The sequence below is a fragment of the Aggregicoccus sp. 17bor-14 genome (assembly GCF_009659535.1).
In the GTDB taxonomy this organism is placed as follows: Bacteria; Myxococcota; Myxococcia; order Myxococcales; family Myxococcaceae; genus Aggregicoccus.
Genome location: NZ_VJZZ01000021.1, coordinates 1 through 53015, shown reverse-complemented (window position 1 = coordinate 53015; position 53015 = coordinate 1). Strand labels below are relative to the sequence as shown.

General features: G+C 73.7%; 56 protein-coding genes, 1 tRNA gene and 1 pseudogene. 26 read left to right on the top strand and 32 right to left on the bottom strand.

The genetic code is table 11. From position 1 onward, the window contains the following. The first annotated feature begins 30 nt into the window (after window positions 1-30). Both FGE12_RS27915 and FGE12_RS27910 read left to right on the top strand, forming a co-directional pair. Window positions 31-1650 (top strand): ATP-binding protein, encoded by a 1620-nt coding sequence (locus tag FGE12_RS27915; protein ID WP_194798354.1) that lies wholly within the window; start codon window positions 31-33, stop codon window positions 1648-1650. A 7-nt stretch (window positions 1651-1657) separates the two neighbouring features. After that, a complete protein-coding gene (locus FGE12_RS27910; protein ID WP_153869685.1) occupies window positions 1658-2086 on the top strand; it encodes a response regulator in 429 nt (142 codons plus the stop codon). Here FGE12_RS27910 and FGE12_RS27905 read toward each other — a convergent pair whose 3' ends face one another. From FGE12_RS27905 to FGE12_RS27885, 5 genes are all read right to left on the bottom strand, one after another. Further along, window positions 2087-2836 (bottom strand): DUF4184 family protein, encoded by a 750-nt coding sequence (locus FGE12_RS27905; protein WP_194798353.1) that lies wholly within the window; start codon window positions 2834-2836, stop codon window positions 2087-2089. Window positions 2837-2880: 44 nt separating this feature from the next. Next, a complete protein-coding gene (locus tag FGE12_RS27900; RefSeq protein WP_194798352.1) occupies window positions 2881-3780 on the bottom strand; it encodes an alpha/beta fold hydrolase in 900 nt (299 codons plus the stop codon). A gap of 66 nt (window positions 3781-3846) precedes the next feature. Continuing rightward, window positions 3847-4452, bottom strand: coding sequence for a TetR/AcrR family transcriptional regulator (locus tag FGE12_RS27895; protein ID WP_153869683.1), 606 nt, complete (start codon window positions 4450-4452; stop codon window positions 3847-3849). A 9-nt stretch (window positions 4453-4461) separates the two neighbouring features. Further along, on the bottom strand, window positions 4462-4968 hold the full coding sequence (locus tag FGE12_RS27890; protein WP_153869682.1) for a group II truncated hemoglobin: 507 nt from the start codon (window positions 4966-4968) through the stop codon (window positions 4462-4464). Between the two features lie 46 nt (window positions 4969-5014). After that, window positions 5015-5908 (bottom strand): 5'-3' exonuclease H3TH domain-containing protein, encoded by an 894-nt coding sequence (locus FGE12_RS27885; RefSeq protein WP_194798351.1) that lies wholly within the window; start codon window positions 5906-5908, stop codon window positions 5015-5017. A 110-nt stretch (window positions 5909-6018) separates the two neighbouring features. Between FGE12_RS27885 and FGE12_RS27880 the strand changes: the two genes are divergently transcribed. Together FGE12_RS27880 and FGE12_RS27875 are read left to right on the top strand one after the other, a co-directional pair. Beyond that, window positions 6019-6483, top strand: coding sequence for a hypothetical protein (locus FGE12_RS27880; RefSeq protein WP_153869680.1), 465 nt, complete (start codon window positions 6019-6021; stop codon window positions 6481-6483). A gap of 161 nt (window positions 6484-6644) precedes the next feature. Continuing rightward, window positions 6645-7220, top strand: a complete 576-nt coding sequence (locus FGE12_RS27875; RefSeq protein ID WP_153869679.1) for a hypothetical protein — start codon at window positions 6645-6647, stop codon at window positions 7218-7220. Here FGE12_RS27875 and bioA read toward each other — a convergent pair. Genes bioA through FGE12_RS27860 form a run of 3 tightly spaced genes read right to left on the bottom strand, consistent with a single transcriptional unit; the run spans window position 7210 to window position 10336 of the window. Then, a complete protein-coding gene (bioA, locus tag FGE12_RS27870) occupies window positions 7210-8550 on the bottom strand; it encodes an adenosylmethionine--8-amino-7-oxononanoate transaminase (RefSeq protein ID WP_194798350.1) in 1341 nt (446 codons plus the stop codon). The genes FGE12_RS27875 and bioA overlap by 11 nt on opposite strands. Window positions 8551-8604: 54 nt before the next feature. Continuing rightward, window positions 8605-10008 carry a sugar porter family MFS transporter gene (locus FGE12_RS27865; RefSeq protein WP_153869677.1) on the bottom strand — a complete coding sequence of 468 codons (1404 nt, stop codon included), beginning with the start codon at window positions 10006-10008 and terminating at the stop codon, window positions 8605-8607. 31 nt (window positions 10009-10039) lie between these two features. After that, window positions 10040-10336 carry a hypothetical protein gene (locus FGE12_RS27860; RefSeq protein ID WP_194798349.1) on the bottom strand — a complete coding sequence of 99 codons (297 nt, stop codon included), beginning with the start codon at window positions 10334-10336 and terminating at the stop codon, window positions 10040-10042. 182 nt (window positions 10337-10518) lie between these two features. On the opposite strand from FGE12_RS27860, the gene FGE12_RS27855 reads away from it, so the two are divergent. From FGE12_RS27855 to FGE12_RS27845, 3 genes are all read left to right on the top strand, one after another. After that, on the top strand, window positions 10519-11736 hold the full coding sequence (locus tag FGE12_RS27855; RefSeq protein ID WP_153869676.1) for a GNAT family N-acetyltransferase: 1218 nt from the start codon (window positions 10519-10521) through the stop codon (window positions 11734-11736). A gap of 143 nt (window positions 11737-11879) precedes the next feature. Beyond that, entirely contained in the window at window positions 11880-12179 is a 300-nt protein-coding gene (locus FGE12_RS27850; RefSeq protein ID WP_153869675.1) for a hypothetical protein, read from the top strand. After that, the gene (locus FGE12_RS27845; RefSeq protein ID WP_153869674.1) at window positions 12176-12541 is read left to right on the top strand and encodes a hypothetical protein; all 366 of its coding nucleotides are present in this window, start codon (window positions 12176-12178) and stop codon (window positions 12539-12541) included. The genes FGE12_RS27850 and FGE12_RS27845 overlap by 4 nt, the downstream gene beginning before the upstream one ends. A gap of 54 nt (window positions 12542-12595) precedes the next feature. On the opposite strand, the gene FGE12_RS27840 is transcribed toward FGE12_RS27845, so the two are convergent. Continuing rightward, window positions 12596-14149, bottom strand: coding sequence for a glycosyltransferase family 39 protein (locus FGE12_RS27840; RefSeq protein WP_153869673.1), 1554 nt, complete (start codon window positions 14147-14149; stop codon window positions 12596-12598). A gap of 121 nt (window positions 14150-14270) precedes the next feature. On the opposite strand from FGE12_RS27840, the gene FGE12_RS27835 reads away from it, so the two are divergent. After that, on the top strand, window positions 14271-14960 hold the full coding sequence (locus FGE12_RS27835) for a suppressor of fused domain protein (RefSeq protein ID WP_194798348.1): 690 nt from the start codon (window positions 14271-14273) through the stop codon (window positions 14958-14960). Here FGE12_RS27835 and FGE12_RS27830 read toward each other — a convergent pair whose 3' ends face one another. Then, entirely contained in the window at window positions 14961-15794 is an 834-nt protein-coding gene (locus FGE12_RS27830; RefSeq protein WP_153869671.1) for an alpha/beta hydrolase, read from the bottom strand. A 602-nt stretch (window positions 15795-16396) separates the two neighbouring features. Between FGE12_RS27830 and FGE12_RS27825 the strand changes: the two genes are divergently transcribed. Next, complete coding sequence (locus FGE12_RS27825; protein ID WP_153869670.1) at window positions 16397-16852, top strand: tetratricopeptide repeat protein; 456 nt, start codon at window positions 16397-16399, stop codon at window positions 16850-16852. On the opposite strand, the gene FGE12_RS27820 is transcribed toward FGE12_RS27825, so the two are convergent. From FGE12_RS27820 to FGE12_RS27795, 6 genes are all read right to left on the bottom strand, one after another. Beyond that, the gene (locus FGE12_RS27820; protein WP_194798347.1) at window positions 16849-19203 is read right to left on the bottom strand and encodes a PAS domain S-box protein; all 2355 of its coding nucleotides are present in this window, start codon (window positions 19201-19203) and stop codon (window positions 16849-16851) included. The two genes, FGE12_RS27825 and FGE12_RS27820, sit on opposite strands and share 4 nt — an antisense overlap. A 108-nt stretch (window positions 19204-19311) precedes the next feature. After that, on the bottom strand, window positions 19312-19995 hold the full coding sequence (locus tag FGE12_RS27815; protein WP_153869668.1) for a class I SAM-dependent methyltransferase: 684 nt from the start codon (window positions 19993-19995) through the stop codon (window positions 19312-19314). Between the two features lie 19 nt (window positions 19996-20014). Continuing rightward, a complete protein-coding gene (locus tag FGE12_RS27810) occupies window positions 20015-20380 on the bottom strand; it encodes a response regulator (RefSeq protein ID WP_153869667.1) in 366 nt (121 codons plus the stop codon). Window positions 20381-20586: 206 nt separating this feature from the next. Beyond that, entirely contained in the window at window positions 20587-21330 is a 744-nt protein-coding gene (locus tag FGE12_RS27805; RefSeq protein WP_194798346.1) for a head GIN domain-containing protein, read from the bottom strand. A 35-nt stretch (window positions 21331-21365) separates the two neighbouring features. Then, complete coding sequence (locus tag FGE12_RS27800; RefSeq protein ID WP_194798345.1) at window positions 21366-21749, bottom strand: two-component system response regulator; 384 nt, start codon at window positions 21747-21749, stop codon at window positions 21366-21368. Window positions 21750-21870: 121 nt separating this feature from the next. Next, the gene (locus FGE12_RS27795; protein WP_153869664.1) at window positions 21871-23055 is read right to left on the bottom strand and encodes a S41 family peptidase; all 1185 of its coding nucleotides are present in this window, start codon (window positions 23053-23055) and stop codon (window positions 21871-21873) included. 62 nt (window positions 23056-23117) lie between these two features. On the opposite strand from FGE12_RS27795, the gene FGE12_RS27790 reads away from it, so the two are divergent. From FGE12_RS27790 to FGE12_RS27775, 4 genes are all read left to right on the top strand, one after another. Next, a complete protein-coding gene (locus FGE12_RS27790) occupies window positions 23118-23744 on the top strand; it encodes a LuxR C-terminal-related transcriptional regulator (protein WP_370459174.1) in 627 nt (208 codons plus the stop codon). 60 nt (window positions 23745-23804) lie between these two features. Next, a complete protein-coding gene (locus tag FGE12_RS27785) occupies window positions 23805-24086 on the top strand; it encodes a hypothetical protein (RefSeq protein WP_153869663.1) in 282 nt (93 codons plus the stop codon). 373 nt (window positions 24087-24459) lie between these two features. Further along, on the top strand, window positions 24460-25359 hold the full coding sequence (locus FGE12_RS27780) for a S1C family serine protease (protein ID WP_153869662.1): 900 nt from the start codon (window positions 24460-24462) through the stop codon (window positions 25357-25359). 8 nt (window positions 25360-25367) lie between these two features. Further along, window positions 25368-26279, top strand: coding sequence for a S1C family serine protease (locus FGE12_RS27775; protein WP_153869719.1), 912 nt, complete (start codon window positions 25368-25370; stop codon window positions 26277-26279). Between the two features lie 40 nt (window positions 26280-26319). Here the strand turns inward: FGE12_RS27775 and FGE12_RS27770 are convergent, their stop codons facing one another. Both FGE12_RS27770 and FGE12_RS27765 read right to left on the bottom strand, forming a co-directional pair. Further along, window positions 26320-27351, bottom strand: coding sequence for a LuxR C-terminal-related transcriptional regulator (locus FGE12_RS27770; protein ID WP_153869661.1), 1032 nt, complete (start codon window positions 27349-27351; stop codon window positions 26320-26322). A 249-nt stretch (window positions 27352-27600) separates the two neighbouring features. Beyond that, window positions 27601-27870 (bottom strand): hypothetical protein, encoded by a 270-nt coding sequence (locus tag FGE12_RS27765; protein ID WP_153869660.1) that lies wholly within the window; start codon window positions 27868-27870, stop codon window positions 27601-27603. A 237-nt stretch (window positions 27871-28107) separates the two neighbouring features. On the opposite strand from FGE12_RS27765, the gene FGE12_RS27760 reads away from it, so the two are divergent. Beyond that, entirely contained in the window at window positions 28108-28368 is a 261-nt protein-coding gene (locus tag FGE12_RS27760) for a VOC family protein (protein WP_153869659.1), read from the top strand. Further along, window positions 28365-28928 carry an SMI1/KNR4 family protein gene (locus FGE12_RS27755; RefSeq protein ID WP_153869658.1) on the top strand — a complete coding sequence of 188 codons (564 nt, stop codon included), beginning with the start codon at window positions 28365-28367 and terminating at the stop codon, window positions 28926-28928. Before FGE12_RS27760 ends, FGE12_RS27755 begins: the two co-directional genes overlap by 4 nt. A gap of 36 nt (window positions 28929-28964) precedes the next feature. Here FGE12_RS27755 and FGE12_RS27750 read toward each other — a convergent pair whose 3' ends face one another. The 3 genes from FGE12_RS27750 to FGE12_RS27740 form a co-directional block, all read right to left on the bottom strand. Next, the gene (locus FGE12_RS27750; protein WP_153869657.1) at window positions 28965-29561 is read right to left on the bottom strand and encodes a thioredoxin family protein; all 597 of its coding nucleotides are present in this window, start codon (window positions 29559-29561) and stop codon (window positions 28965-28967) included. A gap of 24 nt (window positions 29562-29585) precedes the next feature. Further along, window positions 29586-31847: a protein-disulfide reductase DsbD gene (locus FGE12_RS27745; protein WP_153869718.1), complete on the bottom strand. Its 2262-nt coding sequence runs from the start codon at window positions 31845-31847 to the stop codon at window positions 29586-29588. Window positions 31848-32198: 351 nt separating this feature from the next. Beyond that, window positions 32199-32378 carry a hypothetical protein gene (locus tag FGE12_RS27740; protein WP_153869656.1) on the bottom strand — a complete coding sequence of 60 codons (180 nt, stop codon included), beginning with the start codon at window positions 32376-32378 and terminating at the stop codon, window positions 32199-32201. Between the two features lie 451 nt (window positions 32379-32829). Here FGE12_RS27740 and FGE12_RS27735 point away from each other — a divergent pair, with 451 nt between their 5' ends. Further along, window positions 32830-35001 (top strand): (Fe-S)-binding protein, encoded by a 2172-nt coding sequence (locus tag FGE12_RS27735; protein WP_153869655.1) that lies wholly within the window; start codon window positions 32830-32832, stop codon window positions 34999-35001. A 114-nt stretch (window positions 35002-35115) separates the two neighbouring features. Here the strand turns inward: FGE12_RS27735 and FGE12_RS27730 are convergent, their stop codons facing one another. Genes FGE12_RS27730 through FGE12_RS27720 form a run of 3 tightly spaced genes read right to left on the bottom strand, consistent with a single transcriptional unit; the run spans window position 35116 to window position 37358 of the window. After that, a complete protein-coding gene (locus tag FGE12_RS27730; protein ID WP_153869654.1) occupies window positions 35116-35577 on the bottom strand; it encodes a thrombospondin type 3 repeat-containing protein in 462 nt (153 codons plus the stop codon). A 26-nt stretch (window positions 35578-35603) separates the two neighbouring features. Then, entirely contained in the window at window positions 35604-36785 is a 1182-nt protein-coding gene (locus FGE12_RS27725) for a hypothetical protein (protein WP_153869653.1), read from the bottom strand. An 18-nt stretch (window positions 36786-36803) separates the two neighbouring features. Next, window positions 36804-37358, bottom strand: coding sequence for a YceI family protein (locus tag FGE12_RS27720; RefSeq protein ID WP_194798344.1), 555 nt, complete (start codon window positions 37356-37358; stop codon window positions 36804-36806). Between the two features lie 340 nt (window positions 37359-37698). Here FGE12_RS27720 and FGE12_RS27715 point away from each other — a divergent pair, with 340 nt between their 5' ends. Further along, window positions 37699-38556 carry a DUF1206 domain-containing protein gene (locus tag FGE12_RS27715; RefSeq protein WP_153869651.1) on the top strand — a complete coding sequence of 286 codons (858 nt, stop codon included), beginning with the start codon at window positions 37699-37701 and terminating at the stop codon, window positions 38554-38556. Window positions 38557-38645: 89 nt separating this feature from the next. Beyond that, the gene (locus FGE12_RS27710; RefSeq protein WP_153869650.1) at window positions 38646-39056 is read left to right on the top strand and encodes a hypothetical protein; all 411 of its coding nucleotides are present in this window, start codon (window positions 38646-38648) and stop codon (window positions 39054-39056) included. Between the two features lie 438 nt (window positions 39057-39494). Here FGE12_RS27710 and FGE12_RS27705 read toward each other — a convergent pair whose 3' ends face one another. The 4 genes from FGE12_RS27705 to FGE12_RS27690 form a co-directional block, all read right to left on the bottom strand. After that, window positions 39495-39992 carry an ankyrin repeat domain-containing protein gene (locus FGE12_RS27705; RefSeq protein ID WP_153869649.1) on the bottom strand — a complete coding sequence of 166 codons (498 nt, stop codon included), beginning with the start codon at window positions 39990-39992 and terminating at the stop codon, window positions 39495-39497. Between the two features lie 5 nt (window positions 39993-39997). Continuing rightward, complete coding sequence (locus tag FGE12_RS27700; protein ID WP_194798343.1) at window positions 39998-40978, bottom strand: hypothetical protein; 981 nt, start codon at window positions 40976-40978, stop codon at window positions 39998-40000. Between the two features lie 157 nt (window positions 40979-41135). Next, on the bottom strand, window positions 41136-41669 hold the full coding sequence (locus tag FGE12_RS27695) for a non-proteolytic archaemetzincin-like protein (RefSeq protein ID WP_153869647.1): 534 nt from the start codon (window positions 41667-41669) through the stop codon (window positions 41136-41138). A 55-nt stretch (window positions 41670-41724) separates the two neighbouring features. Further along, a tRNA-Gln gene (locus FGE12_RS27690) sits at window positions 41725-41798 on the bottom strand. 687 nt (window positions 41799-42485) lie between these two features. On the opposite strand from FGE12_RS27690, the gene FGE12_RS27685 reads away from it, so the two are divergent. The 6 genes from FGE12_RS27685 to FGE12_RS27660 all read left to right on the top strand — a co-directional run bounded on the left by FGE12_RS27685 (window position 42486) and on the right by FGE12_RS27660 (window position 48275). Continuing rightward, window positions 42486-43220 (top strand): hypothetical protein, encoded by a 735-nt coding sequence (locus FGE12_RS27685; protein ID WP_153869646.1) that lies wholly within the window; start codon window positions 42486-42488, stop codon window positions 43218-43220. Window positions 43221-43321: 101 nt separating this feature from the next. After that, the gene (locus tag FGE12_RS27680) at window positions 43322-43678 is read left to right on the top strand and encodes a DUF6184 family natural product biosynthesis lipoprotein (RefSeq protein ID WP_153869645.1); all 357 of its coding nucleotides are present in this window, start codon (window positions 43322-43324) and stop codon (window positions 43676-43678) included. A 35-nt stretch (window positions 43679-43713) separates the two neighbouring features. Next, entirely contained in the window at window positions 43714-44727 is a 1014-nt protein-coding gene (locus FGE12_RS27675) for a hypothetical protein (RefSeq protein WP_153869644.1), read from the top strand. 94 nt (window positions 44728-44821) lie between these two features. Continuing rightward, window positions 44822-45397 carry a regulatory protein RecX gene (locus FGE12_RS27670; protein ID WP_370459173.1) on the top strand — a complete coding sequence of 192 codons (576 nt, stop codon included), beginning with the start codon at window positions 44822-44824 and terminating at the stop codon, window positions 45395-45397. Between the two features lie 138 nt (window positions 45398-45535). After that, window positions 45536-46924 carry an NAD(P)/FAD-dependent oxidoreductase gene (locus FGE12_RS27665; RefSeq protein ID WP_194798342.1) on the top strand — a complete coding sequence of 463 codons (1389 nt, stop codon included), beginning with the start codon at window positions 45536-45538 and terminating at the stop codon, window positions 46922-46924. 94 nt (window positions 46925-47018) lie between these two features. After that, entirely contained in the window at window positions 47019-48275 is a 1257-nt protein-coding gene (locus tag FGE12_RS27660) for a GNAT family N-acetyltransferase (protein ID WP_153869642.1), read from the top strand. On the opposite strand, the gene FGE12_RS27655 is transcribed toward FGE12_RS27660, so the two are convergent. Continuing rightward, a complete protein-coding gene (locus tag FGE12_RS27655; protein WP_153869641.1) occupies window positions 48272-48781 on the bottom strand; it encodes a hypothetical protein in 510 nt (169 codons plus the stop codon). The genes FGE12_RS27660 and FGE12_RS27655 overlap by 4 nt on opposite strands. Before the next feature lie 187 nt (window positions 48782-48968). On the opposite strand from FGE12_RS27655, the gene FGE12_RS27650 reads away from it, so the two are divergent. Continuing rightward, window positions 48969-50099 carry a cytochrome-c peroxidase gene (locus tag FGE12_RS27650; protein ID WP_153869640.1) on the top strand — a complete coding sequence of 377 codons (1131 nt, stop codon included), beginning with the start codon at window positions 48969-48971 and terminating at the stop codon, window positions 50097-50099. On the opposite strand, the gene FGE12_RS27645 is transcribed toward FGE12_RS27650, so the two are convergent. Continuing rightward, a complete protein-coding gene (locus FGE12_RS27645; protein WP_153869639.1) occupies window positions 50083-50505 on the bottom strand; it encodes a hypothetical protein in 423 nt (140 codons plus the stop codon). The genes FGE12_RS27650 and FGE12_RS27645 overlap by 17 nt on opposite strands. An 82-nt stretch (window positions 50506-50587) precedes the next feature. After that, window positions 50588-51337, bottom strand: a complete 750-nt coding sequence (locus tag FGE12_RS30810) for a DUF4157 domain-containing protein (RefSeq protein WP_194798341.1) — start codon at window positions 51335-51337, stop codon at window positions 50588-50590. Between the two features lie 46 nt (window positions 51338-51383). Between FGE12_RS30810 and FGE12_RS31090 the strand changes: the two are divergent. Next, window positions 51384-51512: pseudogene (locus tag FGE12_RS31090) on the top strand (peptide-methionine (S)-S-oxide reductase); the annotation flags it as partial. 574 nt (window positions 51513-52086) lie between these two features. On the opposite strand, the gene FGE12_RS27630 reads toward FGE12_RS31090, so the two are convergent. Beyond that, window positions 52087-52833, bottom strand: coding sequence for a VOC family protein (locus tag FGE12_RS27630; protein WP_153869637.1), 747 nt, complete (start codon window positions 52831-52833; stop codon window positions 52087-52089). Window positions 52834-53015 lie beyond the last annotated feature (182 nt).

Below are 53015 nucleotides of genomic sequence, written 5' to 3'. Positions count from 1 at the left end.
CAGAGAGTGGAGGGTCGCGGAGGGTTCGCCATGTTCCCGGTCCCCGAGAACGAGCAGGAGCGCCTGCAGGTGCTGCGCAGCTTCGCGCGGCTGGACTACAGCCCGGAGAAGGAGTTCGACGACGCGGCGGCGCTCGCGGCCGAGCTGTGCGAGGTGCCCATCGCCATCGTGTCGCTCGTGGAGGCGGACCGCGAGTGGTTCAAGGGCGTGGTGGGCGTGGAGCTGCGCAGCGTGGAGCGCGAGGACTCCTTCTGCGCGCAGGTGCTCGCGCGCGGCCGCGAGTTCATCGTCCCGGACGCCCAGCGCGACCCCGTCTACAAGCACAACCGCTACGTCAGGCACGTCCCCTTCGTGCGCTTCTACGCGGGCTTCCCCCTGCGCAGCCGCGAGGGCGCGGTGGTGGGCACCCTGTGCGTGCTGGACCGCGAGCCGCGCGTGCTGGACGCGGGCCAGCTGGAGGCGCTGCGCGCGCTGGCGCGCCAGGTGTCCGGACAGCTGGAGCTGCGCCGCGGCGCCGCGGCGCTCGCGAAGCGCGAGCTGGGCCACGTGGACGTCGAGCAACTGCAGGAGGAGCTGCTGCGGCTGCTGGTCGCGCAGTGCAGCGACGGCCTGGTGGTGACGGACGCGCGCGGCGTGCTGAAGCTCTTCAACACCGAGGCCGAGCGCCAGCACGGCGTCTCGCGCGACGCGCTCTTCAACTCGCGCTGGCCGCTGGTGCTGGGCTTCACCCAGCCCAACGGCGAGCCGCTGCCCCAGCAGGACGCGCCGCTCGCCCGCGCGCTCGCCGGCGAGCAGGTGCGCGACAGCGAGTGGGCGGTGCGCCGCCCGGACGGCAGTGCGCGGCTGCTCGAGGGCCACGCGAGCCCGCTGCACCACGTGGACGGGCGGCTCGCGGGCGCCGTGCTCATCACCCGCGACATCACCGAGCAGCGGCGCACCGAGCGCGCGCTGCACGAGGCGGTGCGCACCCGCGACGAGTTCCTCTCCATCGCGAGCCACGAGCTGCGCACCCCGCTCTCCACGCTCGCGCTGCAGGCGAGCGGCCTCTTGCGCGCGCTGCGCCCCGAGCCTGGCGGCGAGGACGGGGAGCTCTCCCGCGCGCGCCTGCTCAAGAAGGCCGAGAGCCTGCACCGTCAGGTGGGCCGGCTCGAGGCGCTGGTGAGCGGGCTGCTGGACGTCTCTCGGCTGAGCAGCGGCAAGCTGGAGCTGCAGACGGAAGAAGTCGACCTGCGCGAGCTCGCGGGTGAGCTGGTCGAGCGGATGGGGGAGGCGTCGGGCGGGCGGCTGCGGCTGAGCGCGCCGGTGTCCGTGGTGGGGCACTGGGACCGGCTGCGGCTCGAGCAGGTGCTCACGAACCTGGTGACCAATGCGCTGCGCTACGGGCGCGACCGGCCGGTGGAGGTGCGCGTGGAGGGCACCCCGGCGGTGGCGCGGCTGCAGGTGCGCGACGAGGGCATCGGCATCCCCGAAGAGGCGCTGGAGCGCATCTTCGGGCGCTTCGAGCGCGCGGCCTCGGGGCGCAACTACGGAGGCCTCGGCCTCGGGCTGTGGCTCACCCGCCAGCTGGTGGAGGCGATGCAGGGCAGCATCCACGTGCAGAGCCGCCCGGACGTGGGCTCCACCTTCACCGTGGAGCTGCCCCGGCACTGAGCGACCCATGACCGAGCCCGCGCACAACGCCCCGCAGGTGCTCGTGGTGGACGACGACGCGGACCTGCGCCAGGCCGTGTGCGAGCTGCTGGAGGACGAGGGCTACCGGGTGCAGACGGCGCAGCACGGCGCCGCGGCGCTCGCCCTGCTGCGCGCGTCCTCTACCCTGCCCCAGCTCATCCTGCTGGACCTGATGATGCCGGTGATGGACGGCTGGCAGTTCCGCGAGGCGCAAGCCGCAGACCCCCGCCTCGCGCGCATCCCCGTGGTGGTGCTCACCGCGAGCCGCAACCTGCACGACAGCCCCCCGCTGCAGGTGGACGCGCTCGCGTACAAGCCCGTGCAGCTGGAGCAGCTGCTGCACCTGGTGCAGGCGCACGCGGGCCAGGCGCCGCCCGGCCCCGCGCAGGAGTCGTGGGACGCGCACGCGCCCTGACTACGCAGGCTCGAGGCGCGGCCGCAGCCACGCGCACGCGAGCGTGAGCCCCACGAGCGCGCCGGTGAGCGCGGGCCAGAACAGGTGCCACACCAGCACGCGGTAGCCGTGCACGTGCTGCACGTGCGGCAGGCGCAGCCCCAGCATCCACACCCCGCCGAGCACGGTGGCGAGCAGCACCGGGAGGAAGCGGCCCCAGGGCGCGCCGGGCGCGGGCGGCAGGCGCGGGTAGGCGCGCACCATCGCGGCGAGCACCACGAGCGAGCCGAGCAGGCTGGTGAGGTACTGCAGCAGGTGCGCGAGCGTGTAGTTGCGCCCGGCCACCCTCACGATGTGAAAGCGGTAGAGGGCGCGCGCCGGCCACTGCAGGTCGTGGGTGAAGCCGTCCCACAGCAGGTGCGTGAGGGCGCCGAGCAGCAGCGCGAGCAGCACGAGCGCCCAGCCGCGCAGGCCCCGCGGCAGCCCGTCTCCGGCGAGGAAGCGCGCGGGCTGCACGCCGCCCACCTCGGGAAGCGTGCGCCGCAGCACGGGCAGCACCAGCAGCTCGAGCCACAGCAGGGTGGCGAGCCCCACCGGGAGGCAGAAGAGGAAGAGCCCGTGCAGCGAGTGCGAGACCTCGGAGCCCATGCGCAGCACGTAGTGCAGGTCCGGCACGCACGCGCCCACCACCAGCGCCGTGGGCGGCAGCCAGCGGCGGTAGCGCAGGAGCGGGAGCACCGCCGCGGGGTGGGCTGGGAGGGTGATGGGCACGGCGGGCGCGCACCCTAGCGCGGCCCCGTGTGCGCTGTCTGGCCCTAGCCGTTCGCCGCGAGCGCGCGCGGCCCCGGAACGGACGGGCTGCCGAGGGGCAGCAGCGCCTGCTCCTGCTCGAGGCCCCTCTTCAGGAACTCCACCGCCCCCTGCACCACCTGCGGCGCGTAGAGGAGGCGGTTGTGGCCGAGCCCCTCGGTGGAGAGGAGGCGGGCGCCGGGCCAGGCGGCGGCGACCTGCGCGCCGGCCGCGAAGGGCACCTCGCGGTCCTGCCGATCGTGCACCACCTGCGCCGCGACGTGGCCGAGGGCTCCGGCGAGGTCCGGCACGCTGTAGTGCGCGAGCGGCTCGCCGCGCTGCGCCTCGAAGCGCGCCACCATGCGCTCGAGCACGACGTGCGGCAGGTGCAGGAAGTCCGCGAACTCGCGCAGCACGACGCGCGGGTCCGCGGGCGGCGCGAGCAGCACCGCGCGCGTGGCGGGCAGCCCCGAGCGCAGCGCCGCCGCCACGGCCGCCGCCCCCATGGAGTGGGCGATGACGGCCACCGGGCCGCCCGTGGCCCTGCCCACCGCGAGCGCCGCGTCCGCGAAGGCGGGCAGGTTCGTGCGCGTGCCCGTGGACTCGCCGTGCGCCGGCGCGTCGAAGGCGACGCAGCTGAAGCCCGCCTCCACCAGCGGCCCCACGAAGGCGGTGAGCTGCCCCGCGCTGCCGCTCCAGCCGTGCAGGAGCAGCACCCGCGGCCCCTCGCCCCAGCTCCACACCCGCAGCCGCTCGCCCACGAGCTCCAGCGTGCGCGGCCGCCCCTGCTGCAGCACCGCCTGGGCGCGCGCCCCCGCCACGTGGCGGCGCGGGGTGAAGAAGAGCCGCTCGGCCCAGCGCGCCGCGAGCGCCGGCGAGAGCCGCCCCAGCGTGCGCGCGGTGAGGCGCAGCGTGGCGAGGGTCATTTCCGTCCGAACGTTCGTGCTTTTCTTGGCCATGGTCGGGGCTCCGGGTGGGGAAGGCGGGGGAAGTCAGGCCTGGGCGGCGGGGGGGCGGTGCTGGGCGAGCAGCGCCTCGAAGGCGCGGTGGGCGCGCTCGATGGCCCGGGGGTCGCGCAGCAGGCGCGCCGCGTGGTGGTAGCCGAGCGCGATGGCGTACAGGTCGTGCGCCACCTGCTCCGGGTCGGTGTCGGCGCGGAAGTGGCCCTCGCTCACGCAGGTGCGGGCGATGGTGGCCAGGGTGTCCAGCCAGTCGCGCTGCAGCTGCACGAGGCGCTCGCGCGCGGGGCCCTCGCGGTCGTCCAGCTCCACGGCGGCCGCGACGAAGAGGCAGCCGCCCTCGAGCGCGGCGGCGCGGCCCCAGTCGAGCCAGCCCTCGAAGGCGGCGCGCAGCCGGGGCTCACCGCGGGGCCTGGCGAGCGCGGGGCGCACCACGTGGCGGCTGAACAGCTCGCCCGCCATCTCGATGACCTGCACCTGCAGCTCGGCCTTGGAGGAGAAGTGGGCGAAGAGCCCGCTCTTGGAGAGCCCCAGGTCCTCGGCCAGCCCGCCGATGGACAGCCCCTCGAGGCCCACGCGGCTCGCCAGCTGCGCCGCGCGCTCGAGGATGGCCTGGTGGGTGAGCTCTCCCTTGCGCATGGGAGGAAATTAGGACGGTCGTTCTTTTTTCGCAACCCCCCCGAGCTGGGCGAGCTCCGGGGCGGGGCCCGCGGCGGCCGGCTGCGCCTCCTCTTCGGGCACGTTGCGCAGGAAGTTGGCCACCTGGGCGAAGCGCTCGTCGAGGAAGCGGCGCAGGCCGCCCTTCACCTCGAAGGCGTCCAGGGCGCGCCCCATGCTGCGCAGCCAGGCGTCGCGCATGGCGCTGTCCACCGGCGTCTGGAAGTGGCGCATGCGCAGGCGCGGGTGGCCGTGGCGCTCGGTGTAGTGCTGGGGGCCGCCGAGCCAGCCCACGAGGAAGAGGCCGAAGCGCTCGCGCGACTCGCGCGAGACGCGGCCCGCCTCGTCCAGGCGGTGCAGCCGGGCGAGCGCCGGCTCGTGCGCGTCCATCTCGTCGTAGAAGCGCTCGGCGAGCGCGCGCACCCCGGGCTCGCCGCCCAGGCGGGTGAAGGGAGAGTCCTCGAGGCTCGGCAGCCAGTCGTCGTTCGTCGTCGTCATGGGAAAGGGGTGCGGGAAGTAACGGAGCGGGGGGTGTCTCGTCCACTCAGGCCCAGCGCTGCGGGCGGGTGCGCAGGCGCTCGAGTCCCAGGCGGCTGCACAGGGCCTCGAAGGGCGCGCGCGGGACGCCCTTCCAGGCGAGGGAGTCCAGCCCCGGGGTGCCGGGCAGGGGCGCGTCCGTCACCAGGGTGGCGAGGCGGCGGTAGAGCAGCGCGTCCTCGCGGCGCTCGCGCAGGGTGGCGGCGAGCTTGTCCGCGCCGCGCGGGCGCACGCTCCACTGCGCGGCGTCCGCGGGAATCGCCTCCAGGTGGACGTAGGCCGCGAGCAGCGTCGCGGCGCCCTTCTCGCCGAAGCCGGGCAGCCCGGGGATGCCGTCCGCCGCGTCCCCCACCAGCGCGAGCAGGTCCGGCACGCTCTCGGGCGCGACGCCGCGAAGGGCGCGCACGGCCGCCTCGTCCAGCACGCGCTCGCGCATGCGGTCCACCTGCACCACGCGCTCGCCCACCACGCACTGGGAGAGGTCCTTGTCGGGGGTGAGGAGGCGCACCTGGGAGACCTCGGAGGCGAAGCGCGCGGCCGCGGTCGCCAGCGCATCGTCCGCCTCGTAGTCCCCCATGCGCCACACGCGCAGGCCCAGCGCCGCCACCGCCTCCTCGGCGAGGTCGAACTGCGCGAGCAGCTCCGGGGGCACGCCCTCCTCGGTCTTGTAGCCGTCGAAGAGCGCGTTGCGGAAGGAGCGGATGGGGTTGTCGAAGGCGGCGGCCGCGTGGCTCACCGCCTCTGCGGGGTCGTGCAGCAGCGCGAGCAGCGAGCCCATCAGCCCGGCGACGCCCTTCACGTCCTGGCCCTCGGGGCTCGTGTGCCCGGGACGCGGGCTGAAGTGCGCGCGGAACAGCTCGTAGGTGCCGTCGATGAGGTGCAGGCGGGGAGGAGGGCTCACGGCCGCGCAGCGTACACGCCCCGCCCCACCCTGCCCCAAAGTCCAAGGGCTCTCCGGCCTTGGGGGGACGTCACGGTCCAGTCACCTCCGCGCGCGCAGGGTGCGCCGCCATGAGTCACTGCCCTCCCTCCTCCCTGCGCCCGCGTCCCGCCGCCGACGCGCTCTCCCTGTTCGGCGCGGACGTGCCCCGGGCCCAGGCCTTCGGCGTTGCGCTGCCCACGGCCTCCGTGCGCGGCGTGCTGGTGGTGGGCGCGCGCCGCCCCGAGCTCGTCGCGCTCGCGCGCACGCTGCGCAGCGCCGGCTTCGCGCCCTCGCTCGCGTACACGGGAGACCAGGCGCTGCGGCGCATCGTGGAGGAGCCCGTGCCCTCGCTGCTGCTCGTGCACTGGGCCGCACCCGGCGAGGGCACCGCGCACTGGCTGCAGGTGCTGCAGCACGCGGGCGCGCTCGGGTGGTTCTCGCTCGTGGTGCTCGGCGGCGGCGAGCTGCCCCCGCACCTGCACGCCCAGGCGCGGCTCGCGAGCGACTGCAGCGCCGACCAACTGCTCGAGGTGCTCGAGACGCTGAGCGACTGAGGGACATCCCCTACCGCGATTCCTCCCTGGCGGAAGCGCAGCCCTGCACTCGAGGACAGGGGCTTGCACCTACCCGCACCGCACCGGATAGCCTGTGGCCTCAGCAGGGCCGCGGCCGGCGCGCTCCGATGCGCGGGCCCTCCTGCGGGGGGACGTACCCGATGAGGCAGATGCAGTCGGAGGGCACGCTGCAGGCGAGCGGGCTGCTCGCGCGCAGCTATCGCAAGGCGCTCGGCGAGCGGGGCCTGCTCGTGCCGCTGTGCGCGCGGCTCTCTCCGGCGAGCGCGCGCGCCATCAGCGAGCCCCCCGGCCCCGTGAGCTGGACCTCCGCCGCGTGGGTGCTGGAGACGACGCAGGCGCTGCAGCTGCTCGCGGGCCGCGAGGCCTGCCGCGAGCTGGGGCTCGCGATGTCGCACGACATGGTGGGCGGCGTGCTCGCCCCCATGGCCAAGACGGCGCTCGCCCTCTTCGGCAGCACGCCGGCGAACCTCTACCCGCGGCTGGGCACCTACACCGCGCTGCTGATGCGCGGGGTGGACTTCACCTGGACTCCCACCGACCCGCGCGGCGGCACCCTCGCGTTTCGCACCGAGGTGCCGATGAACGACGGCTTCGCGGCCGTGTGGGAGGGCGCCTTCCTCTTCCTGCCCGAGGCCTGCGGCGTGAAGGGCGCGCACGTGCGCGCGGCGCGCTTCGATGCCGGCGGGCGCAGCGCCCAGGTGACCATCAGCTGGTAGGGGCGCTGGCCGCCTCGCGCAGGCTCTCCTCCACCACGCCCAGCAGCTCCTCGAGCGCCGCGTCCGGCAGGTTGAGCGCGGGAGCGATGTACACGGTGTTCCCCATGGGGCGCAGGTACACGCCGCGCCGGCGCGCCGCTGCGTACACGCGCCAGCCGCTCTGCGCGAGGTAGCCGCCCTCGCCCAGGTCCACCGCGCCCACCATGCCGAGCGCGCGCGGGCGCACCAGGCCCGGAATCTCCTCGGCCATGCGGTGGAAGGCCTGGTGGATGCGCGGCGCCTTGCGGGCGACCTGTCCCAGCACGTCCTCGTCCCGGTACACCGCGAGCACTTCGCGCGCGATCGCCGCGCCGAGAGGATTTCCGCAGTACGAGTGGCCGTAGTAGAGCGCGCGCTGAGCGCCGCCGAGGAAGCCCGCGAAGAGCCGCTCCGAGGCCAGCGTCACGCCGAAGGGCAGCAGCCCTCCGCTCAGCGCCTTCGCGAGGCAGAGCAGGTCGGGCACCACGCCCGCGAGGTCGCACGCGAAGAGCGCGCCGGTGCGCCCGAAGCCGGTGAACACCTCGTCCGCGATGAGCAGCGTGTCCGTGGCGAGCGTGGCCTCGCGCACCGCGCGCACGAACTCGGGCGAGTACAGCTGCATCCCGGCCGCGCCCTGCAGCAGGGGCTCGAGGATGACGGCGGCGATCTCGTCCGGGTGCGCGCTGAGCGCCTGCTGCACCTCGGCGAAGGCGCGCTCCCAGCCGCCCTCCTCCGCGGGGCTCGGCACCTGCACCACGTCGAAGAGCAGCGGGCCGAACACGTCGCGGAACAGCGCCACACCGCCGACGCTCGTGGCCCCCACCGTCTCGCCGTGGAAGGCGCCCGAGAGCGTGATGAAGCGCGTGCGCCTGGGGCGCCCGTTCTGCGCCCAGTACTGCGCGGCCATCTTGATGGCCACCTCCACCGCGGTGCTCCCGTTGTCGGAGTAGAAGACGCGCCCCAGCTTGCGCTCCGCCGGCAGCTGCGGGTCCTTCGCGCCGGGGGCGAGCGCCGCGAGCTCGGCGGCGAGCCGGGCCGCGGGCGCGTGGGTGACGCCCGCGAGCGACACGTGCGCGAGGCTCGCGGCCTGCTCGGTGAGCGCGCGCACCAGGCGCGGGTGGCGGTGGCCCAGCGTGCACACCCACCAGCTGCCGTTCGCATCCAGGTAGCGCGTGCCGTCCACGTCCCAGAAGTAGGCGCCCTCCGCGCGCTCGGCGACGAGCGGATCCGTGTGCGCGATGTACGCGTCCATCGCGGTGTAGGGGTGCCAGACGTGGCGCTTGTCCAGGGTGACGAGGTCGGAGCGGTTCACGGCCGCAGGGTTTGCCCCCAACCGGCCCCGGGTTCAAGCGGCGACATCTCGCCGTTACATTTCCTCCAGGTGCTTCCCCTTCGTCTCGCGGACGAAGCGCAGCACGAAGAGCAGCGAGAGCAGGGCCGCGCCCGTGTACAGCCCGTAGGCGAGGCCCAGCCCTGCCTCTTTCAGCGCGGGGAAGGTGGCGGAGACGAGGAAGTTGGCCACCCACTGCACGCTCGCGGCGAGCGAGAGCGCGAGCGCGCGGAGGCGGTTGGGGAACATCTCGCCCAGCAGCACCCAGACCACCGGCCCCCACGAGAAGCCGAAGCAGAAGACGTAGAGGTTCGCCGCGACGAGCGCGAGCGTGCCCTGCCCGCCTGCGAGCGCGGGGTTGCCCGCGGCGTCCACCGGCGCGCTGCCGAAGGTCCACGCGAGCGTCCCCAACGCGAGCACCATCCCGGCGCTGCCCAGCAGGAGCAGCGGCCGGCGCCCGAAGCGGTCCACGCACGCGATGGCGATGAGCGTGGTGACGATGTTGGTGACGCCCGTGAGCGCGGTGATGGCGAGCGCGTCCTGCTCGCTGAAGCCCACCGCCTGCCACAGCACGCTCGAGTAGTAGAAGATGACGTTGATGCCCACGAGCTGCTGGAAGGCGCTGAGCACCACGCCCACCCAGACCACCGGCAGCAGGCCCAGCGCGGGGCCGCGCAGGTCGGAGAGGCGCGGAGCGTGCTCCAGCTGCAGGGTGAGGCGGATCTGCTCCACGCGGGACTCGGCCGCCGCGCCCTCGATGAGCCGCAGCGTGAGCAGCGCCTCCACGCCGCGCCCCCTGGCCACGAGGTAGCGCGGGCTCTCCGGGATGAGCCAGGCGCCCAGGCCGTAGAGCAGCGCCGGCGGGACCTCGGAGAGGAACATCCAGCGCCAGGCGGGCAGCCCCAGCCACAGCGTCCCCTGCGCGCTGCCCGCCGCGCGCGCGAGGCCATAGTCGGCGAGCAGCGCGAGGAAGATGCCGACCACGATGGCCAGCTGCTGCAGGCTGCCGAGCCGGCCGCGCAGGTGCGCGGGCGCGACCTCGGCGATGTACGCGGGCGCCACCACGCTCGCGACGCCCACCGCGACGCCGCCCACGAGCCGCCAGAGGCTGAAGTCCCACAGCGAGAAGGCGAGCGCCGAGCCCACGCCGCTCAGCGTGAAGAGCACCGCGGCCACGCGCATCGCGCCCAGGCGGCCCGAGCGGTCCGCGAGCCTCCCTGCGAAGGCCGCGCCCACCGCCGAGCCCAGGAGCGCCGAGCTCACCGCGAGCCCGGTGCCGGTGCTGCCCGCGGCGAAGCTGCTCGCGAGCGCGGCGACCGCGCCGTTGATGACGGCGGTGTCGTAGCCGAAGAGGAAGCCGCCCACGGCGGCCGCCGCCGCGATGAGCACGATGCGCCCGGTGGCCCCCGCGGGAGGCCCCACCTCGAGCACGCGCGCCATCGCGTTCCCTCCTGACTACGTCCCGCTCACGTCACTCGTCCTTCTTGTTCCCGTACAGCTTGCGCTCGGGAGGAATCGAGTCGTCCTCGAGCTTCTTGCGGGTCTCGTCGCCGCCCGTGTACGTGTCCGGCAGGCCGCGCTCGTTGCCGGCGCCGTTGTAGGGGCTGCCCACCTCGGTGCGCTGTCCGCCGCGCTGGTCGTCCATGCTGTTGAGGAACTCGGCGCGGCCCTCGGCGGGCACCTCGTCGCCCGCGGCCTCGGGATCCTTCTGCTTCGCCGGGTCCACCGGGATGCCCATCGGCTTCTTGAGCCACTCCTTGCGGTCCATGTCTTTTGCGCTCCGGGTCTGGGAGGGCCGGCGCTGGTGCCGGCCGCACACGTCACAGGCTCACGGTGTGCATCCCGGGCCCGGCCCGCCCACGCGCCGCCCCGTGCGCCCGGGTGCAGGGCGGACGGCCAGGCGGACGGAGCGGGTGCGCGGCCGCGGGGGCTTCGTTAGACAGGGGGCCTATGACGAAGCAGGGCCTCCCCTCCCTCGCCGCCGCCGCCCCCGAGACGCCCCGCCTGCGCCTGCTCGCGGGAATCCGCGAGGTCCCCGCCGCGACGTGGGACGCACTCGTCGGCGCGGACGCCCCGCCCTTCCTGCGCCACGCGTGGCTGCTCGCGCTCGAGGAGAGCGGCAGCGCGAGCAGTGAGACGGGCTGGGAGCCCATGCACCACACGCTGTGGCGCGGCGAGCAGCTGGTGGCCGCGGCGCCCGCGTACCGGAAGTTCCACAGCATGGGCGAGTACATCTACGACTTCGGCTGGGCGGGGGCGGCCTCGCGGCTGGGCATCGAGTACTACCCGAAGCTCCTGGTGGGCGTGCCCCTGAGCCCCGCCACTGCGCCGAGGCTCCTGGTCGCCGCGGGCGAGGACGTGCCCGCGCTGCAGGACGCGCTCGCACAGGCGCTGCGCGCGAGCGCGGAGGAGGAGGGGCTCAGCGGCCTGCACGTCATCTTCCCGCCCGAGGCCGAGGCCGCGAGGCTGGAGGCGCACGGGCTCGCGCGGCGGCTCACGCTGCAGTACCACTGGCGCAACCCGGGCTACGCGACGTACGCGGACTACCTCTCACGCTTCGACAGCAAGCGGCGCGCGCAGCTCAAGCGCGAGCGCGCGGCGGCGGGCTTCCAGGGCATCACCATCCGCACGGTGAAGGGCGAGGAGCTGACGGCGGCGCACGCGCGGCTCGCGTACGACTTCTACGAGAGCACCAACGAGAAGCACTCCTGGGGGCAGATCCAGCTCAACCGCGACTTCTTCCTGCGCGTGTTCCGCACGATGCGCGACGCGGTGGAGCTGGTGGTGGCCGAGCGCGAGGGGCGCGTCATCGCAGGCGCCTTCAACGTGGCGAGCCGCACGCGGCTGTACGGGCGGTACTGGGGCGCGCTCGAGGAGCACCCCTTCCTGCACTTCAACGTGTGCCTCTACCACTCGGTGGACGAGTGCATCCAACAGGGGCGCGAGGCCTTCGAGCCGGGCGCAGGCGGCGAGCACAAGATCTCCCGCGGCTTCCTGCCCACGGGCATCCACAGCGCGCACCTGATTCACGACCGCAGGCTGGACAACGCGGTGCGCGCGTCGCTCATCCACGAGCGCGAGCACCTGCAGCGCGCCGTGGACGAGGCGGAGGAGATCGCCGGCATGAAGCCGTGGCCTCTCGCTCCCGCAGGCAACGCGAAGAAGTGAGCGAAGATGTCCCCTCTCCCTCTGGGAGAGGGACGGGGTGAGGGAAGAGGGCTTCTCCCGAGCACCCGCGCACCACCTGCTGTACCTTCTCGCGAGCCCACGATGCCGGGCCGAAGAGGAGGTGCCGCATGCTGGGAAAGGGGATGCCTGTTTCCCTGACGCCCACGGACTGGGGGGACTGGTGCTTCGTCTTCCTCTTTCTCGGCGTCTTCGCTGTGGCGCTCGCTGCCATCGGGCACGCCTCCACGAGCGACGGGGTCTTCCTCTTCTGGCCATGTTGGCTGGGCTTTGCCACCAGCCTCGTCGTGCACTCGGGTCGCCGCGCCCTGCTCCTCCTGCGCAACGAGGCCTCGACGGTGGACGGCGGTGACGAACTCCTGGTCGGCAGCATGCTGGCCTGCTTGGTCCTCAGCTTCGCGACGCTGGTCCTCTTCTGCCGGTGAGGGGCTCGCTGCGGCACTGCCTGGGGCTCTTCGCGGCGCTTGCGCTCAGTGGCTGCGCGAGCCGTGGCGAGACGCTCGCGCACCTTCGCGCGGACCGGCAGTGGCTGCAGGACGCGCCCGCGAGTGAGGAGTCCATCGAGCGTGGTGGCTACTCCGTGCGCTCGCTCGTCGGGACTTCTCGCGAAGAGTTGCGCGCACAGCTCGGGACTCCAGAGCGCGTGTTCTACGAAGAGGAGCGTCAGGTCGAGGAGTACGTCTTCACGCGCCTGGCTCCGGGCTCGTTCGGGCTCGGGCGTGTCCTACGCCTCGAGTTCGATGCAGCGGGTCGCTGCAGCCGTGCGCGGTGGACGATCTACGAGTGACGCAGAGAGAAGCGGCAATCCCTCACCCCGACCCTCTCCCAAAGGGGACAGGTCTCAGTTGTAGTTCTTCACCTTCGGCCACAGCTCCGCGAGTGGGGGGTGCAGGCCGCGGCAGAGGTGAATCGTGAGGGCCTGCTCGTAGGGCATCGCGTTCTCCACGCGCGGCACGCGCCCCACCAGCGTCACCTCGCGGCACAACGTGCGCAGCTGCTCCACGTCGCCCTCGCCCACCACGAGCACTACCTCGCCGGTGACCCCGCGCCGTCCCCACAGGAAGTACGTGTTGTGGCCGCTGAGCACCGGCGGCAGGCCGCGGTTGCGCCCGAGCCACTCGAGCGCGCCGGCCTCGCCGTAGTTCTGCACGAAGATGCCTGCGCGGGAGCGCTCCTCCGGCGAGAGCTTGCCCACCGCGCCCGCCACCGCGTCCACCAGCTCCGGCCAGCCGAACTGGTCCGCGAAGTGCTGTGGCAGCGCATTGAACTGGTGGTTCTCGTCGCGCGGGGGCTGCACGCCGAGCGCCGCCTGGTAGCGCACGAAGGTGTCCACCGGCAGCACCGGAATTCCCAGCGGCGCGACCGCGAGCCCGGTGAGCCCCACCAGCGCCACCACCGCCCCGCGCGCGAGCCGCGGCAGGCGCGCCTCCGCCCACACCCCTCCGGCCGCGAGCAGCAGCGGGAACGCCGGCGCGAGGTAGTAGGTCTTCGCCTTGAGCACCACCATCACGAGCAGCACGGCGACGAAGCCCACCCCCAGCGCGCGGTAGGGCCGCAGCGGCCGCCACGCGAGCAGCGCCGCGAGCCCCGCAAGCCACAGCGGCGCTGCGAGCGGCCCGATGAGCAGCAGCTGCTGCCCGAGGAAGTTGCCCACGCTGAAGGGCGCGTTCTTTCCCGCCTGCCCCGCCCGCAGCAGCTCGAGCATGGGAAAGCCACGCGACGCCTGCCAGTAGAGGTTCGGCAGCACGCAGAGCAGCGCGAGCCCCAGCGCGAGGAGGAAGACGCGCGTGGCGAGCACCCGGCGCGAGGGCGTGGCGAGCAGCCCCGCCACCAGCGCCACCGTCCAGAAGGCCATCGAGTACTTGTTCAGCAGCCCCACGCCCACCACCAGCCCCAGCGCGGCCCAGGTGCCGGTGCGCGGCGTCTCCGCCTGCAGCAGCCGCACGAGCAAGAGCGCCGCGCCCGTCCACAGCAGCGGCTCGAAGCTGTTCATCGTGAGCAGGTGTCCGCCCACCACGAGCACCGGCGCCACGGCCACCGCCACGCCCGCGAGCAGCGCCGCGGGCCTCGCGCCGCCGAGCGCCCGCGCGAGCCGCGCGGTGAGCAGCACCAGGCCCGTGTGCGCGAGGGCCGCGGGTAGGCGGAACAGCCCCACGCTGTCGCCCGCGAGCGCGCTCGAGAGCCGCGAGACGAGCGCGATGAGCGGCGGCTGATCCACGTAGCCCCACGCGAGCCGCTGCCCGCAGGCGATGAAGTACAGCTCGTCGCGGAAGAAGCCATAGCGGCCGTTGGTCGCCAGGTGCAGCGCGAGCGCGGCGAGCGCCACGCCCCACACGGCGGGACCGAGACCAGGCGCCTCGGGAGCGGCGGGAGCAGCTTCGGAGCGGGAGGTCATGGGGCGCACGCTCGGGGCTACGGGGGGAGCGGCGAGCCTATTGCAGCGCCTGGCTGCCTGCAGGGCGCCCATGCATGAATCCGCGCTTCCCCTCGCGGCCCGCTGGAGTAGTTTGGGCCCCGTGAAAGCGCCCGAGGAGCACGACGCGTTCTGGCAGTGGTACGAGGATGTCTGGGCCGACCGCGACGAGGTCGAGTACCCCAAGTTGTTCGGAGAGATCAGCGAGGGGGTCTTCACCCTCGACCAGACGGACGCCCTGCAGGCCTGGCTGGAGTCTGACCTCGCGCAGGTGGGCGAGCTGGACCCGAACTGGGGCGGCTACGGCGTGCGCGTGGCCCCGCCCACGCCCGAGCACCCGTCCTGGAGCTACGTGACGAGCGGCCTGTCCAACCCCTTCACGCTCGCGCCGGGCATGGAGTTCGCGGACGACGCTCCGAGCGGCATCGGCTACGAGATGGTCATCCACACGCCCGAGGAGGCGCAGTGGCCGGTGCTGCGGCTGCTGGACATGATGGCCTACAACCTCGTGTGCCTGCGCGCCTTCGCGCTCGGCCACCGCTACCCGGTGGAGGGCACGCTGGACGGCGCGGCGGAGACGAAGCTGAACGGCGTGGTCTTCGTGCGCGACCCCTCGCGCCCCGCGCACTTCGACCTGCCCAGCGGCCGCGTGCAGCTGCTCACCCTGGTGGGCGCGACGAAGAACGAGATGGCCTTCGCGCGCTCCAACGGCGTGGACAAGCTGATGGCCAAGCTGCACGAGGCGGGCAGCGGCGTGGTCACCGACTGCACGCGCGCGGAAGTGAAGCTGTAGCTACTTCGCTTCGCGGCGCACGCGCTCGAGGAACGCGAGCGTGCGCGCCGTGGGGCCGTCCTGGGCGCTCTTGCCCAGGTCCACGCTGAGCTGCACGTGGTCCTTGCCGGGCGCGGGGTACAGCTCCGCGTGGCCGCCCGCGTGCTCGAGCGCGCGCGTGAGCAGGCGCGCCTGCTGGCCCGCGCGGGGGCCCTCGCCGGTGTAGAAGACCAGGAAGGGCGGCACGGCGCGCTTCTGGCGCAGGTGCGTGACGGGGGAGGCATCCTCCCACGCGGGGCCCGGCTCGCCGAAGGCGACGTGGAACACCTGGCGCAGCCGCGGACTGAGCGCCGCGTGGCGGGGCACGTCGTAGCCCGCGCCATCCAGCAGCACCACGCCGCGCACCGCGCTCAGGGGCACGCCTTCCGCCGCGAGGTAGCGTGGGTCTGCCACGAGCAGCGCGACGAGGTGCGCGCCCGCGGAGAAGCCGCAGAGCACGAAGCGCTGGGGGTCCAGCCCGCGCGCGCTCGCGTTGCGATAGAGCCAGCCCACGGCGCGCGCGAGGTCCTGCACCTGCTCGGGGTGACGCACCGCGGGCGCGAGCCGGTAGTTCGCACTCGCCCACGCCCAGCCGCGCTGGAGGAAGAAGTCCGGGTGTGGCGTGTGGAACACCTTGTCGCCCTGCGTCCAGGCGCCGCCATGCACGAAGAGGAAGAGGGGCGCGGGCTGCGGGCCCTCGGGCAACTGCAGGTCGAGCCGCTGCGCGGGCGCACTGCCATAGGCCACGTCGCGCTGGCTGCGGGGCGCAGGAGCAGCGAGCAGGAGCGCGGCGGCGAGCACGGAGAGCGCGGACATGGGCCGATGCTGCCCGAGTGCGCGCGCATCAGCGAGTGCTCCCTCGCGTGGATGGCGGCGGCGCTGCCGATGCGTGCCTCTGCGTTCGAGCGAGCCACACGGCGCAGGTAGAGCGTCGAGACGGGACGGGTGATGGAGCGCCTGCGCCCTTCGCGAGGGGGCGCTGCCTGCCCGCACCGCTCAGGGGTGACACGCGCGCCGCTTGGCGCACGGGTGATGGCGTCCCTCGCGCGCTCTTGCCGCCACCGGCTCTGCGTCGGCTCGGGGCGGCCCCACCCGCACGCCGCCCCGGCTGCCCCTGGAATGAAGCTTGGCTCGCCCTCTCCACCCTTCACTTACCGTGCGGGCCCCCTCCGGAGCCGACGGCTGCGGCGCGCAAAAACGTAAAATAGGATTTTACGTTTTTGCATCGCGCGCCCCTGTGCGCCCGGGAGGGGCGTCTCCTTTCGAGACGGCAGTCCCGCACGCCGTGGACGGCTTCACCCAGCCGGAGAAGCCCCGTCCCCTCCCAAGCTTCTCCTTCTCGAGTCCGTGCACCTCGCGCCACTCCCGCAAGTCCCTCCTGCTCGTCGCTGCAGTCGAGCGCTAGGCTGCGGCGTACCATGCGCCACGCCTCCGCCCTCGCCCTCCTCCTGCTGCTCTGTGCCTGCTCCCGTTCCTCGGACAACGCGGCCCCGGATGCAGGCCGCGCGGACGCGCAGTGCCCGGGCGGCTTCGTGCAGGGCTGCCTGCAGGCGGCCTACAAGGCCGAGCGCACGGGCGACACGAAGGGCGCCGCGGCCATGTACCGCCGCGCCTGCGACGACGGCGAGGCGAGCGCCTGCAACCGGCTGGGCGCGATGACCTGGGGCGGCCTGGGCGTGGCGGCGGACCCCGCGGGCGCGTACGCGCTCTACGCGCGCGCCTGCGAGCTCGGGGACGGCGCGGGCTGCTTCAGCGCCGCCATCTGCCACCGCACCGGCACCTGCGCGACGAAGGACGAGGCGCAAATGAAGCGCCTGATGCAACGCGGTTGCGAGTTGAAGGACGCGCGCGCCTGCGCCGAGGCGAAGCGCTAGGCGTCCAGCACCTCGCGCACGCGGCGCAGCAGCACCTGCAGGTCGAAGGGCTTCTCGAGCAGCCCCACGCCCTCCACCAGCACGCCGCGGGTGGCCACCGCCTCCTCGCTGTAGCCGGACATGAAGAGCACGCGCGCCGGCACCCCGCGCGCGCGCAGCTCGCGCACCAGCTCCGCGCCGCCCATCTCCGGCATCACCACGTCCGTGAGCACCAGGTGCACGGGCCCGTCATGCGCGGCGAGGACTTGAAGGGCGTCCGCGCCGTGCTTCGCCTCGAGCACGCGGTAGCCCTGGCGCTCGAGGATGCGGCAGGCCGCGCCCCGCACCGGCGCCTCGTCCTCCACCACCAGCACCGTCTCGTGGCCGCCGGGCGCGGGGTGCGCGCCGTCCGCCTCGTCCTCCGTGCCCTGCGGGGCCGCGGGGGCGCGCGGCAGCAGCACCCGGAAGGTGGAGCCCGCGCCCGGGCTGCTCTCCACCTCGAGCGCGCCGCCCGACTGCTGCACGATGCCGTACACCGTGGAGAGCCCGAGCCCGGTGCCCTTGCCGGCCGCCTTGGTGGTGAAGAAGGGCTCGAAGAGGCGCGCGCGGGTGGCCGCGTCCATCCCGATTCCGGTGTCGCGCACGCTCAGCACCACGTAGGGCCCCGCGGGCAGCCCCGCGGCGTTGCCCTGCGCGAGCGCCACCTCCGAGGTCTCCACGCCGAGCAGCCCGCCGTGGGGCATGGCGTCGCGCGCGTTGACCACCAGGTTCATCAGCACCTGGTCCACCTGGCCGGGGTCCGCCCACACGCGCGAGGGCGTGCGCGCGAGCTCCGTGGCGAGCACGATGTCCTCGCTCAGGAGCCGGCGCAGCATGCCCTCCAGGCCGCGCACCTTCTCGTTGAGGTCCAGGAGCGCCGGCTGCAGCACCTGGCGCCGGCTGAAGGCGAGCAGCTGCCGGGTGAGGCGCACCGCGCGCTGCGCCGTGTCCGCCACCACCGCGAGGTCCTCGCGCGCCTGGCTGCCCGCGGCCACCTCCTCGCGCGCGAAGTCCGTGTGCGCGGTGATGATGGTGAGCAGGTTGTTGAAGTCGTGGGCCACGCCGCCCGCGAGCCGGCCCACCGCCTCCATCTTCTGCGCCTGGCGGAACTGCTCCTCCAGCGCGCGCTGCTGCGTCACGTCGCGCGCGTTCACCACGAAGCCGGCCATGGCTGGGTGGTGGGTCTGGTTCCACCAGTAGGTCTCCAGCGTGCGCCAGCTGCCGTCGCGGTGGCGTGCGCGGTACTCCACCGTCACGGCGTTGCCCGGGGCGCGTGAGCACTCCTCCAGGCGCGCGCGCACCGCGGACAGGTCCTCGGGGTGCACGAAGTCGAAGCCGCGGTGGCCCACCATCTGCTCGGAGGAGAAGCCGAGCACGCGGGTGACGGCGGGGCTCACGTACGCGAAGCGCCCCTGCGCATCGAGCACCGCCACCAGGTCGCGCGCGTTCTCGATGAGGGCGCGGAAGTACTCCTCGCTCTTGCGCAGGCGCTCCTCGGCGGCGCGGCGCTCGCTCAGGTCCATCATCGCGCCGATGCCGCGCACCGCCTGGCCCTGCGCATCGCGCAGGAAGTAGCCGCGGTCCAGCACCGCGGCGTAGCTGCCGTCCGCGCGGCGGAAGCGGTACTCGTCCACCCACGCGTGGCCCTCGCCCTGCAGCGCGCGGTCGAGGCTCGCGAGCACGCGCGCGAGGTCGTCCGGGTGCAGCTGCGCCTCCCACCACGCGAGCGAGGGCTGCACCTCGTGCGGCGAGTAGCCGAGCATCGTCTGCATCGCCTCGTTCCAGCGCAGCTCGCCGCTGGGGATGTCCCAGTCCCAGACCAGGTCCTTCGTGGCGCGCCCGAGCATGCGCAGCCGCTCCTCGGCGTCCAGCAGCGCCTGCTGGCGCTGGCGCCGCTCGCTCACGTCCATCAGGTGGGAGAGCACGTGCAGCGGCTCTCCCGCGGGGCCGAGCACGAGCGAGGCGCTGACCTCGGTCCACACCTCGCGTCCATCGCGGTGCAGGCTGCGCCGCTCGTACTTCACCGCGCGCTGCCGGCCGGAGACGAGCTCGGCGTGCGCCCACATCGCCTGGTAGCGGTCCTCCGGGTGCACGCGGGTGCGGAAGTGCTGGCCGCGCACCTCCTCCTCCGAGAGCCCGAACATCTCGCGGTACGCGGGGTTCACCCGCAGCAGCTCGCCCTCCAGCGAGCAGATGGACATGCCGACGGGCGAGGACTCGAAGGCCGCGACGAAGAGGGCCGGGAGCGAGGTCTCCGCCGGAGCGGCAGGCCCCGACGACTGCGCGGAAGGGGGCAGCGCTCCGGGGAGCAGGACGGGGGTGCGCGAGGACATGGGCGGGGAGCTGGCGCGCATCGTTGCGCGGCAGGGGCCCCGGGAGCAAAGCCCCGGGTGCGCAGCCTGCCCGCCTGTCCGGGTCCGCCGACACCCGGCGCCCCGCACCTACCCGCGCCGCGCGACCTCCCAGAACCCGTAGTGCAGGGTGAGGGCGGGGCCTTGGGGGCCGTCCGGGTGCAGCTCGAAGGCGGGCGCGTGCGCGTACGCGAGCGGCTGCAGCCGGGCCGCCTCCAGGGCTTCGGCGCAGGCGAGGAAGGGCCAGAGGTGCAGCGTCACCGGGGGCTCCACGGCGGGGAGGCGCAGGTGGGGGGCCTCGTGGCCGGGCAGCCCCGCGCGCCGCTCGAGCACGCTGAAGAGGGCGCGGCCGCCGGGGCGCAGCGCCGCACCCAGGTGCGCGAGCGCGCGCGGCAGGTCCGCGCAGAAGTCGAGGCAGCCGAGCGCGAGCGCCGCATCGAAGGGGCCGAGCTCCGCGGGCACGGGCTCGAGGAAGCTGTGCACCCGGTACACGCCGGAGGGGCGGCCCTCGCGGGCGAGCGCGAGCATCGGCTCGGCGAGGTCCAGCCCCACCACCTGCACCTGCGGCGGAAGCGCGCGGGTGAGCTGCCCGCTGCCACAGCCCAGGTCCAGCACGCGCGGCGCGGGACCCCCCTCCTGCAGGCGCTCCTCGAGGAAGCGCTCGGCGCGCGGCGCGTAGCGGTGCAGCGTGGGGTAGAGCGCGTCGTAGAGGGGGGCGAGGGCCGCGTAGAGCGCGCGCACCTGGGGCTCCTCGGCTCTCGCGTCCTCGGCCATCCCCTACCCTAACCCGCGCTCAGACGGCGGGCACGGGCTCGGCGCGGGCCCAGCCGGCGTGGCGCGCCACCACGCTGCGCAGCTGCTCGAGGCTGAAGGGCATCTCGAGCAGGTCCGCCGCACCCTCCGGCCACTGGCGCCGCGGCGAGAGCAGCACCACGGGCACGTGCTGCAGGAGCCCGCGCTCGGCGAGGCGGGCGAGCACCTCGCGCCCCTCGCGCAGCGGGTACTTCGTGCCCAGCAGCACCAGGGCGGGAAGCTCTGCGGGGTGCCCGGTCCGCAGCTGCGCGAGCAGTGCCTCCGCGCTCGCCGCCGCCTGCACCTGGTACCCGTCCTCCTCCAGCAGCTGCACGAGCGACTGCCTCAGCGGCGCATAGGGTTCCATCACCACGACTGTCCTTGCCGCCGCCACCGCGTGTCCCCCCCCTCCGGCCCCTGCCCCGACGGAGCAGAGGGCTTTCAAGCCACATGCCAGCCGCCGCGCCCGCGCACCTGTGCAGCGGAGCACAGGGCCGCAAGGGGGCCTTCGCAAGCGGGTGGGGCGGCCGGGTGGGAAGCGCTTTTCCCAGGGGCGGAAAAAGCGCGGGGAGCCTACTGGCGGTGGGTGACGTCGCCGCTGCCGTGGATGGAGGTGCGCTCCACCTTGCCCTCGCCGTACCAGGTCACGTCGCCCGAGCCGTGGATCTCGAAGGCAAGGGTGCCGCCGTCGGCCGTGATGGCGGCGTCGCCCGAGCCGTGGATGGCCACGCTCGCGTCGCGGGCGCTGAGGCCGCGCGCCTTGAGGTCGCCCGAGCCGTGGATGCCCGCCTCGAGCCGCTCGGCCTTGCCGCCCTCGAGGGTGACGTCCCCGCTGCCGTTGATGTGCACGGTGAGGCTCTTCGCCGAGCCGCGGTAGGTGAGGTCTCCGGAGCCCTCGACGCCGAGCTCCAGCGCATCGGCGGGGCTCGAGCGCTGCACCTTCACGTCCCCGGAGCCGTGGATGTTCACGGCCGCGAGCGCCGGCATCACCAGCTCGACCTTCGAGCCGCGGCTCTCGTCGATGCCGTTGCCCTCGGTGGAGATGACCAGCGTGTCGCCCTCCACCTTGGTGGTGAGCAGGGGCTGCAGGTTGCCGTCCACCGTGACGCGGGTGCTCGGGGTGGAGCCCTCGGTGATGACGACGTCCACGGAGGTGCGCAGGTCGACCTTCTGGAAGGCCGGCAGCTTGCGCTCCTCGGTCTTGAGCTGGCCGTTGCCCTTCGTCCCGCCGAGCCAGGAGAAGGGGCTCGCGAGGGCGGGCGCGGCGGTGAGCAGGGCGAGGGGCAGCAGGGCGGTGCGGAGGAGGGAGTGGCGCATGGTGACCCTCTCTACGCCAGGCGCGCCCGGCGATTTCATGTCCCGCAGTGCTGGCGCACCACGGTGAGCAGCTCGTGGGTCTGGAAGGGCTTCAGGAGGCAGGCCTGGGTGCCCTCCGGGGGGCTGGCCTGGGTGGCGGAGACCACCACCACGGGAATCTCGCGCAGGGCCTCGTGGCGCTGCAGCAGGCCGAGCAGCTGCTGGCCGCCCATCACCGGCATGCGCATGTCCAGGAGGATGAGGCCCGGGGCCCCCTTCTGGGAGAGCAGCTTCAGGGCCTCGTGGCCGTTGCCCGCGGTGAGCACCGGGTAGCCCTGCAGCTCGAGGAGCTCCTGCACGCTGGAGCGCACGTCCGGGTCGTCGTCGACGACGACCACCGACTTGCTGAACTCCGTCTTGTCCGCTTCCAGAGGCTGCATGGCGTCCCCCCCGCTTCCCGGCCACGTCGCACTGCACCTTAGGGGATCGGCCTGCATCCCACCAAACCGGGCCCGCGATCCGACACTGCGCTTGCCCCGCGGGACAGCCCCGCACGTCTCTCTAGGACCCGCCTGCCTGCTCGGCGGCCACATGGAGGGCGCGCTCGCGCTGGGGGTCCTTCCCCGCCGCCCACGGGAGCGCGGCCTCCACGGCCACGTCCACCGGCACGCCCCGCCCCTCCAGCCGCACCCCGTCCACCTGCCCGTCCTGTACCGCGAGGTAGAGCAGCGACCCGTCGGACAGCGCGAAGGCGCGGCCCGCCATGACCGCGCCGGCCGTGCGCTCGCCCACCAGGGTCGCAGCGTGGTGGCGCTGCAGCGAGAAGGCGACGAGCTCCTTGCCGCTGCGCGCGTTGCCGTTGACCAGCAGGACGACGGGCCGCTTCCAGCCCGGTGACCAGCTGTTGGCCCGCCCGTCGCGGCCGGAGAAGCGCAGCACGGGCAGGAGCGGGTTGAAGAGGTTCACGAAGTCCGGGTTGCAGCCGCCCCAGCCGTCGCGGAAGTCGAGCACCAGCGCGTCCGCGTCCTTGAACGCGCCCTGCAGCGTGGCCTCGAGGAGGTCCTGGTGCTCGGTGCCCGCACAGGAGAAGAGGGGCTGGTAGGCGATGCGCTTGCCCGCGACCTGCACCACCTCGCTGCCCTTCTCCTGCGCCTGCAACCATTCGGCCTTGGGGTCCACGGAGCGCGGGCGCACGGTGAGCTGCAGCGGGGGTGCGCCGCGCTCGCGCTCGACCGTGAGCTTCACGTCTTTGCCGGCCTTGCCCGCGAAGGAGCGCACCGGGTGGAAGGGGCGGCCGTCCGCCTCGAGCAGGCGGTCTCCGCGCAGCAGGCCCGCGGCCCGGGCGGGGCTCGCGGCGAAGACGTGGCGCACGATGAGGCCCTCGGGGAGCTCGACGACGTCGATGCCCACGCTCACCGCGCGCGGAGGGCTGCGCCAGGGGCCCTTGAGCGCGGCGCCGAAGATGGCGCGCAGCTGCGGGTGCTCCACGCTGTCGGACGGGTAGTACGCCGTGTGCGAGGTGTGCAACTCGGCGAGCGCGGCGCGGGTGAGGCGGGTGAAGTCGTCCGCGCCCTTCGCCTCGCGCGCGTAGCCGGCGTGGGCGCGCGCCCAGCTCTCTGCGGCCCCGGGGTCGTAGAAGTTCGCGCGCACCGTGGAGACCAGCTCGTCGCCGAGCGCGCCGTAGCGCGGGGCCGCGGCGCGGGCCGTGGAGGCGAGCAGCAGCAGGAGCAGGAGCAGCGGGCGCATTTAACGCGCAACCGGGCGGGGGCGAGCGCGCGGAGCGGGCGGCCGTTAGTGCAGCAGACACCGTGAGGCTGCACGACGACGCCACCCTCGAGTTGCACATCGCGCTGCTGGCGGAGGACCCGCTGGTGCGCGGGGCGCTCGCGCGGGCGCTCTCGGACGCGGGCGCGCCGCGGGTCACGCCCGGGAGCTCGGTGGGCGAGCTGGAGACGGCGCTGGCCGAGAGTGCGCCCGATGCGCTGCTCTGGGACGCGGGGCTGCACGCCGCGGGGCCGCTGGAAGCGCCGGAGGTGGGCGGCGCCCCGGTGCTCGCGCTGGTGCCGGACGAAGCGGTGGCCGAGCGGGCGCTGGAGGCGGGTGCGCGGGGCCTGCTCCCGCGGGATGCGAGCGCCGCGCAGCTGCTCGCGGGGCTCACGGCGCTCGCTCACGGGCTGCTCGTCTTCGAGCCCTCACTCGCGCCGCTGCGCAGCAGCACTCCTCACCGCACGGTTCCCGAGGCCCTCACCCCGCGCGAGCGCGAAGTACTGCAGTTGCTCGCAGAGGGCGCGAGCAACAAGGACATCGCGCAGCGGCTCGCCATCAGCGAGCACACGGCGAAGTTCCACGTGAACGCGGTGCTAGCGAAGCTCGGCGTGCAGCGACGCACCGAGGCGGTCGTGCGCGCGGCGCGGCTCGGGTGGGTGACGCTCTAGATCCGGGTAGGCAAAGTGGATCTCGATCGCAGATGCTTCACTGAAAGAGCCATGCACTACGTGACGATCGACGGCCTGATGTCGGGCACCGGCATCCGAGACAGCTTCGCGGGTGGGTACATCAGCCCCAGTGACCTGAAGCTGTCCGAGCTCCTGCAGAGAAGAATCTCCAATTGGCTCAGCCGGTACGAGCAGGCCCACTTCAGGCAGTACGACAGCGTTGACGAGCTTTCGGAGTTGGATGCAGAGGGACTCGCCATTGCTCGCGTCGTGAGGGACGAGCTACCTGGCTCCAAGGTTGAGTACTTCTCCAGTGGACGGATGGCCAAGCTCGACCTTTAGCTGCCGAGCCTGCCCCGACTCCCTCACCGGACACCGCGTCGGGCACGCTGTGTTACGCATCCCGAATGGTGCGTTCAGCGGTTGAGACCGCGGACGAGAACCCCCGACATTTCCGAACAGCAGCGCGGAGCACTCGTCCCGGGAGGGGTGGTCACTCATCTGGACGGAGCACTTCGTCCAGCACCGCGCGCCCCCGGAGCACCTCGCAGGGTGGCGCCCTCAAGCGCTCGGCACCTGCGCTCCGCGACCTTCCCTCCCCTGCCCTCCAGGAGCCAATCCTCCCCGAATGGGCAGGTCGCTCCCCTCCCCTTCCAGCGGATGTGGCGCGCGGGCGGCCTTCTTAGCCTTCGAGGCAAGAAAGGACGCACCCGCCATGACCTCGAAGACCCCCGATCTCACCTCTCTCTCGGAGTCCCTCGCCTCCGCCGTCTCCGCTGCATCACCTTCACTGCTGCGCATCGAGGGAGGTCGCCGCCACGGCGCCACCGGCATCGCGTGGAGCACGGACGGTCACGTGCTCACCGCGAGCCACGCCGTGGAAGCAGAGGAGGCGCTGCAGGTGACGCTCTCCGACGGCCGCACGCTGGAGGCGAAGCTGGTGGGGCGCGACCCCGCGCTCGACCTCGCGCTGCTCAAGGTCGACGCCCCCCTCACGCCGCTCGCGCACGCCCCTGACGCACAGGTGGGCCAGCTGGTGCTCGCGCTCGGCCGCCCCGGGCGCACGGTGCGCGCGACGCTGGGGATCGTGAGCGCGCAGGGCGAGGGCTGGCGCACGCACGCCGGAGGCAAAGTCGAGCGCTACCTGGAGACGGATGCGGACCGGCCGCCCGGCTTCAGCGGCGGGGCGCTGGTGGACACCGGCGGGCGGCTGCTCGGCATGACGAGCGCGGCGCTCGCGCGGCACGCGAACGTGGTGCTGCCGGTGGAGACGCTGGCGCGCGTGGCGGAGGGACTGCAGCGCCACGGCGGCGTGCGCCGCGGCTACCTCGGCGTGGGGGCGTACCCGGTGCGGCTGCCGCCTTCGGTCGCGAAGGAACTGGGTCGCGGGGGCGGACTCATCCTGCACTCGGTGGAGCCCGGAGGCCCGGCGGACCGCGCGGGGCTCGTGCAGGGTGACGTGCTCGTGAGCCTGGACGAGCAGCCGCTGCAGGACCTGCCGGACCTGCTCGGCTTCCTCGGCGGCGAGGAGCGCGTCGGTGCGGGCGTGAAGGCGCGCGTGCTGCGCGCGGGCGAGGCGCGCGAGGTGGCGCTCTCGGTGGGGCAGCGGCCGTGAGCACGACGATGCTGCAGCGCTTCAGCGACGAGCTCGAGGCGCTGGTCGCGCAGGCGAGCCCCGCAGTGGTGGGCGTGGAGCACGCGCGCGGCCACGGCAGCGGCCTGGTGCTCACGCCGGACGGCTACGTGCTGACCAACGCGCACGTGGTGAAGGGGGGCGCGCGGCGGCTGCGCGTGGTGCTCGCGGGGGGCGAGACGCGGCGCGCGGAGCGGGTGGGCACGGACGCGCTGACGGACCTCGCGGTGGTGCGGGTGGAGGGGGCGGCGGGGCTGCCCACGCTGCCGCTCGCGGAGGCGAAGGACGTGCGCGTGGGGCAGCTGGTGGTGGCGATCGGCAATCCCTTCCACCTCGAGCAGTCGGTGACGCTGGGCGTAGTGAGCGCGGTGGAGCGCACGCTGCCGGTGGCGCCGGGCGTGGTGCTGGAGGGGCTGCTGCAGACGGACTGCGCCATCAACCCGGGCAACAGCGGCGGGCCGCTGCTCAACGCGCGCGGGCAGGTGGTGGGCTTGAGCACGCTGGTGCTCCCGTACGCGCAGGGCATCGGCTTCGCGGTGAGCGCGACCACGGCCACGTGGGTGGCGGCGCTGCTCATCCAGAAGGGCAGCGTGGAGCGGCGCCTGCTGGGCATCAGCGCAGTGGCGATGGCGCTCTCGCCCGCGCGCGCGGCCGAGGCGGGGCAGGCGCGCGCCGTGCGCGTGGTGCAGGTGGGCGAGGGAAGCGCGGCGGCGCGCGCGGGAGTCCAGGCGGAGGACTTGCTCCTCGCGCTGGACGGACATCCCGTGGGCAGCGTGGACGACGTGCAGCGGCTCCTGTGCCTCTCGGCGGGGGAGGAGGTGCAGCTCGCGCTGCTGCGCGGGGGGACGCGGCGGCTGGTGTTCGCGCGGGCCGCGGCGGCACAACAGGCGCAGGCGGCTTGAGGGGCACGGTGGGGGAACCTTCCTCCCTCACCCTGACCGCTCAGGGACTCCACAGCCTCGCGAGGAGCGCGGCGCGGCTGGGCACCCCGCTCTTCTCGAGCACCGCGGACACGTGCACCTCCACGGTCTTCTCCGCGCACCCGAGCGCCTGGGCGAGGGCGCGGTTGGTATGGCCGCGGGCGAGCCCCGCGAGCACCTCGCGCTGGCGGGCGGTGAGCTTCCAGCGCTGCGCCATCTGGTCCACGCGGGCGGGCACCTGGGCCTCGGCGGCCTCGCGCACGGCCATGTAGGCCGCGGGCTGCTCGGGCAGGCTCACGCGGGTGAGCCGGAAGCCCGCGTCCGGCGCGGAGGGCTGGGCGAGCGCGCGCCGCAGCGCCTCGCGCACCTGCTCGCCGTCGCGCGCGAGTGCGGCCTCGCCCGCGGCGTTGGCGTGCAGGACCTCGGCGGCGCCGGTGACGAGGTAGCTCGCGGCGGGCAGCGCCTCGAGCGCCACCTCGAAGGCGCTGGCCTTGAGCCGCTCGAGCCGCAGCGCGCGCTCGCGCACCAGCCGGTCGCGCAGCACGGGGGCGAGGCGGCCCATCAGCTGGCGCTCGCGGGCGCCGAAGGGGCGGGCGCGCAGGGCGCCGAGCCAGCAGCGCAGCGCGCTGCCCTCGCACACCAGCACGCGCAGCTGGTCCAGCTCCGCGATGCCCAGGCGCGTGTAGAGCGCGTGCAGGGGCGGCGGCGTGGGGCGCCCGTGGGCATGCAGCTCCGCGAGCGTGCGCGGCACGTTGCGCTGCCAGGGCTCGGGGGCGAGCGCATCGAAGTGGCCGAAGCGCACCGGTGCGCCCTCGAAGAACTCGGCGACGAGGCGGGGCGCCTCGGGCCGCAGCCCCACGGTGTGCAGGAAGTCCAGGTGCACCCGCTCGCCCTCGACGCGCACCCCGTAGGCGACCACGGCGTCGGCGCCCAGCAGCGTCTGCACGCCGGGCAGCAGCGCCTCGAGCACCGGCGGCGCGCCCTCCACCCAGGTGTTCAGCTGCTGCGTCAGCGCGTGCAGGAGCGAGAGGTCACGGCTCGACAGTCGGGGCATAGGGTACGGCGCGCACGCGGGAGGGTGGGACCCGGCCAAACCGGGACGCTGAGGTAAAACCAGGGCTCCCCCCCAGGCCCGGAAACTCCAGCGACCGTTTTGGCGCAGAACGCCCCGGTTGGCCATGAGGGAAATCCCGTACGATGGGACTTTTCCACCCTGTAGGCCCTCTCCCTACGCGGGAGAGCCCCGGCGCCCGGGGCTCGGGCGCGGGCTCACCCCGCCGGGGCGGGCGGCGGCGGTGCGGTGTTACTCGCGGCGGTTGCCGTTGTCGCTGAGCGGAGGGGCGCGGCGGGTGTTGCGGTCGATGACGTCGTCGCCGGCGTCCGCGGCATCCACCGCCTTGCGGCCGATGCCCGCCTCGCCGCTCTCCTCGTCGGAGACGCTGGCGCGCCCGCCCTCATCGCGGTGGGCCATGTCCGCGTGCATGCGCTCCACGTCCTTCTTCAGCTCGCCGCTGTTCATGTCCTTCTGGCCGTGCATGCCGTGCTTCTCGGTCGCGTCGCTCTTCTTCGTCATGGGGGAGTGCCTTTTGAAGGGGTTGGGGGCTGCGTTCCGACAGGAAAAGCTCGGGGCGCGGGCGGGGTGCGGCAAGGCGCGGCAGGCAGGCCCGCCTGCTGCGCGGGCGCAGGAGGGCGCGCTCCCACAGGGCGGAATGCCGGCGCGCGCTCCCCTCCCCTGCGCCCGGTGGGGCCGGGGCCTGGTCGCCACGTCGAATTGACGGCGAGCGGCCGCTGCCGGGAGCATGCAGGGCGTATGGGGTCCGGGCCTGAGCTGCGCATCTGCATCGACGTGGACGAGCTCGAGCGGGGCATCGCCTTCTACACGGCGGCGTTCAGGCTGCGGGTGGGCCGGCGGCTGGGCAGCGCCTGGGCCGCGGGCGCGCGGCAGGAGGGCGCGGTGCAGGAGCAGGCGTGGGGGAGGATGGCGAACCTGGCGGACCCCTTCGGCCACGGCTTCTGCCTCCTGCAGCTGAAGGGGCGCGGCTATGACGCGCTCGCGGAGCCGGCGCCATGAGCGGCATGCGCCCGGAGCTGCAGGCGGAGCTGGAGCGGCTCGAGCGGCTGCTGCGCCGACACGGCGCGCCCTTCACGCGGCGCACGGGTGCGAGCGACCTGGACATCGCGCGGGCGGAGCGGCGCACCGGCATCCGCATGGACGAGGACCTGCGCGCGCTCTACCGCTTCAGCAACGGCAGCGAGTACGAGGAGGCCTGGTTCGCGGTGCACACCGACCAGCTCGAGCCCTTCCGGCTCTGCCCGCTGGACGAGGTGTGCACGCTGCACGGCTGGCAGCGCACGCACGTGGATGCGGCGCGCAACAACGGAGGCGTGGCGTGGGACCCGCGCGCGCGGCGCTACGATCAACACACGCGCTGGCTGCCCTTCGCGGACTTCGGCAACGGCAACGCGCTGCTGCTCTTCGACGCGGACCCGGCCCCCGGCGGCCACTACGGCCAGGTGCTCAGCTACCAGCACGAGCCGGACGCCATCCGCTACGCGGCGACCGGGCTGGTGGAGCTGCTGCGGCAGTCCAACGCGCTCTTCGAGGCGCACGCGGCCGAGCTGCTGGGCTAGCGGCCCGGCCGCGCGAGTGCTGCTGCTGCGGAAGCGCTAGCTCTGCTTGTACTTCACGCTGCAGCCGTAGGCCTCGGTGGTGCTCGAGGGCACGGGCTTGCCGCTGAGCACCGCGTCCACCGCGGTCTTCACGTAGTTCTTGGCGTTCGCGGTGTTGCGGCCGCGCGGGTCGTCGTCGATGGCGCCCGCGTAGCGCAGCACGCCCTTCGCGTCGATGACGTACATCTGCGGCGTGTGCTTCGCGCCGTAGGCGTGGCCGACGGTGCCCTCGGTGTCCAGCAGCACGGGGTACTTGAGGCCCTGCTCTGCCTTCCACGCCTTCGCGCTGCTCGCGGAGTGGGTGCTGGTGGAGTCCACCGCGAGCCACACCACCTTCGAGGGGTCCAGCGCGCCCTGCGTCTTCACCATCGTCTTGGCTTCGTAGTGGCGCTGCACGAAGGGGCACTCGGGGTTGGTCCACTCGAGCACCACCACCTTGCCCTTGTACTCGGAGAGGCTGTGCGCCTTGCCGCTCTCGTCCTTGAGGGTGAAGGCGGGGGCGGCCTCGCCCACCTTGGCTTCACCCGGGGCCTCCGCAGCAAGAGCGGGGGCAGCGGCGAAGAGGACCACGGCGACTGCGGAGAGAAGCTTCATGACGGCTCCTTCAGCGGGTGTGGGTCAGCACTTCTCGGGTCCGGCGCAGCCGGCGCCGGGAGCGGTGGGGCCGGCCGCGCGCGCGAGCGCCTCGAGCACGGTGTCGGCGGTGAGCAGCTCGGGCAGCACCTCGGGGGCGTGCGGGGCGCGGGGGCTGAGCACCAGGTACATGGGCACGCCGGCGCGCCCGTGGGCCGCGAGCTTCTGGCCGATGGTGGCGTCGCGCCGCGTCCAGTCCGCCACGAAGAGCGCGACCTTGTGGCGCGCGAAGGCGGCCTGCACGTCCTCGCGCTGCAGCACGGTGCGCTCGTTGAACTTGCAGGTGAGGCACCAGTCGGCGGTGAAGTCCACGAACACCGGGCGCCCGCTCTCGAGCGCCTTCGCCACCGCGCCCTCGTCCCAGGCGGCCGCGCGCCCGGCGACGCCCTCCGCGCTGCCCGCGCCGCGCCGCTCGCCGCCCTCGGCGAAGCGCAGCGAGAGCGCGCCCACGCTCACCACCACGAGCGCGCTGGCGAGCAGCCCCGCGAGCCGGCGCCGGCCGCTCGCCCCTTGCGCGAGCCCGTACAGCCACGCGGCGAGCCCCACCGCGGTGAGGAAGGCCGCGAGCCGCGCCATGCCGTCCACGCCCGCGAGGCCTCCCATCACCCACAGCAGCCACACCGTGGTGGCCAGCAGCGCGAAGCCCAGCAGCTGCTTCGCGCGCTCCATCCACGCGCCCGGCCGCGGCAGCAGCTTCGCGAGCCCCGGCACCAGCACCAGCACGCAGAAGGGCAAGGCGAGGCCCAGCCCCAGGGTGAGGAACACCGTGAGCACCGTGAAGGGCCCGGCCGCGAGCGCGAAGCCCACCGCGCTGCCCAGCAGGGGCGCGGAGCACGGGGTGGCGAGCACCACCGCGAGCACGCCCTCGCCCGCGCTGCGCGCGAGGCCGTGGCTCGCGTCCACCTTCTCGGCGAGCCCGCCCCCCGCGCCGCCCACGTGGAAGACGCCGAAGAGGTTGAGCGCGAAGGCGACGAGCACCGCCGCCACCGCCGCGACGAAGAGCGGCTCCTGGAACTGGAAGCCCCAGCCCACGCTGCGCCCTGCGGCGCGCACGCCGAGCACCGCGAGCGCGAGCGCGAGCATCGCGGCGAGGATGCCGCCCGCGTACGCGCCCGCGTGCAGCCCGACGCGGCCCCGCTCCTCCTGCACCATGCGGCTGAAGCCGTAGGCCTTGAGCGCGAGCACCGGGAACACGCAGGGCATCAGGTTGAGCAGCGCGCCGCCGAGGAAGGCGAAGAGCAGCACCAGCGGCAGCGAGAGGGGCGCGCCGCCCGGCGCGACCCCCGCGGAGCCCGCGGGCAGCACGGGGCGCACCTTGAGGGGCACCTCGCGCACCGGCGCGGGCGCCTGGGCAGCGGCCTCACCCGCAGCGGCCGCAGCCACCGGCGCGAGCGGCGCATCCAGCTCGAGCGAGGGCGCGCGCGCATCGCCGAGGCGCAGCACGCCGCGCAGCCGCGGGGCCTGCTTCGGCGCGTCCGGCTCCGCCTCGCCGGTGAGGCGGAAGGTGCCGCGCGTGCCGGTGGGCGCGAGCGCGAGCTTCGCCACGCCCGGGATGCGCTCGGGCACGAAGAAGTCCTTGGCGAAGGCGTCCGCCGCGCGCGGCAGCGCGGGGCCGGCGAGCGTCACGGTGCCGCTGAAGGGCTTGCCCGCGGTGAGCTCCTTCTGCTCGAGCGCCACCTGCACACTGAAGCCCGCGGGCGCGGCGGGCCGCGGCACGCCGAGGGCCGCGGCGTCGAAGAGGGCCGAGGCCTGCGCGTCCTTCGCGCTCGCGGGGCCCACCGGCAGCGTGCGGGTGAGCAGCAGCTGGGCGGGCAGACACTGCACCTCGCACACCAGCGCGTCCACCGCGGCGCTCAAGGTGAGGCCGCCCTGCGCCTGCTCGCTCGCGCGCGCGCTCGCCCACAGGAGCACCTCGTCCGCATAGCCGTAGGTGGTGATGAAGCCGTCCGGGGTGCGGAAGGTGGACGGGAAGGGCCACTGCAGCGCGTCCACCGTGGTGCCCGGCGTGTCCCAGGCCACCTCGGTGGCGAGCCCGCTGTCGCCCGGGTTCTTCCAGTACATGTGCCAGCCCGGGGAGAGCCGGAAGCGCACGCCCACGCGGAAGGTGTCCCCGGCGCGCACCTGGGACACGTCCGTGAGCAGCTCCGCCGCGACGCGGTAGGTGCCGCGATCCTTCGCGCCCTCGGCCGTGGCCCCGGCAGCCACCGGCGCCGCCTGCGCCCCGCCCGCTCCCAGGCACACGAGCATCGCCAGCGCGAGCGCCGCGCGCCCGCTGCTCACCACCCGCCTCTGCTGCTGCTGCGACCTGCGCTGCCCGTGCATGGGCCTCCCCGTAACCGGTCTTCGCCCCTCTTTCCACCCCGCGCTAGAACGCAGGAGGGTGGCGCGCGGCAACAGCACGCAGGGGGATGCCATTTCCGGCCACCTGTGCGGCGAGCAGGCGCGGAGTTTCAGACCGGACGTGTCAGGGGAGGAGAACTGCACCCGGAGCCTGCATCCCCAGGGCGGGGAGCGCTCGACGGGCAGAGGGCAGCGGGGATGTGCGCCCTTCGCTCACGTGCCGGCGCCTCCAGACAGGCGGGGCGCCGGCCCGAACCGCTACTCGGTCACGTCGGAGTAGCCCGGACCCCAGCCCTCGTCCGAGTCATAGCCCCAGCGGCGCCCGCCATCGTGTCCCACCTCCGACACGGAGCCCGACTCGCCGTCCGCGCCCAGGTCCACCCAGCCGGTCGGCTCGTCATCCGAAAACAGCGTGTACTTCTCCTCGTAAGGACCCATCGCGCTGCCTCCTCGGGCTCGCTTTCGTATCGCCCGCCCCATGCGGTGCCGTCGAAGCGATTGACCGATTTACCGCGCATAGTGACCACTTCGGAGGTCGGCGTAAAGCCCACCTTGACGCAGCGCGCCTGCCCAGTCGCTCACCGGACGCTTTTGTCCTCTGGACCGTCCGGCAGTGGCCCGACCGTTGCCCGCAGTCGTTGGCGTTGAAACCTTTTACCGCCCTCCAGTCCAGGGCTTTGACCGGCCCCGGCCCTGCGCCTGCCTGCCTGCCCTCGCAGCGCGGGGGGCGGCCCGCAGGTGGTGGGCGGCGGACAGCCCGGGGCGGGCGGCGCGCGCTGTGCGCTTGATACGGGTGTCAACCCTGTTACCCTCGGTGGGTTCCACCTTTGCCGCATTGCGGCAGGCTGGCTGCCCTCCCCCGGGTGGCCCCGAGGTCAAAGCAAGCACCATGAGTCCCATCATCACAGGCTTGATGCTCGCCGTCGGTGTGTCCGTGTTCGTCATGACGATGGCGGGCCGCATCGGCGTGCTGCTCGCGATGAGCAAGCAGGACAACCGGCTGGACCGCCCGGTGTGGCGCGCCAAACGGCTGCTGCTGTTCGGGCTGGGCCAGAAGCGCATGGTGGACCCGGAGGAGTTCACGCCGGGCCTGATGCACGTGTTCATCTTCGGCGCCTTCATGGTGCTGGCGCTGCGCACCATCATGCTCTTCAGCATGGGCTTCAGCGCCACGGCGCTCGAGGTGCTCACCGACTTCACCCACCCGTTCTGGGCGGACAAGGCCGGGCTCGCGGCGCTCTACAAGGCCTACCTGCTGGTGAAGGACGTGGTGGCGGCGCTCGCGGTGGCCGGCGTGCTCTACTTCTTCTACCTGCGCGGCAAGGTGAAGCCGGACCGCATGACCCGCTCGAGCGAGGCGGTGCTCATCCTGGGCTTCATCGGCCTGCTGATGATCACCGAGTTCATGTTCGGCGGCAGCCACATGGTGGCGCAGAGCACCGGGTGGGCGGTGGCCCCCTGGGAGCCGGTGACCAGCGTGTTCGCGCTGCTGATGCGCCCGCTGGGCGTCACCGGCAGCCACTGGCTGGGGGTGGCCGGCTTCTGGATCCACCTGGCCATCATCCTCACGTTCTTGAACTTCCTGCCGCACGGGAAGCACTTCCACGTCATCACCGGCCTGCCCAACGTCTTCTTCCAGCGCTCCGGCCCCAGCGGCCGCCTGCCCACGCCGAACCTGGAGAAGGAGCAGTTCGGCACGGCGACGGTGAAGGACCTGACCTGGAAGCAGGGCCTGGACGTGTACAGCTGCACCGAGTGCGGCCGCTGCCAGACGCACTGCCCCACGTACATCACCGGCAAGCCGCTCACGCACAAGGGCGTGAACCAGGACATCAAGAGCTGGATGTGGGGCCACGAGCAGTGGATCGAGGAGGGCTACGGCCCCTCCGGCCGCAAGGAGCCGCTGCCCGAGATCGTGGGCAGCGCGCTGCAGGCGGAGACCGTGTGGGCCTGCACCAGCTGCGGCTGGTGCGAGCAGGCCTGCCCCGTGTTCATCGAGAACATCCCGCGCCTCATCGACATGCGCCGCTACCAGGTGCAGGTGAAGAGCGAGTTCCCGCCCGAGCTGCAGCGCGTGTTCGAGGGCATCGAGCGCCAGGGCAACCCCTGGGGCATCGCGCAGGAGTCGCGCGACGAGTGGGCGAGCGACCTCGCGCTGCCCACCTACGGCGACGGCGGCGGCCCCTACGAGTACCTCTTCTTCGTGGGCTGCGCGGGCAGCTACGACGACAAGCAGAAGAAGGTCAGCCGCTCGCTGGTGAAGATCCTCCGCGAGGCGGGCATCTCCTTCGCCACGCTCTCCAAGCAGGAGATGTGCAACGGCGAGACGGCGCGCCGCGCGGGCAACGAGTACCTGTACCAGACGATGGCGAAGATGAACGTCGAGGGCTGGAACGCCCTGGGCGTGAAGGCGGTCATCACCCAGTGCCCGCACTGCTTCAACACCATCAAGAACGAGTACCCGGAGTTCGGCGGTGAGTACCGCGTCATCAGCCACACCGAGCTGATCAACGAGCTGATCAAGACCAAGCGCATCAGGCTGAGCCAGGTGATGAACCAGAAGCTCACCTACCACGACCCCTGCTACCTGGGCCGCCACAACGGCGTGTACGACGCGCCCCGCGAGGTGCTCGCCGCCATCCCGGGCCTCGAGGTGGTGGAGATGCAGCGCAGCAAGCGCGAGGGCTTCTGCTGCGGCGCCGGCGGCGGCCGCATGTGGATGGAGGAGCACATCGGCACGCGCATCAACCACAACCGCGTGAACGAGGTGGCCCTCACCCTGAAGCACGCCGAGGACCCCTCCACGCCGTTCCCCAGCGCGACCGCGAAGGACAAGCCGGGCAAGGTGGGCGAGTACAAGGAGAAGGGTGGCACCGGCACCGTCGCCGTGGCCTGCCCCTTCTGCTCGACCATGCTCAAGGACGCGGTCAACGACACCGGCCGCGAGGAGAACATCCGCGTGAAGGACATCACCGAGCTGGTGGCCGACGCGCTGGTGGAGACGCGCACGGGCGCGGCCAGCGTCACGCCCAGCGCGGTGGTGAGCGCGAAGCCCGAGTAGTTCCTGCAATTCAGTTGCAGTGAGGCAGGGGCGCTCCTCCGCTCCTGCCTCTCCCGGAGGCCCGGTTCCTTCTCCCCGCCCACGCGCGAGGGGAAGGCCCGGGCCTCGGTTCTTTCACCTGCGGCGCAGCAGGCGCAGCAGTGCCAACAGCGCGAGGGGAGCAGCCGCCCCCGCGGCGCTGCAGCCGTAGGTGGGCGGCGGCGGAGGCTCCTCGCCTCCGGACGTCGCGCCGGGCGCGTGGTTGGGGTCGGTGCCCGCGATGAGCTCGTCGATGTCCCCCACCCCATCGCCATCGCTGTCGGTGCGCTCGGCGCGCAGCGCGGAGAGGGCCGTGCGCAGCGAGCTCTCGTCGTAGAAGACGAGCCCGCGCGCCCGCATCGACGTGCCGAAGGGCGTCTTCACCGTGCCCACCCGCTGCGCGCCCACGTGGCAGAGGCTGCAGTCCGGCGTGTACGAGAGCCCCAGCTCGCGGCGGATGGCGCCCGGGAAGTTCTGGGTCGCGTGCGCCGCCCCGGCGGACGCCCCCAGCGACAGCAACAGCAGCGGCAGCAGCGCGCGGCGGCGGCGGACGGACATGGCGCTTCTCCCCCTCCGGGAGTGATTCAAATCGTCAGGTGCAGCTGCGCGAGCAGCGTGAGCACGTCCTGGGACTGGCCGCCCGGCGGCGCTCCGAAGCGGCGCGGGTTCGCGTCCAGGCGCAGCTCCGCGTGCGGGCCGATGAACCAGTCCAGCGTGAGCCAGGCGCCGATGCTGGTGGTGTCCGTCTGCCGCAGTGCTTCGCCCGCGACCATCGCGTGCACGCCCTGGATAAGCTCGTAGTCCGCCTGGAGGAGCCCCGTGTAGCCGCTGCTCGTGGGGCCGCCCTGCGGGTGCTGCAGCAGCAGGTCCGCCTCGGCGAGCAGGACCAGGGGCTTGAAGAGCGCCCAGCGCCCGAACAGCCCGTGCGCCTGGCGCGTGCTCGAGGGCTGCAGGGTGGCCACGTCCCAGGCGGCGTGCGTCACCAGGCTGCTCAGCCCCACCGCCGCGTGCTCGGCGAGCGCGAGCTCCGCGTAGCCCGAGTAGCCGTGCTCCCGGTAGTCCGAGGGGTGCAGCTGGAAGTTGCCCGCGATGCCCATCAGCTCCGCGCGCACCCGCTCTCCCATGTACGCGACCGCGAGCCCGTGCTGCTGGTCCTCGTTGATGTCCGTGCGCGTGGCGTCGCGCACCCACGAGGTGTGCTCCACGTTGCGCAGGCCGTAGGGCAGGTTCATGCGCCCCGCGCGCACGAGCACCGTGTCGTCCAGGAACTGCAGCCCCAGCCAGTGCTCGCGCGAGACGAGGTTGTCCTTGTCCCGCGAGGTGATCGCCGTGGGCAGGCCGCGCTGGTGCAGGTAGCCGATGGAGGCGCCCGCGCGCACCGGCCCCGCGTTCAGCCCGCCGCGCAGGTCCGTCACCATCTGCAGCCAGCGCGAGTCGCGCGCCTCCCCTGCGCGCGTGGACAGGCGCGCGCCGCGCAGCGAGATGCCCAGGTCCAGCCACTCCGGCAGCGGCGCGAACCCGAAGAGGAAGCCCGTGCTGCGGCTCACCTCTCCGGCCTGCTCGCCTTCTGGACGCTTGCGCCACTGCGTCGCCAGCAGCAGCTCGGACTGGGCGCGCCCGTACTTCGTGACGAGCCCGCCTCCGGAGGGGTCCACGTGGCAGGTGGCGCAGCTCGCGTAGCCGTGGCGAATCATCCACGGGTAGGCCTCGGCGCGGCCGGGCAGCAGGAGCAGCAGCAGGGTGGACAGGAGCAGCGCGATGCGCACGGGGACCTCGCCGGGCCTTCAGGACTTCGTCGCGCCGAAGCGGACGGCGGTCTGGATGTCGGGCTTCACCGTCACGCCCATGTAGCTGGGGACCTCGATGCCGAAGTCCTTGAGGTTCACGGGCATGCTCCCGCTGACCTGGTAGGCCGCTCCGGTGCGCTGCACGGTGTACTGGAAGGGCACCTCCTTCGTCCTCCCGTGCAGGGTGAGCTTGCCGCGCGCCTCACCGGTGCTCGCCTTGCCGTCCTCGGGCAGCTTCAGCGCGCTCCAGGGCACCTCGAGCACGGCGTCCGGGTACTTCTGCACCTCGAGGTACTTCTCGCGCATGTGCCGGTCGCGCAGGTCGATGCCGGTCTCCAGGTGCGCGAGCGGCACGACGATGCGCAGCTGCGCGCCCGCGTCCTCCAGCCGCAGCTCGCCGGTGTGGCCCTCCAGCTTGAAGCCCCCGGGGCCCTTGCCGGTGAAGGTGGCGCTCGCGTCCCCCACCCGCTGCACCGCCGCGAGCGCGGCCGGCGCGGCGAGCAGCGCGAAGGCGAGCAGCCACGGCGACTTCTTCGAGCGCGTCATCCACATGGGCAAGCTCCCGGGTGGGGTTCTGCCGGAGTGAGTCCCGGCCCTCCCCATCGGCCACGGCCCGGATGCACGAGGTGCGGCGCGCGTGACGCCGGGCCCTGCTCCAGAGGAGGCCCGAGCCGACAGCGCAGCTTGCGCATCCGCCCGGCGCTCTGCGCCTGTCGCAGGGTCGCAGCGCAGCGTCGGGCGGATGGCAGCGCGGCCTGCGTCCGGGGCGTTCTGCCGGGGTCTGCGCCGGCCGCCGCGGCGGACTTCCCCTCAGCGAGCAGGCGAGCAGGCGCCTGCCCCGTACGCGCGCCGGGCGTGCACACCTTTCGGGGGACGAAGGGAGGACGCGGGGATGACGACGGCACGGATGGTGCGGGGACCCCAGGTGGAGCGGCTCGCGCACGAGGTGGCGCACGGGCGCGCGGTGGAGCGCTGCGCGCGCGTGGGCTACGCGGCGCGCGGCGCGGTGTACGCCATCATCGGGGTGCTCGCGGTGAAGGTGGCGCTGCACGAGGGCGGGCGAACCACCAACAGCAAGGGGGCCCTCACCGAGCTCGCGGCGCAGCCCTTCGGCGCGGTGCTGCTCGCCCTGCTCAGCCTCGGGTTGGTGGGCTTCGTCGTCTGGCGCTTCGTGCAGGCCTTCATGGACCCGGAGGGAAAGGGCCACGACGCGAAGGGGCTCGCGCGGCGGGCCATGTACCTGGGCAGCGGGCTCGTCTACGCGGGCCTCGCGCTCAATGCCGTGAAGCTCCTGGCGGGCCGGGCGCACAGCGCGGGTGCGGACCATACCCAGAGCTGGACGGCGCGCCTGCTCGCGCAGCCCTTCGGGCAGGTGCTGGTGGGGCTGGTGGGCGTGGGCATCATCGCCTTCGCCGTGCAGCAGGTGCACTCGGCGTGGAAGCAGAAGTTCCTGCGCCAGCTGGACCTCGGGCGCCTCGCCGCCTCGCGCCGCCACCTCGCGGTGCAGGTGAGCCGCATCGGGCTCGCGGCGCGCGGGGTGGTGTTCTTCACCGTGGGCGTCTTCCTCGTGCGCGCGGCGCTGCACGCGAACGCCCGCGAGGCGAAGGGGCTGGGCCAGGCGCTCTCGGCGCTCTCCCGCCAGCCGTGGGGGGACGTGCTGCTGGGCGCCGTCGCGGTGGGGCTCGTGGCCTACGCGGTGTACCAGCTGGTGGTCGCGCGCTGCCGGCGCATCGCCGCGCCCGCGCACTGAGGCGGCTGCACGGCTCGGCGTCCGTGCGCATCTTCCCTGGAGGAGGGCCCGGCTGTCGGGCCCTCCTCCTCTTCAGGAGATCGATGCGTATGAGCAAGGCAGGACGCTGGGTGGTGGCAGGGGTGCTGGGGCTCGCGCTGGCAGGCTGCGGTGGCGCCCATTCGTACACGCTGAAGCCGGTGGAGCACACCTCGGGGGCCTCGGGCCAGATGAAGGTCGAGACCGGCGAGAACGGGAACCAGCGGGTGCAGCTGAAGGTGGAGCACCTGCCCAAGCCCAGCGACATCGACGGGCGCTTCAAGACCTACGTGCTGTGGTTCCGGCCCTCGGGGAGCCAGGACTGGAAGAACATGGGCGCGCTGAAGCTCAACGACGACCGCCAGGCGCACATCGACGTGGTCACCCCGTTCCCCAAGTTCGACGCGCAGGTGACGGCCGAGCCCGACTCCACCGAGGCATCGCCCACCGGCACCGTGGTGCTTCAGGGCCAGCAGGAGTGAGGCAGGACCGGGCTCGGCTCGGAGGGAGCCGGGCCGGACGGACGAGACGCGTGAAAGCCCAGCGCGGCGGGGCGTTGGCCTGCGCTGCGCTCCGGGGGTGAGGACTCGGGCCTGTAAGACGTACCGGAAAACCCCCGACATCTCAGAACAGGTGCGCGCGACTCCGCGCCCCGAGGGGTACCCCTCCCGGCCGCACTTCGGTGAGCTGCTGTCTACAAACCTCGGGGGTTTTGAAATCTCCCGAGCCGAGCCCGACACCCCTCCCTCAGTCGCGCATCCCCGGAGCATCGCGCAGGGCGGCGCCCGTGCGCGCTCGGCGCATGCGATAGGCACCCGTCCCGTCCTGGCTTCCCACAGAGCCGATGCGTGAGGGGCGCAGTGTGTGGTGGGCCCGTCCCTCACCCCGACCCTCTCGCAGGGGGAGCGGGGACAATGAGCTCAGGACCCCTTCTTTCCTTCGCGGGCGCGGCGCGCGCGGTCGAGTCTCTCCTGAGGCGCGGAGTCGCCGAGCGCATCCGCTACGCCCGCGCCGAGGGCCGCGAGCCCGCGCTGCAGCGCGCCGGGCGCCTCGCCCTCCTCCTCCGGAGGCCCGGCCGCGAGGCGCTCGGGTCCCGTGCGCAGCAGCGCCTCCGCGAGCTCGCGCTGCTCCCGGCCCGCGAAGCGGCCCAGCTGCGCGCAGACGCCGCGCTGGCCGTGCGCCGCGGCCTTGAGGAAGGCGGTCTCGCCGAGCGGGTCGGCGAGGTCCGGGTCCGCGCCCCCGTCCAGCAGTGCGAGCACCAGCGGCTCGCTGCCCTCCATCGCCGCGTGCATCAGCGGGGTGAGGCCCGCGGCGTCGAAGGGGTTGGGGTCCTCGCCCCCGTCCAGCAGCGCGAGCGCCGCCTTCACGTCGCCGGCGGCGACGGCGTCGAAGAGGGGGCTGGGGGGCGCGTCCGGCATGGCGGCTAGAGCGGCCCGAACCAGGGCTCGCGCGCGGAGGGGGCCGCGAAGACGAGTGAGCCCGGGATGGAGTTCACGTTCACGGTGTACACGTTGTCGCTGCCGCCACCCGCGCTGGAGCTGAAGGCCACCGAGGAGGCGTTGGTCCAGGTGGGGAAGGACTCCTGGCCCTCGTTGCTGTTGGAGAGCCGCGCGGCGGTGTCCACCACGGTGCCGCTGAAGGCCGCCACGTAGATGCGGGTGGCGCCGCCGGACACCGGCTGCGCGTCGAACGCGAGGTGGGTGCCGTCCGGAGACAGCGCCACGCGGTTGGCCACGATGAGCTGCGTCTGGTTGCTCTGCAGGTTGTTGGTGATGGGCAGCGTGGACACCTGCGAGACGAACACCTCGTCCAGGCCGTCCAGCTCGTTGGGCGAGCTTCCGACCGGGGCGATGACGGCGCTGCCGTCGCGCAGGAAGGTGGGGGCGCCGTAGGAAATGGTGGCGCCACCCGCGAGGCGGCGGAAGTTGGTGCCGTCGGCGTTCACGAGGCCGAGCAGGCTCACGGTGCTGGCGCCGGTGCCCTGGGTGTAGACGAAGACCACCTGGGTGGCGGTGGGGTTGAAGATGGGGTTGCCCAGGCGCGTGGCCTGGATGCCCGAGGCGGTGAGGAGCACGCGCGGGGTGGAGCCCTGGGTGGTGCTCTGGATGACGAGCTCGCTCGCGGTGCCTGCGAAGCGCGCGTACACCACGCTGCGCCCGTCACGCGAGAGCGCCGGGTGGCGCGCGCTGCCGGTGGTGGTGAGCTGCTGGGCCACGTTGGGCTCGCTCGCGTTGACGAGGTACACGTCGTTCGCGCTGCCGCGCACGAACACGTACCCGCTGTCGAAGGTGAGTGGCCCGTCCACGCCGGCGCCACCGCCCTCGTCGAGCGGCTCGCAGGCCGCGCCGAACACTCCGAGCGCGGCGACCACCGCCACCGCTGCCACCTTCCACGTGCGCTTCATCGCTGGGACTCCCCTCCGCTGTTGCGGGCCCTCGAGGTGTGCGGGAGTCGCGCACCCGGGGCCTTCACGCCGGAACCCGCACTCTACGGGCCGCGAGCGCTGGGACGTCAATTGCCCCGCGCGCATTCACGCGTGCGTCTCTGTGAGAGGGGGGCCTTCAGCGCAGCAGCTTCTGCAGCTCGTTGCGGCAGAGGTTGCAGAGCGCCGGCTGCTTCTTGTCCGTCTCCTGGGGGCTCTGGGAGAGGAACATGGCGCAGCGCGAGTCCTCGCAGTAGCTCAGGCCCACCAGGTGGCCGGCCTGGTGCAGCGCCTCCACCTGCATGCGGCGGCGCAGCTGGCCGGTGCCCATCTCGGCGCCCGGCACCAGGCGTGCGGTGCTCACCACGGCGCTGCGGCTCTCGCGGTCCGCCTCGCCGAAGACGAAGGGGCTGTCCGGCACGAAGAGGTCCACGTCCGTGAGCCCGAGCACGAAGCTGTGCGAGGGCTCGAGCAGCGGCGCGAGCCGGCGCATGATCGCGTTCGAGTGGTACTGGCCGCGGTCCTTGTTGAACGCGTAGCTCGGCCGCTGCAGCGTGAGGCGGCTGGGGACCACCTGCACCCCCAGCTGCTGCAGGATCGGCTCCTCCACGTCCTTGAGCAGCTGCGGCGGGGGGCTGCCCACGGCGACCAACAGGAGCACCTTCTGCGGCATCGGCCCACCCACCTTGAGCGAAGGTCTATTGCACCCCAGCAGGCCGGAGGCGGAATGGCTGGGGCGCAAGGATTCGAACCTTGATGATCAGATTCAAAGTCTGACGTCCTGCCCTTAGACGACGCCCCAGGAAGTCCGCACGGTTGCTGATGTGTGGCGCAGTCTAAGGCATGGCCCCGCCCTCGAAAACCCTCGCGTTGAGCGGGCGCTCTCCCGGCCACCCTGGCTTCCCTGGAATTCCGCCCGGGGCGCACCTTTCGCCCCGCAGGCCTTGGGGCTAATTGTCACAGGAACGCCAAGTAGTTTCTCTACAGGATGACGCAGCAGGACTCTCATGGATTCCGGGGGCTTGCATTTGCTTCCCGCCCGCCGGTGCCCTACCTAGCGCCCCGCATCAACCGAAGCACCTGCAGCACCTGTGGGGCCGGATTGGGCAGGGGGTAGTCCGTCGTGAATGCCGTGATGAGTGAAGTCGAAGCGCTGATCCAGGACGTCGAGCCGGAGCTCGCTGCGTGTGGGGCCGTGATGGTCGCCTACGTGGCCTGCGCCTCGGTGTTCTTCAGCCTCTTTCTGTAGCAACCGCGCGGGCCCGGTGACGCCCCGGAGCGGTCCCTCCAAGGGCTCCGGTGCCTCACCCGCCTCCGCGTTCAACCCAAGCAGTCCAACCTGAGCAGTCCAAGTCACGCAGTCCAACTTCGCGGCGCGCGTCTTCCGGGCGGTCCCCTCCAAGGGCCCAGGGGACGCGCGCCGCAGCCTTTTGGGGGGTCCCTCGCTGGATTCTGGCCCGGGTGCCGCGGCGCCCTAGACTGCCGCCCCGTGCTGCCCGCCCTGCTCCTGCTGCTCGCCGCCGCCGCGCCGGCCTCTGCGTCCCCGAAGCCCCACACCGTGACCGCGCTGCTGGTGGACGCGGAGTTCGTCTGCGCGCGGCGCACGCTCGCGCCGCTGGTGCTGCTGCCGGAGGCAGAGGCGCAGCTGCAGGTGCCGGCAGATTGCCCCGGCGCCGGGGGCCGCTGGGGCCTGCGGGTGGCGTGCGCGGGAGGCCGCTGCACGGGCAACGTGCGCGAGGGCGAGCGGGTGGTGGCGGACGTGGAGGGGCCGCGCCCGCGCAAGGGCCGCGCGCCGGCGCCGCTCGCGCTCACCCCGCGGCCGGGCCTGGCGAGCGCGAGCCTCGCGGCGCTGCAGCAGCTGCAGCTCTCGGCGACCGGGGAGCAGGCGCTGCAGGTGGACCCGCGCGCCGAGCTCGCGCGGCCGCTGCGCGTCGCCTTCCGCGGGCAGAGCTTCACCTACGCGCACCCGCTCGAGCCCGGCCGGCGCACGCCGCTCGAGCCGCGCCAGGATGCGCCCGGCGTCTCCCTGAGCGCGCAGGCGGAGCGGCTGGACGCGGGCCACGTGCGGCTGCGGCTGTGGACGGCCGCCGGGGCGCTGCTGCTCGAGCGCACGCTGGCGCTGGGCGAGGGCACGGACTTCCCCTGCGCGCGCTCGGGCGGCTGGTGCGCGGAAGCGGTGCGGGTGGGCGTGGAGCTGCTGCCCCACCAGCCGCTGAAGCCCTGAGCGGCGGCGACGCCGCGGGCGACGCAGCGCGCAATGCGCGTGGTAGCCTCCGCGGCCGTCCCCCGGCCGTTCGGGGGCCCTCTCCCAGGAGTCTTCTCCCCATGAAGCGCGCGCTGACCACCCTCTTCACCCTCTCCCTCCTCGCCGGCTGCGGCGGCGGCAACCTCGACCAGCAGGATGCGCGCGAGCAGGCCACCGAGCACACCTGCGACCGCGCGGAGAAGTGCGGCCAGGTCGGCGCGGGCAAGACCTTCGTGGACCGCGACGACTGCGAGGTGAAGGCGGAGGCGTTCTGGAACTCGCGCTGGCCGAAGGAGGCCTGCGACGACCACGTGAAGCAGGACGACCTGGACCTGTGCCTCGGGGCGATCGACGTGACCATCTGCGGGGACGGCCTGGGCGAGTTCCTCACCGTGGCGAACCAGTGCAAGCCGGAGCTCGTCTGCGCCGGTAGCTAGTCGCTCCCTCCTACCTCCTCCCCGAGGTCCCTCCGATGCCTCCGAACGACCCGCGCCTGCAGCACCGCCTCGAGCGCCTCCTGCAGGCGCTGGACGAGGGCGAGCAGCGCCAGGCGCGGGTGGTGGAGCAGTGGACGCGGCATGCCGAGCGGCACAACGCGCGGCACCGGCGGCGCGAGCGGAGGCGGCGGCGGGAGCGCGGGGTGCGCGACCGCGGCCAGGGCGTGGTGTACCTGGTGGTGGCGGTGCTGCTCGCGCTCTTCGCCCTCACGCGCCTGCCGCAGTTCTGGTGGATGCTCTTCATCGTGCTCGGCCTGGGGAAGAAGGCCGCCTACCACCTGACCGGCACGGCCGGGACGGATGGGCTCGAAGGGCTCGAGGACGTCGACGAGGTGGAAGCGGAGGCCGTGCCCGCGCCCATGAAGCAGCGTGCGCCCGCGCCCCCGCCGCCCCCCGCGGAGGACGAGCGTCCGAAGCGGGTGGACGCGCTGTGCGAGCGGCTGCTGCAGAGCTTCAAGAGCGGCCCCGCGGTGCTGCAGGAGGTGGTGCAGAACCCGGAGCGCACGGTGGAGGCGCTGCGGCGCGGCTGCCACGAGCTGCTGCGCCGCGAGGCGGAGCTGCGCGCGCTGCAGTCCGCAGAGGAGGTGCAGCGGCTGGACGCGGAGCGGGTGGCGCTCGCGGCGCGGGTGGAGGGGGCGCCGGACGCGGTGGCGCGCGAGCGGCTCGCGGCGGCGCTCGCGCTGCTGGACCAGCAGCGCGAGCAGCGGCGCGAGCTGGGCACGGCGGCGGACCGGCTCGAGGCCGAGTACACGCGGCTCTACTACACGCTCGAGAACCTGCACGCGCAGGTGCTGCGCGCGCGCTCTGCGGATGCGCTCGCGGCGGAGAGCAGCGCGGGTGAGCTGCGCGCGAGCCTCGAGAAGCTGGGCGACGAGGTGGACGCGGTCGCGGATGCCCTGGAGGGCGTGCACCGCGGGGACCTGCAGCCCATCTCCGAGCCGCCGCCGGAGTCGGGGCCAGGCGGTTCGCGCACGCGGACGCGCGAGTAATCCGCGCAGCGCTCTCGGCCGCCATGCAGCCGAGCATCACGCACGCGCGCCACGCGCTCTCGGGTCGGACCCGGGTGCTACAAAGACCCTTCCCGTGGACGAGCACGACGACAGACGGCCCGCGACGCCGCGCGAGCGCAAGAAGCCGCGCAAGCTCTCCGAGCGCTACCTGGAGAACTCCGCGCTGCACTACCTCAAGCGCTACTCCGCCACGGTGGACGGGGTGCGCCGGGTGATGATGCGCCGGGTGAACCGCTCGCTGAAGGAGCACGGCGGAGACCGGGCGCAGGCGGTGGCCTGGCTCGAGGCGCTGCTGCAGAAGCTCGTGCGCAACGGGCTGGTGAACGACACCGCGTACGCGGAGACGCGCGCCCACGCGCTGCGCGCCTCGGGCCGCAGCGCGCGCGTCATCTCCCAGAAGCTGCGCCTCAAGGGCGTGGCCCCGGAGCTCGCGGCGCAGAAGCTCGCGCAGGCCAGCGAGGAGGTCTCCGAGGACGCGGCCGCGCGCATCTGGGCGCGCAAGAAGCGCCTCGGCCCCTTCCGGCGCGACCTCTCCACGCGCAAGGACGCGCGCATGAAGGACCTCGCGGCACTCGCGCGCGCGGGCTTCTCCTTCGCCACCGCGAAGCGGGTCGTCGACGGGAGCGCAGAGGACGACCCGGAGGAGTAGAGGCCCGGGGCTCTCTGCCTCTTCGCCCCCGCCCTCTCCCGGAGGGAGTGGGGGCTTGGCTGCCTGGCCGAGACCTTTCCGCGGGCCGGGCCCCCTCCCACCGTGTGCCTCTGGGCACTGGCGCCCGAGGAGGCACGCGTGTCGAAGCGCTTCGACGTGGTGGTGGTGGGCGCAGGCCCCGCAGGCGAGATCGTGGCGCAGCGCGCGGCGGCCGGGGGGCTGTCCACGGCGCTGGTGGAGAAGGAGCTGCTGGGCGGCGAGTGCTCGTACTGGGCCTGCATGCCGTCCAAGGCGCTGCTGCGCCCCTCGGAGGTGCACCGGCTCGCGCGCGCGATGCCCGGGGTGCGCGAGCTGCTCGCCCCCGGCGGCGTGCGTGCGGAGGCGGTGCTCGCCTGGCGCGACCAGAAGGCGAGCCATTGGGACGACGCGGGCCAGCTCGAGTGGGCAGAGGGGGCGAAGGTGAGCGTGGTGCGCGGGCGCGGGCGGCTCGCGGGCGAGCGCCGGGTGCAGGTGGAGGGCCCGGAGGGCACGCAGCTGCTGGAAGCGCAGCGTGCGGTGGTGCTCGCCACCGGCTCGCGCGCGCGGGTGCCGGAGGTGCCCGGCCTGCGCGATGCGCGCCCCTGGACCAACCGCGAGGCCACCGCGGCCAAGCGCGTGCCGCGACGGCTGCTGGTGGTGGGCGGCGGCGCGGTGGGGGTGGAGCTCGCGCAGGCGTGGCGCTGCCTCGGCAGCGAGGTGCGCCTGGTGCACCGCGGCGCGCACCTGCTCGAGCGCCTGGAGCCCTTCGCCTCCCGCGCGGTGGCGCGCGCGCTCACGGACGAAGGCGTGCGGCTGCACCTGGGCTGCACGCTGAAGGAGGTGCGGCGCGAGGGCAGCGGTGAGGTGGTGGCGCGGCTCGACGACGGCTTCGAAGTGCGCGCGGACGAGCTGCTGCTCGCGCTGGGCCGCGAGCCCGCGACGCAGGACCTGGGCCTCGAGAGCGTGGGGCTCACCCCGGGCAAGCCGGTGGAGGTGGACGACTCGCTGCGCGCGAGGGGCGTCGCGGGCGGCTGGCTCTACGCCTGCGGCGACGTGAACGGGCGCACGCTGCTCACGCACATGGGCAAGTACCAGGCGCACGTGCTGGGCGAGGTGCTGCAGGGGCGGCCGGCGCGCGCGTGGGCGGACGCGCGGGCGGTGCCGCAGGTCCTCTTCACCCATCCGGAGGTGGCCAGCGTGGGGCTCACCGAGGCGGCCGCGCGCAAGGCGGGGCACCGGGTGCGCTGCGCCGAGGTGGCGCTGGAGTCGGCCGCCGGCACGGGGCTGCTGGGCGAGGGCGCGCACGGCCACGCGAAGTGGGTGGTGGACGAGGAGCGGCGCGTGCTGCTCGGCGTCACGCTGGTGGGGCCGGGCGTGGGAGAGCTCCTGCACGCGGCCACGGTGGCGGTGGCGGGCGAGCTCCCCCTGGAGACGCTCTGGCACGCGGTGCCCGCCTTCCCCACGGTGAGCGAGGTGTGGCTGCGGCTGCTCGAGGCCTCCGGGCTCTGAGTCACGCCGCGGACAGCGCGGGCGCGCCCGGGGGCAATGGCCGCGGGCGCGGCCCTGCCCGACCTTCGACGCTGCCTCCGGGCGAGGAGGGCCGATGGGCATCCGGGATGCCGAAGACGCGGACACGGGGCGCACGGGGCAGGGCCCCGGCGCGGCGCCGCCCTCGAGGAGCTCAGTCGACGCGCGCACGCCGCCGGCCACGCCGCGCAACGCGCTCGCGAGCGTGCACCCCGCGCACCGCCTCTTCGACCTGCCGCAGCCGCTGCAGGTGGAGGAGGTGTGCACCCGCGAGGCGCTGCTCGCGCTGCGCCCCGAGTGGAACCGGCTCCTCGCGCGCACGGGCGCCTCCGTGCTCTCGCGCCACGAGCTGCTCTGGGCGTGGCTCGAGAACTTCGCCCCCACCATCTCATTGCGCGTGCTCACCGCGCGCGCACCGGGCGGAGCGCTCAGCGCCGTGCTGCCCCTGCTGCAGCGTCACGCCCGGTGGGCGGGGCTGCCCGTGCGCGAGCTGAGCAGCCCGGGCAGCGCCCACCTCGGCCGCTTCGACCTGCTGGCCGAGGACGCACCGGCCGCCGCGAGCCACTTCCTGCGCCACCTGCAGGAGGACCCCAACTGGGACCTGCTGCGGCTCGAGGACGTGCCGCACGGGGGAGGGGCCTGGAGCCTGCAGCACGCGGCCGAGGACGCAGGGCTGCCCTGTGGCAGCGAGCCCACGCGCACGTCGCCCGCGCTGCGGCTGCCCTGCAGCGTGGACGCACTGCACGCGCGCTGGAGCCGGAGCCTGCGCCGGCGCAGGAAGCGACTCGAGGACCAGGGGCCGGTGGAGCTGGAGCAGGTGACGGGCGGGGCGCGGCTCGTCGAGCGGCTGGCCGAGGGGCTCGCGCTGGACACGTGCGGCGCGCGCGGGCGGCGGGGAGCTGCCGTGGCCCAGGACGTGCGCGCGCTCGGCTTCTACACGGACGTGGCGCTCGCGGCGGCGGAGGGCGGCTTCCTCTCGCTGCACCTGCTGCGCTGCCGCGGCTACCCCGTCGCCTTCGACTTCGCGCTGCGCGACGGCCGGCGCCTCGTGCGCCTCGGGAGCGCCTGCGACGAGGCCTACCGCGCCTTCGGCCCCGAGCACCTGCTCAGCGCGGCGCTGCTCGAGCACCTCGTGGAGCAGGGCTTCGAGGAGTGCGAGCTGCTGGGGCCCGACGCTCCGGACGCGCAGCCCTGGGCGGACCGGCTGTGCTCCCACAGCCGGCTGCTGGTGTTTCGCGCGAGCCGCCGCGGGCGCGCCCTGCACGCCGCGCGGCTGCGCTGGCTCCCGGGGGTGCAGCGCGCCCTGGGTTGGTGGCGCGCGGGGGAGGACTAGGCGGCGGACTCGATCGCCTCGACCTCGAGCTCCGCCGCGGCAGGGGCCTCACCACCCTCGGCGAAGAGGGAGGCGGCGGCCGTGGGGCGCGCCTTTGGCGGACGGCCGCGGCGCTTCGGCGCGCTCTCCTCGTTCGCCGCCGCCTGCTGCGCCTCCACCGGCGCGTCCGTGCGCATGCTCTTGCGCGCCGCGCGCGGCAGGCTGATGCCGTCCAGCTTCGCGCTCAGCTCCGCGTTCTCCTCCGCGAACACCCGCACGTACGCGAGCGCGCGCTGGCCACGCTGCAGCAGCGCCTCCTGGCTCTCGTGCAGCGCGAGCCGCGCCGCCTCCATCGCCGCCTGCGCCTTCGCCAGGGCCTCCGCCCGCTCGCGCACCCGCACCGCGGCCTCCTGCAGCACGCCCGCGTCCATGTCGGGGAACTTCACCGCCTTCAGGTCGCTCGCGAAGAGCTCCAGCAGCGAGTGCAGCGCGGGGGAGATGGGGTCGTTCTCGGTCACGTCGAACATGGCGTAGGCCTCCGGGGTGGGGCCGCGGATCTGCTCACATGTTCAGTGCCGGTTTCAAGCGCGTCGTCTCCGGAGCCGATTCGTCGGGCCCCGGCGCGCGCGCAGGCGCGTCGGTACGCCTCTTGCTGTCCACACCCGCGGCGCGGAGGAAGCCCCCGGCGGCGCTCGCTGTTAGGTTGGCGCCGCCATGTCCGCCGCCCCTGCCCCCTCGCCCCGCCCCCTCCTGCTCGGCCTCGCGCTGCTGCTGGGCGGCGGCTGCGCGCAGGAGCCCGCCGAGCGCGCCGCGGCGCCCGCTGCGGCGGTGACGTCGGCGCCCGTGCCCGACGCGCCCATCGACATCCCCGCGAAGCAGCTCGCGCTCTTCGCCCCGCCGCCCGGCGGCACGCCCGCGCCGAAGGACACCGCGCCGCAGGTGGCGCTGGGGCGGCTGCTCTTCTTCGACCCGCGCCTCTCGAAGAACCACGACGTCTCCTGCAACACCTGCCACGTGCTGAGCGCCTACGGCGTGGACGGCAAGGCCGTGAGCAACGGGCACCGCGGCCAGCACGGCACCCGCAACTCGCCCACCGTGTTCCACGCCGCCGGCCACGTCGCGCAGTTCTGGGACGGCCGCGCGCCCACGCTCGAGGCGCAGGCCTCCGTGCCCGTGCTCAACCCGGTGGAGATGGCCATGCCGGACGAGGCCCGCGTCGCGCGCACGCTCGCCTCCATCCCCGAGTACCGCGCCCTCTTCCGCGAGGCCTTCCCCAAGGAGCGCCACCCGGTGCGCCTGGACACCGCCGCGCGCGCCATCGCCGCCTTCGAGCGCACGCTCACCACGCGCTCGCGCTTCGACCGCTACCTCGCCGGCGACAAGGCCGCACTCAGCGGCGCGGAGCTGCGCGGGCTGAGCACCTTCCTCACCGCCGGCTGCACCACCTGCCACAACGGGCCTGCGCTCGGAGGGACCTCGTTCCAGCGGCTCGGGCTCGTGGAGCCCTACCCGGACGCGCACGACACGGGCCGCTTCGAGGTGACGAAGGACGCGGAGGACCGGATGAAGTTCCGCGTCCCCACCCTGCGCAACGTCGCCCGCACGGCGCCCTACTTCCACGACGGCAGCGTCCGCGAGCTCCCCGAGGCCGTGCGCCGCATGGGCCGCTACCAGCTCGGCCGGAACCTGAGCGACGCCGAGGTGAGGGACCTCGTCGCGTTCCTCGAGAGCCTCACCGGCGAGCTGCCCCAGCTGCTCGTCACGCCGCCGCAGCTGCCTCCGAGCACGAAGGCCACGCCGCGGCCGGATCCGTCGCAGGGGCGTGCGCTCAGAGCGCCGCGATGAGCGCGAAGATCATCTGCGGCACGGGCGGGTCCTGGTCCGCCGCCGAGCCCTCGAGCCGGAAGTTGTGCCACGCGGCGCCCTTGGGCTCGTTGGGCACCGTGATGGCGATGGTGCCCGTGCCCAGCAGGCCGTGCACCCGCGTCTCCTTCTTCGTGCGCTCGTAGGTGAGCGACACGTTGGGCCCGCGCACCGTGTTGCCGTCCACCGACACGGTCACGAAGCTGCCGTTCAGCCAGCCGGCCCACCGCCCGTCGGGCTGGCGGCTCATGTTCACGTCCGTGCCGCGCACGTTCGTCGAGTCGAACGAGGCGCTGCCCTGCTGCGAGAACACCTCTCCGCGCGGTCCCTCGGCGAGAGCCGGTGCGGCGGCGAGGAGGGCCGTGACGACGAGTGCTCGGATGCGCATGGGCGGTCTTCTCCTGGGGCTGGCTGAAGGTCCGGAACGCCCCGTCTCCAGAGATAATCCCGGAGCGCGCGGCCCGCACGTTTCAGCCCCGTTTCGCAACGGTCGCGCCCGCGGCCCCCACCCCGTGCGGCAGCCCCGCCTGCACCCGGCGCACGTACGCGAGCTGCTCTGCCGTCCAGCCCCGCACCGCGCCCGGGCCGCCTCCCAGGGCCCCCGCCTCGAACGCGTGCTCGAGCAGCGCCGCCTGCTGCTCCGGGTTGAGCGCCTCCCAGGGCCGCCCCTCCGCGAGCCCCTTGCGCCAGTCGTAGCCGTCCCCGAGGAACTGCGCCCACAGCGCCGCGCTGAGGTAGCGCGTGCCGCCGTGCTGGTACTGCCACACGTGCGTGAGCTCGTGGACGAGGAGTCCTGGACTCAAGGGCCCCCGCCCGCGCGGCACGTACACCGTGCTGCCCAGTGCGAAGGCGCGCCCGCTCACCCCGAGCACCCCCACGCGCCCCTCCTTGATGCGCACCCGGTCCAGGTCCACTCCGCTGCCGAACACGCCCTCGAGCAGCGTGCGCTCGCGCTCGGTCAGCCGGCGCCCCGGAGGCTCCAGCCCCGTGAGCACCTGCAGCGCCGCGAGCAGCCTTCCGCCCAGCAGCAGCGGCGCATCCACCGGTGTCTGCGCCACCCGCACCAGCGCGTGCCCCACGTGCCCCAGCCCCGCGCGCCCCTCGCCCCGCGCGAGCCGGACGACCGCGTGTCCCAGGTGCCCGAGCGCCGCGCCGAGGCTGCGCCCTGCGCCCACGCCCGCGCCGAGCAGGCCCGTGCCCAGTCCGCGCCCCGCATCCACGAGCCTCGCAAGCCCCTGTTGCCTCACGCCCATCGCGCCCTCCGCCGAGATCCTCGACGCGCCGCCCTTCTACTTCGCCGAGGACTACCACCCGCAGTACCTGCACAAGAACCCGGGCGGCTACTGCGGCCTCGGCGGCACCGGCGTGACCTGCCCCATCGGGCTTCGCACGTAGCGACTCGGGCTTGCAGCGTCCCTGTACGCTGCGTCGGCCGGTGGGGAAGACGGATGGCTGGGTCCCGCGCGCGAGAGCCGAGCGCGCGCGGGCGCTGCCCTGCGTGACGCTCCGGGGTGACGCGGCGTGCGGAACGAAACGTCCGTTTCACGCGCGAGCACCTACCCCCTCCGGTCGCAGTGCTCTCCGCACCTGTTCTGAAATGTCGGGGGTTTTTCGGGAGAATTTTCAGGGTGCCGGCGCTGCTGTTACCCGCTCGAGCACATTCCGTGGTCATCGACGCGGGTGCCATGGCCGCTCACGCAGCAATAGGCCAGGAGCGTCTTGAAAGGGGACATTCCCACCTCGAGCCGGAACGCTTGCTGTCGTCCCGGTTCACGCCATTCCCATCCCGAGATCGCGAGGCCCACTTGCTGCGCGCGGTCCGCTACGTGCCGAGCTTCCTCGCCGTAACGAACCGAGCCACAAAAGGTCTCAATGCGGGCCGCTCGCCGCTGGCGGTAAAGGGAGCTGGCTGCAAGAACCAACAAGCCTCCGCCGCATACAGCGAGGATGGAGCGCCGCAGCTTCACGCTCAGCCGCCTCGCGGGTGGTGGTGCAGCGCGAAGGCTCCGCCCTGCGGGTCCTCGCACTGCGCTACGCGTGCGCCGCCCGGCACCTCCATGGGGCCGTTCGCCACGAGCCCGCCGAGCTGCCGCACCTTCGCGAGCGCTACGTCCAGGTTCGGCACCGTGAAGTAGTAGAGCCACTGCGGGTGCACGCCCGGGATGCGCGCCGAGTTCGACATCGCGCCCAGCGGCTGCGGCGCGCCCGGCAAGATGAACAGCTGGTAGGTGCCCACCGGCGGGCCGAGCTCCAGCGCCTCCGCCTTCTGCCACCCGAACAGCCCCGAGTAGCCCGCCCACTCTGCTTCCCAGTCCGTCGCGTAGAGCTCGTGCCACACCACCACCTCCGCGCGCGGCTCAGGGCGCGGGGTGCTCAGCGCGAAGGGCACGCCCTGGGCATCCTTCAGCGCGGCGAGTACGCGCCCGTCGCTCGTGCGCTGCGTGGGGCCGAGCTGCTGGCCTCCCAGCCCGAGCACGTCGCGCACCGCTGCCTCCACGTCCGCGACGCCGATGTGCCCGAGCCAGTGCGCCGGTGCGCCCTGCGCCCGTGCGCGCTCGGGCAGCAGCGTGAGTGCGCCCACGCGCTGCTCGCGCCAGTAGAGCTCGCGGGCGTCACCTGCGCTGCGCTGCTGCAGGCCCACGACCTCCGCGTAGAAGGCCGCCGCCGCCTCCGGGTCCGTCGTGCGCAGGTCGTACTGGGTGAAGGCTCCGCTCATGCGTGCTCCTTTTAGCGCAGGGTGAAGCCCATCATCCCTCACCCCGTCCCTCTCCCAGACTCGTGTTTCGCCGTTTCAGCCCGAGGGAGTGAGGAGGAGTCCCGAGGGAGGACGGGAGCGGGGCTGGGTTTTATGTCGAAGGGGTGCGCAGAGGCGTGGGCGCAAAACGTCCACGCCCTCGA

Coding starts and splice junctions, on each gene's coding strand:
- FGE12_RS27915 (WP_194798354.1), top strand. CDS start 31: ATGTTCCCGGTCCCCGAGAACGAGCAGGAGCGCCTGCAGGTGCTGCGC.
- FGE12_RS27910 (WP_153869685.1), top strand. CDS start 1,658: ATGACCGAGCCCGCGCACAACGCCCCGCAGGTGCTCGTGGTGGACGAC.
- FGE12_RS27900 (WP_194798352.1), bottom strand. CDS start 3,780: ATGACCCTCGCCACGCTGCGCCTCACCGCGCGCACGCTGGGGCGGCTC.
- FGE12_RS27895 (WP_153869683.1), bottom strand. CDS start 4,452: ATGCGCAAGGGAGAGCTCACCCACCAGGCCATCCTCGAGCGCGCGGCG.
- FGE12_RS27890 (WP_153869682.1), bottom strand. CDS start 4,968: ATGACGACGACGAACGACGACTGGCTGCCGAGCCTCGAGGACTCTCCC.
- FGE12_RS27880 (WP_153869680.1), top strand. CDS start 6,019: ATGAGTCACTGCCCTCCCTCCTCCCTGCGCCCGCGTCCCGCCGCCGAC.
- FGE12_RS27875 (WP_153869679.1), top strand. CDS start 6,645: ATGAGGCAGATGCAGTCGGAGGGCACGCTGCAGGCGAGCGGGCTGCTC.
- FGE12_RS27865 (WP_153869677.1), bottom strand. CDS start 10,008: ATGGCGCGCGTGCTCGAGGTGGGGCCTCCCGCGGGGGCCACCGGGCGC.
- FGE12_RS27860 (WP_194798349.1), bottom strand. CDS start 10,336: ATGGACCGCAAGGAGTGGCTCAAGAAGCCGATGGGCATCCCGGTGGAC.
- FGE12_RS27855 (WP_153869676.1), top strand. CDS start 10,519: ATGACGAAGCAGGGCCTCCCCTCCCTCGCCGCCGCCGCCCCCGAGACG.
- FGE12_RS27850 (WP_153869675.1), top strand. CDS start 11,880: ATGCCTGTTTCCCTGACGCCCACGGACTGGGGGGACTGGTGCTTCGTC.
- FGE12_RS27840 (WP_153869673.1), bottom strand. CDS start 14,149: ATGACCTCCCGCTCCGAAGCTGCTCCCGCCGCTCCCGAGGCGCCTGGT.
- FGE12_RS27830 (WP_153869671.1), bottom strand. CDS start 15,794: ATGTCCGCGCTCTCCGTGCTCGCCGCCGCGCTCCTGCTCGCTGCTCCT.
- FGE12_RS27825 (WP_153869670.1), top strand. CDS start 16,397: ATGCGCCACGCCTCCGCCCTCGCCCTCCTCCTGCTGCTCTGTGCCTGC.
- FGE12_RS27820 (WP_194798347.1), bottom strand. CDS start 19,203: ATGTCCTCGCGCACCCCCGTCCTGCTCCCCGGAGCGCTGCCCCCTTCC.
- FGE12_RS27815 (WP_153869668.1), bottom strand. CDS start 19,995: ATGGCCGAGGACGCGAGAGCCGAGGAGCCCCAGGTGCGCGCGCTCTAC.
- FGE12_RS27810 (WP_153869667.1), bottom strand. CDS start 20,380: ATGGAACCCTATGCGCCGCTGAGGCAGTCGCTCGTGCAGCTGCTGGAG.
- FGE12_RS27805 (WP_194798346.1), bottom strand. CDS start 21,330: ATGCGCCACTCCCTCCTCCGCACCGCCCTGCTGCCCCTCGCCCTGCTC.
- FGE12_RS27800 (WP_194798345.1), bottom strand. CDS start 21,749: ATGCAGCCTCTGGAAGCGGACAAGACGGAGTTCAGCAAGTCGGTGGTC.
- FGE12_RS27795 (WP_153869664.1), bottom strand. CDS start 23,055: ATGCGCCCGCTGCTCCTGCTCCTGCTGCTGCTCGCCTCCACGGCCCGC.
- FGE12_RS27780 (WP_153869662.1), top strand. CDS start 24,460: ATGACCTCGAAGACCCCCGATCTCACCTCTCTCTCGGAGTCCCTCGCC.
- FGE12_RS27775 (WP_153869719.1), top strand. CDS start 25,368: ATGCTGCAGCGCTTCAGCGACGAGCTCGAGGCGCTGGTCGCGCAGGCG.
- FGE12_RS27770 (WP_153869661.1), bottom strand. CDS start 27,351: ATGCCCCGACTGTCGAGCCGTGACCTCTCGCTCCTGCACGCGCTGACG.
- FGE12_RS27765 (WP_153869660.1), bottom strand. CDS start 27,870: ATGACGAAGAAGAGCGACGCGACCGAGAAGCACGGCATGCACGGCCAG.
- FGE12_RS27760 (WP_153869659.1), top strand. CDS start 28,108: ATGGGGTCCGGGCCTGAGCTGCGCATCTGCATCGACGTGGACGAGCTC.
- FGE12_RS27755 (WP_153869658.1), top strand. CDS start 28,365: ATGAGCGGCATGCGCCCGGAGCTGCAGGCGGAGCTGGAGCGGCTCGAG.
- FGE12_RS27750 (WP_153869657.1), bottom strand. CDS start 29,561: ATGAAGCTTCTCTCCGCAGTCGCCGTGGTCCTCTTCGCCGCTGCCCCC.
- FGE12_RS27745 (WP_153869718.1), bottom strand. CDS start 31,847: ATGCTCGTGTGCCTGGGAGCGGGCGGGGCGCAGGCGGCGCCGGTGGCT.
- FGE12_RS27740 (WP_153869656.1), bottom strand. CDS start 32,378: ATGGGTCCTTACGAGGAGAAGTACACGCTGTTTTCGGATGACGAGCCG.
- FGE12_RS27735 (WP_153869655.1), top strand. CDS start 32,830: ATGAGTCCCATCATCACAGGCTTGATGCTCGCCGTCGGTGTGTCCGTG.
- FGE12_RS27730 (WP_153869654.1), bottom strand. CDS start 35,577: ATGTCCGTCCGCCGCCGCCGCGCGCTGCTGCCGCTGCTGTTGCTGTCG.
- FGE12_RS27720 (WP_194798344.1), bottom strand. CDS start 37,358: ATGTGGATGACGCGCTCGAAGAAGTCGCCGTGGCTGCTCGCCTTCGCG.
- FGE12_RS27715 (WP_153869651.1), top strand. CDS start 37,699: ATGACGACGGCACGGATGGTGCGGGGACCCCAGGTGGAGCGGCTCGCG.
- FGE12_RS27710 (WP_153869650.1), top strand. CDS start 38,646: ATGAGCAAGGCAGGACGCTGGGTGGTGGCAGGGGTGCTGGGGCTCGCG.
- FGE12_RS27705 (WP_153869649.1), bottom strand. CDS start 39,992: ATGCCGGACGCGCCCCCCAGCCCCCTCTTCGACGCCGTCGCCGCCGGC.
- FGE12_RS27700 (WP_194798343.1), bottom strand. CDS start 40,978: ATGAAGCGCACGTGGAAGGTGGCAGCGGTGGCGGTGGTCGCCGCGCTC.
- FGE12_RS27695 (WP_153869647.1), bottom strand. CDS start 41,669: ATGCCGCAGAAGGTGCTCCTGTTGGTCGCCGTGGGCAGCCCCCCGCCG.
- FGE12_RS27680 (WP_153869645.1), top strand. CDS start 43,322: ATGAAGCGCGCGCTGACCACCCTCTTCACCCTCTCCCTCCTCGCCGGC.
- FGE12_RS27675 (WP_153869644.1), top strand. CDS start 43,714: ATGCCTCCGAACGACCCGCGCCTGCAGCACCGCCTCGAGCGCCTCCTG.
- FGE12_RS27660 (WP_153869642.1), top strand. CDS start 47,019: ATGGGCATCCGGGATGCCGAAGACGCGGACACGGGGCGCACGGGGCAG.
- FGE12_RS27655 (WP_153869641.1), bottom strand. CDS start 48,781: ATGTTCGACGTGACCGAGAACGACCCCATCTCCCCCGCGCTGCACTCG.
- FGE12_RS27650 (WP_153869640.1), top strand. CDS start 48,969: ATGTCCGCCGCCCCTGCCCCCTCGCCCCGCCCCCTCCTGCTCGGCCTC.
- FGE12_RS27645 (WP_153869639.1), bottom strand. CDS start 50,505: ATGCGCATCCGAGCACTCGTCGTCACGGCCCTCCTCGCCGCCGCACCG.
- FGE12_RS27630 (WP_153869637.1), bottom strand. CDS start 52,833: ATGAGCGGAGCCTTCACCCAGTACGACCTGCGCACGACGGACCCGGAG.